Genomic DNA, 57,671 nt, shown 5'->3' with positions numbered 1-57,671 from the left:
GTGGTGGCCGATGCGCAGCCCGCAGCAGCGGCATTGGCCGCTTATCAAAGCGTGGAAGCGGCGATGTTGCCGCATTTCTATCTTGATCGCAATGGCGACCTGTATCAATTGGTTTCTACCACACGCGCCGGGCATGGGTTGGGCCGGGCAATCTGGCGGGGGCGAAGCCACAATCTTGATCGGGTGGCGGTGATGATCAGCCTTGAAGCGCCGGCGCTGACCGATCTGAGCGAGGCGCAGGCAACGGTGTTGGCTGATTGGCTGCCACTCCTACTTGTGCAGCACGATCTGTTGTTAGCTGACGTGAGCAGGCTTGCCACCGACATCCTTGGACGGAACCGAGTGCAGCCGTATTTGCCGCCACCACCGTCGGTTGCCTCTGCTGATGGATTACTTCTCGGCAGGAGCGTTCGCTCGCCTGAACAAGAGCTATGGGTAGGGTTGGCAACAGTGACGTGGCGGCAGCGCGGCGCACAGTTGCGGCTCAACCAAGCTTTTTCATTGCACTGGGGCAAGTTTGATCTCGGTGCGCCGCTGGCTGCCAACGAGCCGCCGCCGGTGGCACTTGACGGTAAGACGTATAACTTTCAGGTCTTTGCGCGTGATACAATCTTTAATGAGGGTACGCAGTATGCTGCCGTGCAGAGTTTAGCGAATCTGTTGGGGCCAGACATCGGTGCGATTCCGACCGGCGGGGTGAGCCGGGCACTGATTGAGGCGAGCTATCGTAGTGCGTTGAAAGCAAGCGCCGCGCGCGCGCCGCTCGAGGGTAAGACTGAGTTTCGCGCCGATTGGCGCTTCCATTTCGTGGCGTTGCAAGCCAACCTTGGTCCAGCCCTCAGCGGAAATTATGTGACCGCCGATCGCGCTTTTGCCGTACAAGTCTTTGCCGGTGACACGCTCTATACGCCGATGAGCCGGCAATCCGGCTGTTTCTTTCTCAGTCTGACCGATCCGACTAGCCCGCAGTATGCCCAACTGTGGGCCGAAACGTACAAAGTTGCCGGCGTGCCGTACAATCCTACCGATCCGTTTCACCAGCGGGCGCTAGAGTTGAAGCTGGGTACGCCGCTGAGCGGCGTACTGCACGAAACAATCAACGGGGCACCTTACGATCTCCAAGTCTTTGCCTATGATACGCTGTATCGTGGGCCGGACGGCGTGATTCGCCGGATGAGCGAGCTGCCGCGCCCAGCCGAGGTGCAGACATGGCAACCGCGTCCGGCGGTTGCTCCGGCGCAACCAGCCCAGCCAGTGCCGCAACCCGCTGCGCCGGCGCCCGTTTCATCAATCTCGACTGCGCCGGAAGTGGTGCGAGCCGGGCCGCCGCGTCGCGATCCGAATTGGCCGCCAATGCCCGATTTCAACATTCTGACCGACCGCAACGGCCAGCGCGAGCGAATCTTGGGTAAAATCGAGTGGGTGCGCAAAAGTGGTGATGATATTACGATCACCAATGATTGGGCGGCGCAGAACCTGATCGAGGTGTCTATCCCGCAACTAGCCCGTTTCCGCAATACCAACGGCGGGCAGATCAAGTTTCACCGGTTGGCGGCTGACCAGTTGCGCCGGTTGTGGCAGGCATGGGAAGATGCGGGATTGCTGCATTTGGTGTTAACATTTGACGGCGCTTGGTGGCCGCGCACCATTCGCAACAATCCTACCACGCTGAGCAACCATGCTTATGGCACGGCCTTCGACATCAACGCGCAATGGAATGCGTTCTACAAGCCAGCGGCGCTGGTGGGCGATCGCGGCTCGGTGCGCGAGTTAGTACCGATTGCCAATGCACTGGGGTTCTTCTGGGGCGGTCACTGGAATTACGATGGCAGAGGCGCCAGTGATGGCATGCATTTTGAATGGGCAGTTGCCCGCTGAGCAAAGGAGCAAGCAATGCAACTGAACGGTCTTGGTGTGTTGATCACCGGCGGCGCATCGGGGTTAGGAGCGGCGACAGCCGAGCGGCTGGCGGGGGTCGGCGCGCGGGTTACCATTGCCGATCTGAACGAGGCAGCCGGTCTTGAGCTAGCTGAACGGATCGGCGGGCAATTTGTGCGTACCGACGTGACCGATCCGGTGCAGTGTGCGGCGGCGGTGGCGGCAGCAACGGATGGCGGCAGTCTGCACGCGCTGGTCTGCTGCGCCGGTATCGTGCTGGCCGAGCGGATGTTGGGGCGCGATGGCGTGCATGATCCGGCCCGTTTCAAGCGAGTAATTGAGGTCAATTTGATCGGTACGTTTCAGATGATGCTCTACGCGGCACAGGCGATGACAACCAATCAGCCGAATGAGGAGGGTGAACGCGGGGTTATTGTGAATACCGCTTCAATTGCGGCGTTTGACGGCCAGATTGGTCAAATCGCTTACGCTGCCTCGAAAGCGGGCGTGGTAGGGATGGGATTGCCGGCAGCGCGCGAATTGGCCCGCTTCGGCATCCGGGTGATGACAATCGCGCCGGGTATTTTTGACACGGCGATGATGGCTAGTTTACCGGCAGCAGCGCGTGAATCGCTCGGCGCACAGGTACCCTTCCCCTCGCGGCTAGGCCGTCCGGCGGAGTATGCTGCGCTGGTGCAGCATATTATCGAAAATCCAATGTTGAATGGTGAAGTGATCCGGCTTGATGGTGCTATTCGGATGGCGCCGAAGTAGAGGAGGAATGCAATGCAGATCTATCTCGATACGGCTAATCTGGCCGAGATTCGGGAAGCGGCCAGTTGGGGGATTCTGAGTGGGGTGACGACCAACCCGACCCTGATAGCGCGTGAGCGCGGTGCTGATTTCAAAGACATCATTACCGAGATTGCTGAATTGGTTGATGGCCCGATCAGCGCCGAGACCATCTCGCTCGATGCCGAGGGCATGGTGCGCGAGGGTATCGAATACGCTTCGTGGCACCCGAACGTGATTATCAAGGTGCCGAGCACGACCGAGGGGTTGCGCGCGGTCAGCCAGTTGGCCAAGCACGGCATTCGCTGCAACGTGACGCTCTGCTTTAACTCAGTGCAGGCGCTGTTGGCGGCGCGGGCCGGCGCGTTTATCATCAGCCCCTTTGTCGGGCGCGTAGATGATACTGGCGTTGACGGCATGGCACTCATTCGCGAGATTGCCGGCATCTACCGCCAAGATCGCGAGATTACAACCAAGATTCTGGCTGCTTCGATCCGCCATCCCCGTCATATTGTCGAAGCGGCGCTAGCGGGGGCGGATATTGCTACCTGCCCATTCAAGGTATTGCAGCAGGCGATGCGCCATCCGTTGACTGATCGCGGCATCGAGCAATTTCTGGCCGATTGGAAATCGCGTTCGGGTTCGTGAGTAGCGGTTATGCCTGACCAACCCTTGATGCTTGGTCTGATTGGCGCCAGCGGCTCTGGCAAGACGACGCTGACCCGCGGAATTATTCGTCTGCTAGGGGCGCAGGGAGTGACGCCGATCAGTCTTGATGACTATCTGCGCTATAGCCGGGCTGAACGGGCGGCGCTCGGTTTAACCGACGCTGATCCAGCGGCGACCGATCTTGAGCGCATGGCAGCTGATCTGGCGGCGCTGCGCAGCTGCCAAACCATTGATAAGCCAGTGTACGATCACGTGGCTGGCGTGCCTCGTGGGAGTGAGCGCGTGGCGCCAACCGGTTTAGTGATCGCTTACGGCCCTCTCACCCTGACCCCGCCGGTACAGGCTGAGTTGTTTGACTTGACGGTCTACCTCGATCCAGCCCCTGAGCTTTATCGTCGTTGGCGGGAAGAGCGTGATGTCAAGCAGCGCGGCTATACGCTCGAACAGGTGCGTATGGCATGGCCGGCCCGCGAGCGTGACATCCAGCGCTACATCGCTCCCCAGCGCCCGTTGGCGGATGTGGTGTTGCGCTTTGTGCCGGCGACGGATGGGCTTGACTTGCAGATGTCGCTGCGGCGGCGCGCTCTGACCTTTGACTTGGCGAGCGCGGCGCAGCCGGCAGAGGCCGCAGCAGCGATCCAAATCCGTCCGGTGCCGGCAGATGAAGATCGCTTGCCGGCAGTGTTGGTTTCGGCAAAGAATGATCCTGCGCTCCAGCAGGTGAGCGACGCCTTGCGCAAGCGCCTGCCGGTGCGCGGGCAGGTAGTGACCGGTGAAGAACTAGCGCCGGCCAATGCGACGCTGACCTTTGCCCAGACCTTGATTGCGACGTTGTTGTTGCACGGGCGGGGGTAGGTGATTTCACCGCAGAGGGCGCCGAGATTGCAGCAGAGAAGGTTGGTGAGCGGGGGCAATGTCCATAACTGCGAAACCTGCTCTGATGGAGTTGCGGGCTGTGAGGTGTGACGGTAGCGGTAAGCGTGCTTCTAGTCAACCGTATCGCCTGCCTCTGCGTTCTCTGCGCCCCCCTGCGGTTTTTAATCTACTAACTCAAACGCTGCTTCGGCAATCGACAGCGGATCAAGCCCAAAGGCGCGGTAGAGGTCATCACGTGCCCCTGATTGGCCAAACCGGTCAACGCCGAGGGCGTGGAGCGGTGCGCCGTAGATCGAGCCGAGCCATGCCAGTGCGTGTGAAGCGGCATCATGGACGGTCACGATCGGCGCGTTGCGCTCGCTCGGCGGGATGAGCCAGCTCACGTCGCCGCCTTGTTGCCATTGCTCGTACACACGGCGGGCGCTAGTGAGATTGATCACATTTACTGCAACCCCTTCCCGGCGCAGATAATGGGCCGCCGCTATCGCTTCGGGCACCAATGTGCCACTGGTAACAATCTGCACCACCGGCGCACTTGGATGATCTTGGTAATCGATGCGGTCAATCAGCCGGTAGCCGCCACGCAAGACCTGCCGGCGCAATTCTTCGGCGCCGAGCCGGTCAAGGGCCGGTTGGAGCAGGCTTTGATCAATTGGGCGGGTGGAAAGGCGGAGATAGCTAGCCGAACCGTTTGGATCAATGCAGAGTCGTAATGCCTCATGTAAGAGCCATGCCGTTTCAAGGGCAAAACATGGCTCGAAACTGGCGAGATTGGGTAGTTCAATCCCCAGTGATGCCGTAACTGACGACTGGTGGGCACCACCTTCGGGCGAAAGGGTAATCCCGCTCGGTGTACCAACCACAATGAACCGCGCCCCCGAATAGAGACCGTAGATGAACGCATCAAGACCACGGCAAACAAAGGGATCGTAGACGGTGCCAATCGGGATGAGCGGCTCGCCGATCAGGTCGCCTGCCAAACCAAACATCCCCAGCAGCATAAAAAGGTTCATCTCAGAAATGCCCAGCTCGATATGCTGCCCACCCGGCCAACGCCGCCAGCGCAACATACGATAGGCTTCGGTCTCAAAATCCGGCTCTTCGTGACGGGCGAACACACCGGTCTTGTTGATCCAGCCGGCCAAATTGGTCGAAACCGACACATCGGGCGAAGCGGTGACGATCCGTTCGCGCAAGCCGGTAAGATCAGCGACGCGCACCAGAAAGCGACCAAAGGTGTCTTGGGTGCTGACCATGCCGCTAGCCGGCACAGCAATTTCATCCGGCAGCGGGATCGTCACCGCAGGCTTTGGTTGATCAGGCGCACCATACAAACGGGCCGCTGCTTCGGCGCACAGCCGACCGCCGGGCGAATCGGGCGGCAGCCGATCCCACTCGTGGCCGGGAGCGATACCGAACTGCGCGCGCAGCGCCTCAATTTGCTCAGGTGTGAGCAGCATCGAGTGATTGAGCGGATTGCCAGCGATGGGCAGTCCCCATCCCTTAATCGTATAGGCGAAGATGATTGTTGGCCGGCGTGGTTCGGCATCGGCAGCAGCGAGGGTTTTAAGCAGTTCGATCACATCATGGCCGCCAAGGTTGGCCAGCACTGCTGGCAACTCTGCGTCTGGTATCGACGCAAGCAGGCGGGCAAGGCGCTCATCACCATTGATCAGGCGGGGGCGCAGATCAGGGCCGGCAAGCCGGATCAGCGCCTGATACTCCTCGTTACTCATCTTGTCGATGCGGGTGCGTAGCGCCTCGCCGCCGGGTTGGGTAAAGAGGGTTTGCAAGCGGCAGCCGTATTTGGCTTCCAACACCCGCCAACCACTCTCGGCAAAGAGCCGTTTGAGATGGGCCGCACGGATACCGGGCACCACCCGGTCAAGACTCTGCCGGTTGAGATCAACAATCCAGAGCAGATTATCGAGGTCAGCGAGAGCGGGATCAATCACCGCCTCCCAGACATTCCCTTCGTCGAGTTCGGCATCACCGACGAGCGCAATGAAACGCTGCGTCGCCGACCGATTGAAATGAGCTGCCGCATACTGCGCGCTGAGCGCGGCGAATGCCGGCGCGACTGCGCCGAGCCCGACCGAGCCGGTGGAAAAATCGGGCGGGTCAGGGTCTTTGGTGCGTGACGGGTAGGCTTGCAGACCGCCAAAAGCCCGCAATTGGGTGAGGTAGCGCGCATCGAGCCGGCCTAGCAAATATTGGAGAGCGTGATAAACCGGGGAAGCGTGCGGTTTGATCGACACCCGATCGCCGGGTCGCAAATAGTGCAGATAGAGCGTGGTCATAATCGTGACCATCGATGCCGACGAAGCCTGATGGCCGCCTACCTTCACGCCGTCGAGATTGGGACGAACGTGGTTCGCATGATGGACCATCAGCGTTGATAACCAGAGCACACGCTGTTGCACCTCTTCGATAGCACTGATCAGCGCGGGGGTCGGCTCAATGCGGGGCATACATTGCTCCTTATTGGTCAGTCGTGTAGGGTCATTGATATTATACTTGATGGCACGGTTGTTGCCATTGAGGTTGTCGCAGAGGAACGTTTCTTAACTTTACCATTGCAGTGAGAGTAGGTTAAGTCGTTATAAAGAAGCGATTAAAAGAAATTGAAAAAAGCTTAAGTGCATCAGAATGGTAAAAAACGCTCTAATTCACTTGCCAAAACGCTCTATTTGCGGTACTATGCGCATGCCCATTTCAGTTCAACATTGGTTTGCACCTTGATGCTTGCGCACTCGATTAATCCAACCGGCTTGTCCTTGTGAAGGACAAAGCGGTTTAGTTGTGGTTGTTCGCGACTTGAAATGGAGACCATGCCTTATGGAGAAAATCTCACGTCGGCGGTTTCTTAAAGGGACGGTCGCTTTGGGTGCCGGTGCGCTGCTCGCAATCTACAGCGACGGCAGCTTCCGGCTAGCATTGGCGCAAGAAAATCCTGCGTTCCGCATGCGGATTCTACACACGAATGATCACCATGCCCGGATTGAACCGGTGTTTAGCGGCAACAATCCAGTTCATGGCGGTGTTTCGCGTCGCAAAGCATTGATCGACAAGATCCGCCGCGAGACGGCAATGCCCACCTTGTTGGTCGATGCCGGCGATGTTTTCCAAGGAACGCTCTATTTCAATCAGTACAACGGCATGGCCGACCTCGAGTTCTACAATGTGATGGGGTACGAGGCGATGGCCGTTGGCAATCACGAGTTTGACAAAGGTCCGCAGGCGCTAGTTGATTTCATCACGCGGGCCAAATTCCCAGTATTGAGCGCGAATATCGCGGTTGCCGCCGGCAACCCACTGGCCGGCCTCATCAAGCCGCGCACGATCATTGAGAAAGATGGCCGGAAGATCGGTATCTTCAGCCTGACCCCGGAAGACACCGGCGTGCTCTCGAACGCCGGCCCCGGCATTAACTTCACGTCAGCGATCGAAGCGGCGCGCCAGCAGGTGGCGGCGTTGAAGGCTGAGGGCGTCTTCACCATCATTGCCCTGACCCATGTCGGGATTAACGTTGATCGGCGGATTGCTCGTGAAGTAGGCGGAATGAGCTTAATCATCGGTGGCCACTCACATACACCGATGGGGCCGATGAACAAGGTTGGTACACCACCCTACCCCGAACTGATTGCCGGCCCTGATGGTAAACCGGTGGTCGTAGTAACCGACTGGGAGTGGGGGCGCTGGCTCGGTGATATTACTGTAGCCTTTAATGCAGCGGGCACGGTGATCGATTTGCAGGGCAATCCGACTGAGGTGCTGCCGTCGTTGCCGGCGGATCAAGGGTTCGAGAACCGAATTGCGGTATTTAAAGGCCCAATCGAGCAGTTGCGCGCGCGGGTGGTTGGTTCGGCGGCGGTTGATCTCGATGGCAGCCGCAACAACATCCGCTCGCGTGAGACGAATCTGGGCAATCTGGTGGCCGAAGCGATGTTGGCCAAGGCGCGCAGCGCGGGGGCGACGCTGGCGATCACCAACGGCGGTGGCATTCGGGCATCGATCCCGGCGGGGCCGGTGACGGTCGGCCAGATTTTGGAAGTGCTGCCGTTCGGTAATACGTTGGCATTAGTGACGCTGACCGGCGCGCAAGTGATCGAGGCCCTCAACAACGGCGTCAGTCAAGTTGAGAGCGGCGCGGGCCGCTTCCCACAGATTGCCGGCTTCCGATTCACCTACGATCCATCGCTGCCGGCAGCCAGCCGGGTGACAAGTGTGACTGTCGGTGGCGCACCGATTGATCCAAATGCTGACTACATCGTCGTCACCAACAACTTTATGCTCACCGGCGGTGATGGCTATAGCGTTTTTACCCGCGGACGCAATCAGGTTGATACCGGCTTCATTCTAGCCGACGTGGTGGAAGAGTACATTGCCGCTAATTCGCCGGTTAATCCGCCAGTTGATGGCCGAATCGCGGTTGGGGCTGCCCCGGCGGTGACGCCAACCCAGCCAGAAGCTCCGGCGCAACCGGTGCCGGTACCAGCAACACTGCCCAACACCGGCGGCACGCTGACGCCGCTGGCGTGGCTGGCTGGATTGGGCGCGGCGGCATTGGCTAGTGGTGCAGCGTTGCAGCGTAGTGCAGTGGCGGAAGAGGCGGAAACTGTTGAAACTGAGGTGGCTGAGGTCGAGCAGTAGGTTGCTCGCTGGCCCCTTCGCTTGCACTTTGCGGAGCGGGCAGAACATGGGGTCGCGTGTAACCGTTGATCGCTGTACAATGCGGTAAAGTCCGGTGCTTCGTTCCCCTCTCCCACGCTAGTGGGAGAGGGGTTAGAGCTATCAGTCGGCGTAGCGGGCTTCTTCACCCTACCCCAACCCTTCAGGGCCGGGTGCTAGATCGGGTATTCTGTCCGCCCCTTCTCTCGCACTGCGAGGGAGGGGGCGGGTTGTGTGGCGACAACCGTCGCCGGTAGTGAGGAATAGCCACGAAAAGACACCAAAGACACGAAAACGTTCTGGATGCCGAATCTAGCAGAGACGGCTCGACGAACCGTCTCTGCCCGCTACTGGCAGCGTAGCCGACTCGCTGCGTTATAATTCCAAGCCACCATCAACCGGCAGCACCTCACCGGTGATAAAGCTCGACTCATCGGAAGCGAGGAAGAGGTAAGCGTAAGCCATATCTTCGGCGGTACCCAAGCGCCGCAGCGGCGTCCGATTCTTAAACTCATCAAGTACCTTTTCGGGCACGTGCGCAATCATCTCGGTTTGGGTAAAGCCGGGGGCGACGGCATTCACGCGAACACCGTTCGGCCCGAACTCACGCGCCCAAGTCTTGGTCATCCCGATCACGCCGGCTTTCGAGGCGACATAATTGGTCTGGCCGAAATTGCCGTTGAAGGCGACGATTGAAGCGGCATTGATGATCGAGCCTTGGCCCTTCTCGATCATAATTGGCGCGACATACTTGGTGCAAAGCCAAACGCCCTTCAGATTGACATTGATCACCGCATCGAACTGCTCTTCGGTCATCTTGATCATACGGGCATCGCGGGTAATGCCGGCGTTATTGACCAAAATGTCAATTGTGCCGGCCCACTCAACTACTCCTTTGACCATTGCTTCCACCGAAGCGGCCTGCCCGACATTGACCACAAATGCCTTAGCCTCGCCGCCGGCTTCGACGATCGCATTTGCCGTAGCGGTAGCGGCCTCTTCGTTAATGTCGGCCACTGCAACCTTCGCGCCCTCTTTACCGAACAGCAACGCCGTGGCGCGTCCAATACCCTGCCCGCCACCGGTAATGATCGCCACTTTTCCGCTCAGACGCATAGCCTTCTCCTTCTGACGTTACAACTCGACCAAGCGAGAGAGATGCTGGTCAGGGTGAAATTGAGACAATAAGAAGACTGGGCATCGCCGTCTACGGTACAGCGATGCCGGTTGGTATACAAATCACCGGGCGGGGACGCTAGTTACTTCGTTCGCTCAGCCACGCTTCCATTAGCGGCCATGCGCGCTTGCTCGCGCCGCTGCCAACCATAATCCCGATATGGCCGCCTTTCAGTTCGATCAGCTTCTTATCCTTGCTGCTGACCCGATCCATGATCGAGCGTGACTGGCAATTGGGGACAATGTGATCCTTATCGGCAATCACATTGAGCAGATTGGCCTTGATGTTAGCCAGATCGACGATGCGACCTTCCATCATCAACTTATTTTCCATCAGCCGGTTCTCGCGGAAGAACTCGACTACCCATTGGCGGAAGGCGGCGCCGGGGAAATCAACGTTATCAGTCACCCACGTATTCATCGCAAGCCAAGCTTCAACCACCGCCGGATTGTCGAGGTTATCCCACAGCTTGAGGTAGGTGCCGATATAGTTCTCAACCGGCTTAAGCATCTTGTTGCCGTACTCAATAATGGTCGAGGGCACATTACCAAACTGACGTACTAGTTCATCAACGTTATAGTACTCGGTATTGAGCCAGCGACTGAAGGTACTACCTTCTTTATCACTAAAATCGATCGGCGCGGTCAGCAAGATCAGGTTGCGGAGACCGTCATCGGGGCGCATGGCGGCGTAGATGGTGACAATTGTCGCACCGATACACCAGCCCAGCATCGTGAACTCACGCTTCTTGCTATGGCGCTGCATCGCACGCACGGCACGGGGCAAGAACTTGAGCGAGAAATCCTCGAAATTGTAATGCGCGTCTTCAGGGCCGGGGGTGCCCCAATCGAGCAGATAGACCTCGTAGCCGTGGCGGAGCAGAAACTCAACGAAGCTATTGCCGGGGCGCAGGTCGAAGATGTAGGGCCGATTAATAAGTGCGAAGACCAACAAAATTGGCACTGCCTTACGCTGTTCCGGGGGCACCTGCGGATAATAGTGATAGAGACGCATCTTATTCAGCGCCCAAATCTGCTCCTTCGGCGTCTGACCGACCGCGACCTTAATGCGATTGGTCGCGATCCGAGCAGCCATATCACTGCTCTTGGTGGTGCGTTCAATCTCTTTCAATAACTGCTCGGTCATCCGCTCGAAGTCGATCGGCGCGGCATCTGCACTAGTCATAGTGAAACACTCCTACTCTTTGTCTTCTGTCGTCGCCTTGCGGGTACGAGCAGCCGGACGGGTATTGGCAAGCGAAGCGAGCTGTTCTTCAATCGCACTGAGACGGTCGCTGATAACGCTGACATCGGCCGGCGCCGGCGCACCAGCTGCAGCCAATTGGCGAACAAGGTCAGTTAGCTCATCGAGTTGCACCTGCATATCGTCAAGCCGAAACTCGATGTTGGTGAGCCGACTGGCCAACGACACCACTTCGCTGCGCGAAGGCATCTGGGCTTGGGCCAGATACCGTTCCATATACTGCTGAACTGCCTGTTGGACCGGGCCGGAGACAGCGAGCAGCGCGTCGAGTTGCGCGCCAATCGCCTGCGAGAAGGTTTCTGTGTTGACCATTGCGGTCAAGCTCTTCGCCCATGCGTCGAGGCTAGCATCACGCCAAGCCCGCCACGTGCCGATCGGATCGTTCGGATCAAAGCCATTCGGAGGCTGTGTCATTGCCAATCTCCTTTGACGGCGCGCCGTCAAGGCGCGTTAAGATGCGCGGTTCTTTCCATAGGGTAGTGGACGTAGTTACAGCATGGTTACATATAGTATACATTCGCTCTTGACGTGATGCAGTGAAGCTATCTATACTAAAGGTTGAGAGTATTTAGAAAGTTGGCTAATTATCTATGGAAAAGGCGATCACACGCACACTTCAAGCCCTCTCGGATCCGACCCGGCGGGCAATTCTTCAGATGCTGAACGAGCGCGATATGACGGCGGGCGAGATTGCAGGCCGTTTTTCTATCTCGGCGCCGAGTGTATCGCACCATCTCAATGTGCTCAAGGCGGCTGATCTAGTGACGTCCGAGCGGCATGGCCAGCACATAATCTATCGCCTGAATGCAACCGTGTTACAAGAGGTGTTAAGTCTTTTAATGGATCTATTTAAGGTTGGCGCAGACGTCGATACACAACGAAAGGAGGACGGCCATGCGTAATCTACGGTTCATGATCGTCATCACGGCGCTGATGTGGGTGTTTGGTGCAGTGATGCTGCCCTTCATCCCTGATCCGGCGCCGATCCATTGGAATGCGGCTGGCGAGATTGATGGCTACGGCAGTTCGTGGTTTGTCGCCTTCTTCCCGCCGGCTATCGCGACGTTAATGGCCGTGTTGGCGCCACTCTTGCCGCGGATCGATCCGCGTGGGCAGGGCTATGTCGCCTTTGCCCGTACCTATGCTCTGATCATGAACAGCTTGGCGCTCTTCTTTGCCGCAATCCATCTGATAATGGTTGGAGTCGCGGTGGGCTGGTCGATAAGTGTGCCGCGCCTGATCAGTGTAAGTAGCGGACTGCTTATTGCAGTGTTGGGGAATGAGCTAGGGCGGGTGACACCAAACTATTTTGTCGGTATTCGCACCCCGTGGACGTTGGCCGATGCCGAGGTATGGCGGATCACGCATCGGGTGGGTGCGCGCCTATTTGTGGCCGGTGGTGTGGCATCGGCGTTGGTCAGCCTGTTCGTGCCAGAACATTGGCTGTTTGTGACCAGTTTTCCGTTGATCATTGTGCCGGTTTTGGCAACCATCCCGTATTCGTACATTGTATGGCGGCGGCTGCACCGGGCCAGCTAGCCGCGAAAGGAAATTGAAGATGACATCGTTGAATTGGCGTGGGTTGGGTGGGTTTGTTGGCTTGAGTGTAGGATTAGCATGGTTGTGCTGCGCGCCGTTGTGGCTAAGCGAAACCGGCTTGGCTGATCCGCTGGCGTTGCCGCTGATGCTGGCGATGATGTTCACTCCGGCGTTAGCGACGTTGATCGTGATCCGATGGATCAGTCCGCCGCCGGAAGGGATTGTGAAAGCGACCGGGCTAGGGATCGGCAAGGGCCGGCGTTGGGGGTGGTACTGGCTGTTTGCGTGGACGGTACCGGGCCTCGTGATGGTCGTCTCACCGTTTTTCAGCGCATTGTTCGGCGTCTACGATCTCGATCTATCGCTGTCAGGGTTTCGCACCCTGCTCAACGCAGCGGGTGCGGGCGAGTCACTGGCGAATGTTTCGGTATGGCCAATTGTGATTGCGCAACTAGGAGTAGCACTAGTGGCTGGGCCATTGCTCAACGCGGTGCCGGTGTTTGGCGAAGAGTGGGGCTGGCGTGGCTATCTCTTACCGCAGTTGCTGCCGCTCGGCCAATGGCCGGCGCTGATTATCAGTGGCGTGATCTGGGGCGTGTGGCACGCGCCGATCATCCTGCTCGGTTACAACTACCCGACCAATCCAGCGCTCGGGGTAGTGATGATGACCGTGTTCTGCGTGTTGGTTGGCATTGTACTGGGGTGGACGCGGTTAGCGACGGGGAGCGTCTGGCCGGCAGTGATCGGGCATGGCAGTATCAACGCTTTTGGTGGCGCGCTTACGCTCTTTGCCCGTGAAGGGGCAACGGTTGACACGATCTGGGCGACGGCGCTGGGCATCACTGGTTGGCCGCTCTGGTTGGCGGTGATCGCTGTCCTTGGGCTGAGCCGGCAGTTGCCGGTAGCCGATCCGCCGGATAGGCAACGGTTGGTGGTAGCGTCGGCAGCACATCGCCTGTGAGGAAGGGGCGATCAAAGAGTCGCCCCTATGGCTATGATGGGAGTGGTTTGCTTATCTTCTTTCCATAAACATGATTCGCTCCCACGGTACAAAGACAATACGGCGAGGATTAATAAATACCATACCACAAGCATGCTCGTCTGCGATAACATAATCGCAGATTGATTCGGCAAAATAAGGATACGGTCCATAACCGTATCTGTACCTGTGTTCGTTTAAATACCCTTCTGATGTTCCCTTTTTATGTACAACCAAATAACGTTGGGGATCCACTAAATGGTTAATATAAAATTCTTGTTCGCAACTACCTCCTAGCAGGTAGGCAACTACGATTGGCAACCTATTAATTTTGACAGGGATAGCCGGTGTCCCAGTTTCATCCGCTGTTCCAGTTTCAGCCCCGTTCTTTTTACCAGCATAAACTCTAACATCATCCTCGCTTATTTTGCCAATTAGCTCAGCTACTTCTCTCACATCTACCGGTTCGAAATACCTGTCAAGCAATCCCTTCCACCGCTCGAATGGATTTATAGTATGCCTCCTTGTCTTTATGTCGCTTCATAACCATCTATACAATGCCTGTTCAGCCCTCATTCGTTTTGCATCTGCACGATCCGTGATATATGACGACCATACACCATATTCCTTGGATTGTCAACTCATTCGTTCTGCACCCGCACGATCTGCGTAGGTGGGGCAATCCCTTCAGCCCGCAGCCGTTCCCGCAGCCGTTTGATGAACTCGTGACGCAAAAGAAATTGATCGGTGAAACTCTGCCCGCGTAAGACGACGGTGAAGCGGATGCCAGCGGCATCGATTGCGTTGAAGCGTACCAACGGCTCGAAGGTGGCCACGCCACCGGGTGTCTCGGCCAGCACTGTGCGCGCGACATCGAGCACAATCGCTTCGGTCTGAGCCAAATCGGCATCAGGCCCGACGGCGAAATCGACCAACACAGCCAGTTCTGGTTCGGGTCGGCTGAAGTTGGTCACGATCTGCGAAATCATCTGGGCGTTCGGAATGATGATGATGTTGTTGGCCAATTGCCTGATGTAGGTGTCAGACCAGCGAATATCAGTAACGATCCCCTCTTCGCCCGATGCGAGACGAATAACATCGCCGGGCCGCACCCGATTAGAGGCGATAATCTGCACCCCGGCAAAAAAATTGGCCAGCGGCTCGCGCAAGGCCAGTGTGAGGCCGAGACTCGAACCGGCGATTACGGTCAATACCGGCCCTAACGGGACGCCGTAGCTAATCAGGAGAGTACCACCAATGGCTAATGCCCCCAACCCGCGCAGCAGATTGTTAATGAGCGAGATGTTGCCGATCTGGCGATGGCGTAGATACGTATCGACAAGATTGATAATCAGCCGCACAATAAAAATGGTGATTGCAAGCACACTCGCGAGTTCAAACACCGGTTGCCAAGCAGCGCGTAATTCATCGCCGATCAGGTTGCCGCTGAAGAAGCGGAGCGCAATGACCAGTGTCCAAAACGTAAACTGACCACCGAGCGCAATCGCGATTGACTCAATGACGATCCGGTTGCGTGTGTTGGCCCAGCGCCGTACCCGTGGCCGTACCAGCCAATCGAGAATGAGGCCGGTGAGCAGTACTAGCACGAGTAAGATAGTGGTTGTTGTACCGTTGATTTCGTTTGCAGTCATAGCAGTAGTATACCTGATGAATTGGTGTAGATGTTCGCCGCTGTTTACCGAGTCTTTTGTACAATAATGCGATTGCACTGTGAAGTGCATCCTGAGACCTATTTTGTGGGTGAACGGTTCAATGATGAGACGCGCAGTGATCTTCATTGTACGCCTGAGGTACTGCGATGTTAAGGAGCTGACATACGAATGGACGATCAACAACGACAGATTGAGCTCCGCCGTATGCAGATGGTGGCAACCGGGCTATTGGTGCTTGCGGGCGTCGTTTTTGTGCTAGCCAGCATGTGGCGCGACGCCGCGCCATGGGTTCCGTTCGTGCGCGCCTTTGCCGAAGCGGCCATGGTTGGCGCGTTTGCCGACTGGTTTGCGGTGACAGCCCTCTTTCGCCACCCATTAGGCTTGCCGATCCCGCATACTGCCATCGTGCCGGCGCGTAAAGCCAGCATTGCGGCTGGCTTTGGCCGGTTTATCGAAACCAACTTCCTTAGTCCAGATCAGGTAACTGCTTGGATCCAGCGACACGATCCGGTGAGACGGTTAGCCCATTGGTTGCGTGATCCAGAGCAGGGTGAACAGGTAGCCGATATAGCGACCGACGCGATTGGCGGTCTGTTGCGAGTGGTTGATGATGAGGAGGTAAGCCAAGCGTTAGCGCGTGGCCTTAATCAACGGATCGCAACGATTCCGGCGGCGCCGTTGGCTGGACGCATGCTTGGCATTTTGGTGGCTGGCGGACGCCAACGCGATGCCTTAATGCAGTTGGTCAGCTTGCTAGCTGAGGTGATTGCCAGTAACGAAAAAGAAATCCGTCGCCGTATCGCTGGTGAGTTACCGGCATGGGTGCCGCGGATTGTCGATCAACGCATCTACGAGCGGTTGCTGGAGGGGATTCAACGGCTGTTGCGCGAATTGCGTGAAGACCCTGATCACCCCCTCTACCAACAATTTACTGCCTTAATCGATCGCTGGATCGTCGATCTCCAATTCGATCCACAGGTGCAACAGCAAGGTGAAGTCTTGAAACAAGAGATACTTTCCCACCCCGTGGTGCGCGAACTGGCGCAAGCGAGCTGGCGTGATCTCAAGCTGACCTTGCTGGGGCAAAGCGTGTCGCCATCGTCAACGCTGCGCCACTCGATTATGACGGCGGTTGGGCGGTTTGCCGATCTGCTGGAACGTGATCCCGAATGGCGCGCGAAGGTTGAGCATTGGGTGACGGCAGCGGTGGCGGCACTCGTGCGCCGGTATGGGCACGCGATTGGCGAGTTTGTGACACAGACGGTCAATGGGTGGGACACGGCGGAAGTGACGCGTAAGATCGAGCTGCAATTTGGCCGTGACCTGCAATTTATCCGCATTAATGGTACCATTGTAGGCGGATTAGTCGGACTAATCATTTACAGCGTATCACTGTTCTTTACGTGAGCGAGCGACGTTGCTCAGGTCGCGAGGAGGCGATGTATGGTGAAACAGAGCAAACGAACCACGATTGACGGCCAGCGGCTGCATCCCGAAAGCTTGATGATGAGCTACGGCTATGTGCCGGCGCTGTCGGAAGGCGCGATCAAGTGCCCCATTTTTCAGACCTCAACCTTCGTCTTTCAGACGGCGGAAGAGGGCAAAGCCTTTTTCGAGCTAGCCTACGGCTTGCGCCATCCGCACGAGGGCGAAGAGATTGGTCTGATCTATAGCCGGCATAATAATCCTGATCTCGAGATCTTGGAGGATCGGCTCACACTCTGGGATCACGCCGAAGCGGCAGCAGTGTTTGCCAGCGGCATGGCGGCGATTACCACGACACTGCTCACCTTCTTGCGCCCCGGCGACGTGATTGTGCATAGCGAGCCAGTCTATGGCGGCACCGATTATCTGCTCAAGCACGTTTTGCCGGCCTTTGGCATCCGGCGGTACGGTTTTGTATCGGGCGTCGCGCCCGAACAGGTTGAGACCCAGCTCCGGCGGGCCGGATTATTCGATGCGGTGGGGATGATCTACCTCGAAACGCCGGCCAACCCGACCAACGCGCTCATCGATATTGCCGGCTTTGCGGCGCTGGCCAAGCGCGCACCGCGCCGGGTGTTGACGGCGGTTGACAACACCTTTCTCGGCCCGCTCTGGCAGCACCCGTTAGCCCACGGCGCTGATCTGGTGCTCTATTCGGCGACGAAATACATAGGTGGGCACAGCGATGTAATCGCCGGCGTCTGCTTGGGCAGTCGCGAACTGATCGCCCAAGTCAAGGGGATGCGCACGATTATGGGCACGATGGCAGGCGCGCATACGGGTTGGCTACTCTTGCGCTCGCTCGAAACGCTCAAAGTGCGGATGGAAGCGCAACAAAGTGGGGCGCGGCGGGTGGCCGATTTTCTCGCCAACCATCCCAAGGTTGAGCGGGTCTATTATTTAGGCCATCTCAATAGCGACGATCCACAGTATCACATCTACCGGCGGCAGTGCTTGGGGCCGGGAGCGATGATCTCGTTCGACCTGCGTGGCGGTGAGGCTGAGGCGTTTCGCTTCCTCAACCATCTGCAACTGATTCATCTGGCGGTGAGTTTAGGTGGCACCGAATCGCTGGCCGAGCATCCGGCGACAATGACCCATGCTGATGTTGATCCCGAAGAACGAATCGAGTTTGGCATTGGCCCGAGTATGGTGCGTCTGTCGGTGGGCGTTGAACACCCCGATGATCTGATTGCCGATCTGAATCAGGCGTTACGTGCGGTCTGACGGTGTATGCATTGACGCTCCAATTGTGACAATATTCACGTAAGCGAACTTGACAGACGCAGAAGAGAACGTCATCATGCTATTATATGGCATGTCCTTACTGTATCATAAACCGGTGATAGTTGACTTCTGCTGCATTGTGCGTGAATAGTGAGGTGATTGATATCGAAATGCAGCCCCGCTCGACAGCAGAAGACCATCTGCGCGCAGTTGTAAGCCATGACGCTGATGGCGCGATCATTGTCGATCACAGCGGGGCAGTGCGTTTTCTTAATAGTGCTGCCGAGCGGCTGTTGAATCGCCATGGCGCTGAGCTACACGGCCAAATATTCGGCTTTCCGCTGGTTGTTGGCGAACGAGCGGAAGTTGAGGTTTTGCGTCCTAATGGCGAATTTGCCGTCGCCGAGATGCGGGTCTTGTCGATCATGTGGGAAGGGCAAGATGCGCTCTTGATCACGTTACGCGATGTCACCTTCGAGCGACAGGCCGAGGCGGCGCTTCGGGAAGCGGAAGCATTCAGCATTGCGATCCTCAATTCGCTGACCAGCGAAATAGTGGTGCTGGATAAGCAAGGCAAGATTGTGGCGGTAAACGAAGCATGGCTCCAGTTTGGCCGCGAAAACGGAATTACCGATCTAGCGTCGATCAGTGTAGGCGCTGATTATTTTGCTGCCTGCGCGGCGTCTGGGCCGGGCACCGGCGGCCCGGAAGTGCTGCAGGGGTTGAAAGCGGTTCTCTCAGGTGAGCTGGCCGAATTCACGTATGAATATCCCTGCCCCGGCCCACAGGGCACACGCTGGTTTGCCTTGCGGGCAGTACCATTACGTGGGACGCGACAGGGGTTAGTGGTGGCCCACAACGATATTACCGACCAGCGTCGGGCTGCCCACATTGCTGCCGAAGCCGAGATGTTGCGCGAACAGGTACGCCAAATGGAACGCGAGCTGGTCTCGGTTGAGGCGATCTCGCGGCCCGACGAGATGGTACGCTCGTTAACAGCGCCATTGCGCCAACGTGCCCCTGAGCTGTTTAGCCAAGGACTGGAACGGTACAGCGCATTACTCGAAGAGGCGCTGTCCAGCCGTGTCCATCGCACCCCAGCGCCATCACGGGCATTGCGCGACTTGGGCGAATGGTTTGGTTCGATTTGGGCAGCGCCACGTGATCTGATCGAAGTTCATTTGCAAGCGATGCGTAATCGCAGCCAACATACTACGCCTAAGAAATTGCAAGCATATTTTGAAGAAGGGCGCCTGCTTCTGCTAGAACTAATGGGTCATCTGGCATCGTATTATCGATCTATGGCGGCTGGTGAATTGTCTTTCCGTGACTCAGAGTAGCGGCGACTGAAATGGTTGCCGGGACGAACAGACTGTGAGTAAGATTGTTTTGCATCTTTATATCGCTGGCCAAACACCACGCGCCGAACGGGCGATTAGCACGCTTCGCCGGATGATCGAGCAAGAGTTGGCTGGCTATGAATGTGAGTTGACCGTTATTGATGTGCTTGCTGATCCGCAGCAGGCCGAGAATCAAAAGATTTTGGCGACGCCGACCCTGATCAAAAGTTCGCCGCCACCCTACCGGCGAGTGATTGGCGACCTGTCGAGCGTTACAGATTTGTTGAATGTCTTGAATCTACCGCCACAGTCTTGAGACGTTCTTGCCTCTGTGCAACCAATAAGGAGAACGCTGGTGTGCGCTGATCAGATCGAACGGCTTCCTACCGGAATTACCGGCTTTGACCATATCGCCAACGGTGGCTTGCCCAAAGGTCGGACGACCCTTGTATCGGGCACTGCCGGCAGCGCGAAGACGGTCTTTGCGGCCCAGTTTTTGGCGGCTGGCATTAAGCGTGGCGAGCCGGGCGTATTTGTGACATTTGAAGAGACGCCGGAAGCCTTGCGCCGCAATATGCTGGGGTTTGGCTGGGATATTGCCCGCTGGGAGGCCGAGGGGAAATGGGCCTTTGTCGATGTCTCGCCGCAGCCAGAAGAGGAGCTGGTTGAACTTGGCTCGTACGATCTTGGTGCGCTACTGGCGCGCATCGAGCATGCCGTGCGGAGTATTGGCGCCGTCCGGCTGTCGATGGATTCGCTGGGCGCGATCTTTACCCGCCTGAATGATTCGCGGGTGGTGCGCAACGAATTGCTCCGTATCGTTAGCACACTGCGCCGGTTGGGAGTGACCGCCGTGCTGACCGCTGAGCGCACACAGGAGTATGGCGAAATTGCCCGCTACGGCGTCGAGGAGTTTGTCTCAGATGACGTGGTGATCCTACGCAACCTACTCGAAGACGAGAAGCGCCGGCGTACCGTCGAGATTCTCAAGTTCCGCGGTACCTCGCACCAGAAGGGCAGTTTCCCCTTCACCGTCATTCCCGGCGAGGGCATTCACGTTATTCCGCTCTCGGCGATCGAGTTGAAACAACGCTCGTCGAGCGTGCGTACCACGTCGGGCAATACTGAACTCGACCGCATGTGCGGCGGTGGTTTCTTCCGCGATTCAATCGTATTAGTGAGCGGTGCAACCGGCACCGGCAAGACTCTGATGGCAACGACGTTTATGGCCGCCGGCGTGCGCCAAAACGAACGCTCGCTGCTGTTTGCTTTTGAAGAGAGCCGCGACCAACTCTTCCGCAATGCGATCGGCTGGGGGATCGATTTCGAGCAGATGGAACGCGATGGTCTGCTGCGTGTGATCTGCAACTACCCCGAAGTGACCAGCCTCGAAGATCAACTGATCTTTATGAAGGCCGAAATCGACCGTTTCCGTCCGCAACGGGTGGCGGTTGACAGCCTCTCGGCGCTCGAACGGGTAGCGACGATTAAGGGCTTCCGCGAGTTTGTGATTGGCCTGACCTCGTTCATCAAACATCAAGAGATGGCCGGCCTCTATACCGCGACGACGCCAACCTTGCTTGGCGGTTCGTCAATTACCGAAGCGCATATTTCGACGATCACTGACTCGATTATTCTCTTACGCTATGTCGAGCTATTTGGTGAGATGCGTCGCGGGTTGACGGTGCTCAAGATGCGCGGTTCGAGCCACGACAAAGACATTCGCGAATTTACCATCGATAGCCGTGGCATGCATATTGGCCGGCCCTTCCGCAATATCTCCGGCATTTTGTCTGGGCAGTTCACCCATATTGCGCCGAGCGAAATTGATCGGCTGAGTGCGATGTTCCGCGATGACGAGGGCGACGAATCTGCCCGAGACTCTGCGCCAACCAATTAGCTTGCGACGTTCCATTGGCACTGGCTGGTTGTGGGGGAGATTGCCACAGTGCAGCACGATCCTTCTGCTTCCGAACTACACAATACTGCTGATCGTCTGGAGCCATATCCTGACCAGCGATCGTTGCAGGCAATCGTGGCCAATAATACTAATGCCCTACTTGTGCTCGATCACGCTGGTACGGTTCTTTTTGCCAATGAAGCTGCGCTGCGCCTGTTTGGCCGGCAAGCCGATCAAGTGCAGGGCAGTCCGTTCGGTTTTCCGTTGCAACCCGGCCTAACCGTTGATGCCGAAATTGTGCGTCCTGACCATTCAGTGGTGATTGTCGATTTACGGGTCGAACCAATTGAGTGGGACGGATCGCCGGCAATGTTGGTAATTCTGCACGATATTACCGAACGCAAACAGGCCGAGCAGTTGCTGATCGAAACCCAGCAATTGCTCCATTCGGCGCTCGATGCCCTGCCGTCGGCGATTGCTATTCTTGACCGGTATGGGCAAGTTTTGGCCGCTAATGTACGTTGGTTGCAACTCGGGCCGCTATTGGGGGTGGAAGCGATCGATTGTACGGTCGGGGCAGCGTTTCTAGCCGCCTGCCAGCTTGGGGTGGGGCCGGCCGTAGTGGTTGCGGTGGCGATCGAGCAACTGTTGGCGAGTGAACTGGAAAGCTATGAAGGTGAGTTTGCCGCGGTTACCCATGATCGCTGCTGGCTGGCGATGCGTGCAGTGCGGTTTGGTAGTGGTGAGCGGGTTCGGGTGGTGGTAGTACTCGAAGATGTTTCGGCCCGTCATCAGGTTGAACAGATCGCGCTTGCTCGTCGACGAGTACTCGAGCTAATTGCTCGCCAGTACGAGCTTAGAACGATCATCCGCGAGATGTTGCAGTTGCTCGGCGAGCAGATAACAGATTTAGTCTATGCAGCGTATATGGTGCGTTCGGCGGCGGTCTTTGCTAGCTACAACCGTTACATTCTGCACGATGATCTGCCGCACTTGGATCAATGGGCGAGCGAATTACTGACCCAATTGCCATACCACAATCAGCGGGTCAGCGAGCTTTCACTTGATTCGCCGCATTGGCAGAAGATTCAGGATCTCATCCAGATGCAAGTCATTAACCGCAGTTGGTTGATCGTCTTGCGTACCCATCGCGATCCGGCTGATGGGTGGCTATTGCTTTGCCGGCAAAGTGATATGTCACTGGCCTTTGAAGAACAGCAACTGCTCGACCACATCGAGCAATTGACAACCATTGCGCTTGAACAGCATGTGACGCTGCACAAATTGGCGTACCAAGCCCATCACGATGCGTTGACCGGCTTGCCGAACCGGTTGTTGTTTGAAGATCGCTTGCAGCATGCCATCGAGCATGCGCGCCGTAATACGCTGGTGGCGGTGCTCTTTATTGATCTCGACCGCTTCAAGCAGGTGAATGACACGCTGGGCCATGCGATCGGCGACCTCTTATTAGTACAGGTGGCGCGCCGGTTTGAATTGTGTGTGCGGGCGACCGATACGCTTGCCCGGCATGGCGGTGATGAGTTTCTGTTGGTATTGCCTGAGATCAATTCGCCGCAGCAGGTCACTGCCATTGCGCGCCGCTTGCACGAAGCGCTTGAGCAGCCATTTTTTATTAATGGGCATGAAATTTTTGTCAGTGTCAGTATTGGTGCAAGCCTTTACCCGATTGATGGCACCGATGTAATGACGCTGCAACGGGCAGCGGATATGGCGATGTATCGTGCCAAAGGCACCCTGCGCAACAGCTTTCAGTTTTTCGATGCAGCTATTACCAATTCGTCGCTCGAGCAATTGCAGATCGAGACGCTGCTGCGGCGGGCGATTGAGTGCAATGAGTTGTTGTTGCACTATCAACCGAAAGTCAATCGCGCTGGAAAACTGGTTGGTTTTGAGGCGTTGATCCGCTGGCAGAACGCTGAGCTTGGCATGGTCTCGCCAGCGCGTTTCATCCCCATCGCTGAAGATACAGGGTTAATCATTTCGATTGGCGCATGGGTACTGCGCGAAATTGCCCGGCAAATGCGTGAATGGCGCGCGCAAGGTTTACCGATCGTGCCGGTAGCGGCCAATGTGTCAGCATTACAATTCTCACAAAGCGGTTTTGTGCAAACGGTGGCGGAAACCTTAGCGCAGGCCGATTTGCCCTTGGGCTGGCTCGAACTCGAATTGACTGAGAGTATGCTGATGGGCCAGATTGACAATTTACGCCGCCAAATGATCGAGTTGCGCCAATTGGGGGTGACGTTGGCAATCGATGATTTTGGCACCGGCTATTCGTCGCTGTCATATTTGCATCGCTTGCCGATTAACGTCCTCAAGATTGATCGCTCATTCGTGGCCCAGCTCGATCATTCTGATGCGATGATCGAACGTAGTCTGGTGAGCACGATTATTTCGCTTGGCCATCACCTTGGCACGCAAATCGTAGCCGAAGGCGTCGAGACGATTGGCCAACGCCAGATCTTGCTCGATGCCGGCTGTGATCTCTTTCAGGGCTACTACATTAGCCATCCACTGCCGGCAGAGGCGGCAGCGTCATGGTTGCACGCTCGCACTGAAGCGAACGAATCATAGATAGCGCCCCACAACCGTGAGGCGCTCTGGTTGCCGGCAGCGGGTTTAGCATTATTGCTTGCGCCGTAACGCTGCTTTCAGGAGTCGCCAGATAGCGCGGTGGCGCGGCATAACTTCAAAAACCTGCCCGCTCTTGCCCTCGCGCACGATGCGTAACGCAAGTTCTGCCGTCTCTTCGGCAGTAGTGCCGAAGATCTTCAAGACGCGCGGTAATTGCTTGATCGCTTCACCGCCGGGGCCAACCGTCTCGAAGTGGTTAATCATATCGGTTGGCACCATCCCCGGTGTGAGCACGTTGAAGCGCAGATATGGGTGATCTTGATAATCACGGGCGAAGGCTTCGGTTAGGCGCACAATCCCCGCCTTCGAGACGCTATAGGCCGAGAGGAAGCGTTGCGGTCGCTTGGCGCCGCCGCCGGAAAGGTTGATGATCTGGCCGTTGCGTTGCTTGATCATGTACGGCAAAGCTGCCCGGCAGCCGTAATAGGTGCCGAGCAGATTCACCTTAATGACTTGTTCCCATGCTTCGGGTGGCACGTCGAGTATGTAACCAAATGGCCCCGAAATGCCGGCATTGTTGACCCACAGGTCGATTCGCCCCATCCGCTCGGCAGCAGTAGCGGCGAGAGTTTCGACTTCGAGGCGATTGCTGACATCGCAGCGGATGCCGCTCACCTTGAGGCCAGCAGCTTGCAGCGAACGTTCGGCTTCGGCTAGGTTGGCGGCATTGGCCGACGAAATCACGACCTGCGCGCCGGCGCGGGCTAGTGCTTCCGCGATGGCCCGCCCGATCCCCCGGCTACCGCCGGTCACGACTGCGGTCAGGTTACGCAAATCGGTTGTCTTCTGAGCCATGGTCTCCTCGTTGTGATACAAGCAGGACAGATCCCATAGTGGCTGCGCAGGTTGCCCACTGCGTTGGTTACGCTGAGTTTCTCGCGGCTAAAACCTCCCTGTGCCGGCTCCCGATCAGCGCCGGCGAATCGTCAACCGGTCGCCCTCACGCACGGCGCGGATTGGCGCACCGCGCAGTGCCACTGGCAAGAGCAGGTGCCGCCGGTATGGCCCTAGCGAGACGATCAGCTCATCACCACTCACGCTGACAGTGAGATCTTCCCGGGCTACGCCCGGAAGCAACAGGCTGATCCATGGTTCGGTCTGCGAACCGATACCAATTGGTGGCGGTAGCGGCGCCGGCGGGTGTAGCAGCCCTTTCCCGATCGTCGCGAATGGTGCTGGCTCGTGAGGCGTGGCCTGAAATGGCAGGCGCAACAGCGGCAAGTTCGGCCAGCGCGCCGCGACGGCAGCCACAACTGTAGCCTGCTCTAAAACTAGCGTGGCGAGTTCGTACCCATCACTCACCACCGGCAATAACGGGCCGATGATCAGTGCATCGAGGTTCAGACCAAAAAGCGTCAGCGCCGGCGCATACAATGTTGCCGCGCGCAAGCCGGCTTGATCGGGCCGGATGACCAAGCGTGCCCGTACCCGCTTTGGATCAAGCGCAACGTCGCGCAACTGCTCAAACTGCACCCGCGCCTCTTGCATCTGCCCAATCTGCTCGAACGGCAGCAGATTGGCCGGTAACGCCGCTCGCGCCAGCGATTCGGTTGATTGGCCGGGGCCGCGGTCGAGGCCAAAAAGTTGCCGCATCACCCAGCGAAAGGTGTCGGGAACGGCCAGCGCGCGCAGGAGGCTATCTGGCGGGCCAGCATCAACGCAGATGAGCTGGTAGCCACGTTGGGCATGGCTGGCAAGGCGGTAGACAGCCAAAAATAGTTCGAGACCGGGCAGCAACGGCAGATCATCGCCATCGATGGGCGGGCCGGGTAAGCTAATGCGTGAGCGGAGTTCGTTCCACGTTGCGCTCAAATCCGCCAGTGGCTGGAACGTCCAGAAATCAAGCTGAGAGGCAAGAGTGGCTGGTTGGGGCGCTGGCGATGCGCCTAAGAGGATTGCGCAATCGTGGGTTGGCGTTAGACTGGCAAGGAGGGTGGGCTGGCCTTGCGCGGCTGAAGCAACTGCGGTGGCGGTTGCGGCGAGAGCGCTCGATTCACCGCTAAAAATAACAATCTGCGTAGTAGTGGGCCACATAGCGATCGTCCTGTCTGCGGCACCGGTCTGTACAGGTGGTTGCTGATTGTATTATATGCAACTTCGCCCACGCGGTGGTTGCAATTGATATTGGGCATAGCACACATACGGTACCACCGATCAGCTATAATGAGTCGTGGTCAACGCTTACAGAGCGTTCCCTTTATGTGGTTGTCCAGCTCAGGGAGGCACCATGTCAGAATCATTGATGCAACAGCCGCTCGGCGCTATTCTCGACGCGCTGGCTTCGCGCGCTCCTACTCCCGGCGGTGGCAGCGTTGCGGCCCTGACCGGCGCGATGGCCGCCGGTTTAGTGAGTATGGTGTGTGAACTGACGATCGGTAAACCGCAGTTTGCTGAGGTCGAAGGCGAGTTGCGCGCGATCCATACGCAGGCCGAACAGTTACGGGCCGAATTGCAGCAGCTAGCTGGCGAAGATATTGCTGTGTTCAACCGGCTGGCAGCGGCGTACAAGCTGCCGCGTACGACTGAGGCCGATGCAGCGACGCGTAAAGCGGCGATCCAACAGATTACCCGCTTGGCTGCCGAAGTGCCGTTGCGCACAGCGCAAGCCGCAGCGGCGTTATTGCCACTCTGCACAACGCTGGCCAACAATTGTGCCCGGTTGGTGGTGAGCGATGTGGGAGTTGCGGTCTTGCTGGTACGGGCTACGGTGCAGAGTGCGGCGCTCAATGTTGAAATTAACCTCGCCGCACTTGAGGATCAGGTGTTCGTGCGCCAAACACGCGCCCAGTTACAAGATCTGCTGATCGGGCTTGGTGATGAAGTTGATGGGATTGTCACCATTGTCCGGGGAAGGATGACAGCATGAGCGCCCGGATTCTTGATGGTCGCGCGCTAGCTCAAGAGCTGCGCGCCGAGGCGGCGGCGCAGATTGCTGAATTGCGCGCGCGGATTGATCGCGCTCCAACCATTGCGGTCGTCCAAGTGGGTGATGATCCCGCCGCGACGCGCTACGTGCGCAGCATTGACCGGCTATGCCAGTCGTTGGGGGCAGCCTGCCGGGCCATTGCCTTGCCGGTGACCACCGAACAGGCCGATCTAGAAGCAACGGTCTCGAACCTGAGCGCTGATGATCGCGTTGATGGCATCTTATTGCAACTGCCGCTGCCGGCGGGTTTATCGCTCGATGGCGTCTTGCATCGCCTCGTACCAGAAAAGGATCTCGACGGCATCCATCCGATCAATGCCGGCTTGCTCGCGCAGGGCCGCCCGGCGTTGACGCCAAACACCCCTGCCGGCGGGATGGAGTTGCTGCGTCGGTATGGGATTGAGGTGCGTGGGAAGCGGGCAGCAGTGGTGGGTCGCTCGGCGATTGTGGGTCGGCCTATGGCCCTGCTGTTGCTACAGGCCGATGCCACCGTTACTATCTGCCATTCACGCACTCTCGATTTAGGTGCTGTCTTGCGTGAATGCGACATCATCGCTGCTGCGGCTGGCCGGCCCGGCCTGATTACGGCTGAGATGATTAAGCCCGGTGCGACAGTGATCGATTTCGGCACCAACGTGCTGGCTGATGGCAGTATGGTCGGTGATGTCGATTATGCAGGGGCCGTGGCAGTGGCCGGCGCCATTACACCGGTACCCGGCGGTACTGGCCCGGTGACCAACGTGATGCTCATGCAGAATCTGATTAAGGCTACCCGTACCCGGTTAGGGATATGAAAATCCTCGTGCTCGGCAATGATGGGCGCTGCCATGCGCTCGTCTGGAAGCTTTTCGCCAGCCCAACAGCCGATGTGCTCGTGGCGCCGGGTAATGGCGGCGCATGCCAGATTGCGCCGCGGGTTGATCTCGATCCGGCGCAGCCGGCGCAAGTAGCGCAGTGGGCGTTTAACGAGCAGATCGATCTGATCGTTCCTGCGAGCAGCGAACCACTCTGGGCAGGGTTGGTGGATGAAGTGGTGAGCATGCACATCGGCGTCTGCGGCGCGTCACAACGCAGCACGCGCATCGAGTGGAGCCGCTGTTACGCCAAAGAGTTGCTGCTGCGCTACCAATTGCCAACTCCGGCGGGGCGGTGTTTTGCCAGCTTGCCGATAGCGGAAAAGTACCTCGCCGCGCAACCGCTGCCAGTGGTGCTGCGCGGTGACCATCCGGCCGCCGGCGAGGGGGTCTACCACGATCGCTATGCTGCCTTGGAAGCGTTGCGGGCATTGTTTGTATCGCGCCCGGTGGAGGGCAGCAGCCATGGGGTGGTGATTGAAGAGTATGTGAGCGGGCCGGTGGTGAGCTTTTCTGCCATTACTGATGGCAGTTATTTGGTATCATTGCTGCCGACCCGCGTCTATGACGGAATGGGGCCGCACCCGGATAGTCCGCCGGCGCCGGGCATGGGCGCGATTACCGGCAATTCCGCCTACTCCCAGAAGCTGAAAGCGTACCTTGAACGCCACCTTATGCAACCGTTGGTAGCGGCCATTGCCCGCGAGCAGTTGCCTTATTGGGGGATCATCGGCGTTGACTGCGTGATCGGGGCGCAGGGGCCGCGGATTATCGGGTTGCGCTGTAATCTGCGCGACATGGAAGCGCAGGCAGTCTTGCCACGTTTGATCGACGATCTTGTGCCCTACTTTGAGGCTGCCATTGCCCGTAGCCTGCACCGTTTGCCGCCTTTGCGCTGGCGTGATGAAGCGAGCGTAGCCTTGGCGCTAGTGACGCAAGGCTACCCGCACCACTACCCAATCAACGCCGCGGTGGAAGGAGTCAGCGAGGTTGAAGCAGGCGTGCTGGTCTTCCACGATCAAACCGAGTCGCCGCACATCTTACGCTACGATCCGTCGCGGCGCGACCGGTTGTTTGGCGGCGGCAGCGGTGGCTTGTATCTGACCGGCGGGCATGTGGTGACGGTCGTGGCGCTGGGCGCTACGCTGGCCGGCGCACGCGGGCGAGCCATCATCAATGCCGAGCGGATCCGCTTTCCCGGACGCACTTACCGCGAAGATGTCGGCGCGAGCGAACAAGCGTAGGGCGGAACAGCGTAAGAGTGGAGCAGGCTTCCGCCCTTACGGCGTGTGAAAGGAATGATATGGCTGCCAAACCTGTTATTGCGCTGGCCACGACTAATGAAGCAATTGCAGCGTGCTATCTAGTTCTGGTTGCACTGCGTTCTCATCTGGTTACGGCATCGTTTGTCGATCGCAGCCGGTGGCAGATGGCATATGGCTATCAGGTTGCCGTGGTCTAGGTTGATGGCGCAGCCGTCGCGGTAGCCGGGTTCCGCGTCAGCGAAAATCTGGCGTAGAGTCGCTTTCTGGATGTTGATGATCTGGTGACTCGCGCCGATCGATGTCCGCATAGCTATGGTGCGATGTTGCTGGCGTGGCTCAAGGAGTATGCTGCCACGACAGGGTACGCTCAACGCCACCTCGATCCGGGCACGTGGCGCAAAGACGCGCACCGGTTTTACTAACGCGAGGGGATGCGACTGAGTAGCTTTTATGTTGTCTGTGATGTGACGACCGCTTGCCGTAGTAGCGGGGACGTTACGAAGTTTGTCGCTTCGCAACAATTTTGCCATTGACTTCCATGACGCAGCGTGTTATACTCGGAATTGTAACGCACTGCGTTATACAACTACCAAAACCCGGCAGGCTGTGCTATGATACAGATAGTCTGAACTCCGGTTACTACCATAGAGCAGGAGGCTACGATGACAACGGTCGAAGAGATTGAGGTTAATGTCCGCCAGATCGATGAGACGCCGCCGCCGGTCAATCCGAGCGTGCAAATCTTTGAAGTGGTGCGCAAGCTGATGCTGGCCGGCATTGGTGCGTTTGCTCTCAGCCGCGAAGAGGCCGAGGCCTTTCTCAACCGGCTGGTTGAGCGGGGTGAGCTGGCGCAGAAAGATGCGCAGAAGTTGTTTGAGGAGGCTGCCGAGCGGTTCCGCAAGACGGCGATGCCGCAGACCGATCAGGTGCAGACTAACCTCAACAATCTGACTGCGCAGGTTGAGACCAGCTTCGAGCAATTCCTCAACCGGCTCAACATCCCCTCCAAGCGCGACATTGACGAGCTGAGCGCCAAGATTGCCCAACTGGCGGCCCGCGTCGAGGAGTTGCGCCGCGTGCAAGAGACGTCGGCTCGCAGTCGCACTCGCGGCGAGGCGAAGGAAGAGCACAGCGAGAAGTAGTTAGCTTGGAATTGCCGAACGCCGGCACTGTGGCGTTGGCCACAGTTGCCGGTGTTTTGGCGCAGCGTGTTATAATTGCCGCTGAGACTATTAAGGCAACGCCGGGATTGGCAAGGCATTGCGTTTATCTGCATCACCCGGCTCAAGGCGGCATATACCATGCATGTCATTAAAAAATACGCCAACCGGAAACTGTATCATACCAACCAAAAGCGCTACATCACCCTCGAAGGCATTGCCAAGCTTGTGCAAGAAGGTGAGACGGTGCAAGTGCTCGATAATGAGACCGGTGACGACATCACGGCTAATATTTTGGCGCAGGTCGTATTACAGGCCCGTGGTCGCGCTTCGCCGTTGCCAACCAACTTACTCACCGGTCTGATACAGGTTGGTGGTGACACTCTCACAACGTTGCGGCGCACGCTCTTCAGTTCGCTCGGTGGTGATGAACTGATCGAAGCTGAAATTGGCCGGCGGATCGATGTGCTGGTTGACGAGGGCGCTCTTTCACCCGAAGAGGCCGATCGCTGGCGCAAGCTGTTGTTACGGCAAGAGTTTGCCCGTGATGCGCAGAATCAGTTGGCCGATCGCATCGCTGATGTACCGACACGCAATGATGTCGAACGGCTCCATGCCCAGATCGATGCGCTCACCAGTATGGTTGAGCAATTGTTACGCTGGCGTTGAAGGTGATCGCACATCGTTGCAAAGAGGCAGGCTATGCAGCGCAGCACAACCGCTTTGGTCCTCGCCGGCGGCGGCGTGGCCGGCGCCGCCTATGAGATCGGTGCCCTCTGCGCCATCGATCAGGTGCTCGAACATCTCTCGGTCAATGAATTTGATATCTATGTCGGCACTAGCGCCGGCGCGTTGATCAATGCCTGTCTCGCTAACAATATGTCGCCGCGCACGTTAATTAGCGTGCTTGAAAGTTCATTGCTCGGCATCGATCAACTCGAACCGCACCACCTCTACCAGTTCAATCTGGCCGATCTGTTGCGCCGCGCTTCGCATCTGCCCGGCGCGTTGGTGCAGGCTCTCCAACGCTGGTTGCGTGAAGGCAGCGAGGCTTCGCTCCTCGATCTGATCGAAACCTTGGCGGTTGGGTTGCCGACCGGTCTCTATGACTCTCAGGCGCTCGAACGTTATCTCCGGGCGGCGCTCGAACAACCCGGTCGTTCAAACCGCTTTACCGATCTTGATCGCGAGTTAATGATCGTTGCTACTGATCTCGATACTGGCGAACGAGCAGTCTTCGGGTTGCCGCCGCTCGAACACGTGCCGATTTCGCTCGCCGTTTGTGCGTCGGCGGCGATCCCCATCTTCTACCGCCCAGTACGGATCGGTGATCGCGACTATATCGATGGCGGGTTGCGCGGCACTGCCAGCCTCGATGTCGCTATCGAGCGCGGAGCTGAGCTGATCGTGTGCATCAATCCGATGGTACCGTTCGATAATCGCCGCCATCCACCCGGCGCTAGCATCAGCGATCAGGGCATTCAGCGAATCGGCAATCAAGTATTTCGCACCTTTATTCACGCCGGTTTGCATTACCATATCAAGCAAGTGCGCCGCCGCCATCCTGAAGTTGATATCATTCTGATCGAACCTTCGCGTCAAGATCGGATGATGTTCGCTGAAAATACGATGCGTTTCCGCACTCGGATGACAATTGCCCGCCACGGTTTCGAGAGTGTGGCCCACCATCTATGTGAACATTATCCGTATTACCGGGCGATGCTGGCCCGGCATGGCATTGCGATCAGCGATGAGCGGATCAGGCAGGATTTGCGCAACTTGCAGATGGCCGGCGATGACCCGCATCTCGTGCGCGCGGCGTTGGTGACTGGCGGCTCACTTCACACCGCTCCGGAGGGGCTGGCCTCAACGCTGGCGGAATTAGATCGTTTGCTGTCGCGGCTTGAGGTTGCCCGTTGAGATGATCGTCTATATCGCCTATCCCACCAGCTTGAATTTGCAGTCGGCAAACGCGCTGCAAACTTATACCACGCTGCGCGAATTGCGCTCGCGCCGGCCTGATACCCTCGCCCTGATTCCGCGCTGGAGGATGGAGCCAAGCCGGTTTTACGAAGTTGGAGCGGTGCATCTGCCCCGCCCGGCGATTGGCAAGCTCTCACGCTTCTATAAGAGCACGCTGCTCTATTATACGGAACATTCGGTGTTTGCCGCAATGACCGCGGCGATAGTGGCTCCCCGCCGGCAGACAGTCGAAGCAGTCTACATCCGCCAGCCGATTATTGCCGCGTGGTGGGCCGGTGTTTTTGGTCCCCGGCTTGGCCTGCCCGTGATCTATGAGGCGCATGATCTTGAGTCGCGCAACCCGTCACGGGCCAAGGAACGTTGGGCGCGTGGATTGCTTGATCTCATTGACCGGACGGCGATCGGTCGCGCGACGGCGGTTGCCTCACTCACCGCGGATTTTCGCCGGCTGTTGGCGCAGATCGGTTGGCGCGAGCCGGCTGATGTGGCGGTTATTCCCGATGCCTACGACGAGCAGATCTTTGCACCGCAAGATCGCGTCGCTTGCCGCACCGAACTTGGCTTGCCTCCCACAGCGCCAATCGTCGCCTATGCCGGCATGACTTTCGCCCACCGCTGGTTGGACGGTCTGCTCAGTGCCATCCGTGCGCTACGCGCTACCCATCCGGATTTGATCGGTTTGATTCTTGGCGGGCGACCCGGCGAACGGGCGGCGCTGGCGGCCCATGCGATCAGCGAAGGGTTGCGGGTCGCTGAAACCACGACCACGCCAGCCGACCTCTACTTGCTGCCGCCGCGTCCACAAACCGAGGTGGTGCGCTGTCTCGGCGCGGCTGATGCGCTGGTGATTCCCGATACCGTCACCGATGTGACTGCCTCGCCGCTCAAGTTGTTCGAGTATATGGCGTTGGGTATACCGGTTGTGCTGCCGTCCATTCCAGCCTTGCACGAGATCTTGCCGCCGCATCTGGCCTACAGTTTCACCCGGCGCGATCTGGCCGGCTTGCAAGCGGCGCTGAGCGCGGCGTTGGCCGAACGCGACCCATCGCTCGCAGCGGTGCGCCAAGCCTTGGCGGCTGAACATACCTATGGCCGGCGAGCCGAACGGATTATTGCCTTGGTGGAACGGGTGGCGAATCGCAAATAGCGGCAAAGCAACGCTGCGCTCCTATTGGGTTGGCGCTTGCCAGAGGCAGATACGGCCATCATGAGCGCCAGTAGCCAGTAATTGGCCGTCGGGGCTAAAGCTCAGGCAGCTCACGCCGGCACTGTGTTCGAGCACGAGCGGTAACGGTTGCACCTGTTCCATTTGCCAAAAGCGAGCGCTACGATCTTCGCTGACCGAAGCCAAGATCGGGAACCGCGGGCTGAAGGCAAGCCCGCGCACCGGCGCCGTGTGGCCCTGCAGGGTGTCGAGCGGGTGATAATCCTTGAGCCGCCACAGCCGAATGCTAGTGCCGCTGCTTGCGGCAATGATCGTGCTAGCCGGATTAAACGCGACGCTGTAAATGAACGTATTAAAGCCGTTAATCGGTTGGAGCGCTCGTTGATCGGCGACCTGCCAGAGATAGATCGCGCCATCATAGCAGCCAGCCGCTATGAGGGATCCATCAGGCGAAAAGCTCAATGAATGGACGAAGGGGCATGTCAATAGGCCAATCGGCTCGATTTTTTCTTGCCGTAGCTCGTACAGGGTGATTGCACTACCCCACCCGCCAGTGGCGAGGTACCGGCCATTAGGGCTAAATCCAACGCTCTCGATTGGGCAACCGAGGTATTGGATGGTTTGTAATGGTTGCCAATCATCCGTGCGCCAGATCCGCACCGTCTCGTCATCGCTGCCGGTCGCAGCCAGCTTGCCATCCGGACTCCACGCGACCGTGCGGACAGTGCTCTCGTGGCCACGCAGGCTGGTTACTTGTTCGCCAGTACTGACATCCCACACCCCAACGGTATAGTCGTCATAGCCAGCCAATAACCATGTGCCATCAGGTGAAAACGCGATACTCCGCACCTGACTGCCCGTGATCAGACGGCGTAACATCGTGCCAACCGGTGTTTTCAATCGAGTCGGGCTAGACTCCGCTGATGACGGTTGGGAGGGTGTCTCAATAGGCTCAGGGGCTGGCGGCGTTGTTGGTTGGGGTATGGGTCGTAAAGCTGCCGGAGCCGCAGCGGCTGGCTTACCACGCAGGCGGTGAAGCGCCTCGCGCATCTCGCGAGCCGATTGCGGTCGCTGTTCGATCAGCGTTGCCATACCTTGCTCGATCAACTGAGCCAACCCCTCAGGAACATGCGGTGCTAAGCTGCGGATCGGACGCAACGGGTCAGGCTGGCCGTTGACTAGCCGGGCCATACGGGTCATTGCATCAGGCGGCAGTACACCAGTCAGCAGGTGATACAGGGTTGCCGAAAGCGAGTAGATGTCGCTGCGCGGATCGGGTTCGCCATCGCGCATCTGTTCGTAGGGCGCATACGGCGGGGTAAAGCCGTAGACCTTGCGCGTGCCCGACCCGTCAATCCCGGCAGAGACCGTCATCCCGCCGCGGGCTAGCCCAAAATCGAGCAAGATGATATCGTGGCTTGGGGTGAGCTTGAGATTCTTTGGCTTAATATCACGATGGATGACCGGCACGGGCCGCGTATGCAAGTAATGCAACACGTCGAGCAATTGATCCGTCCACTTAACCACCATCGGTACAACCTGCGGCGAGGCGAACCGGCGGCCAAGGCGGGCCAGTTGATTACCGAGATCTTCGCCATGGATAAATTCCATGACCAGAAATTGGCCCTGTGGATCAATGAAATGATCGATCACACGCGGCAATGCTTGATGCCTGAGCCGGGCCAGTATTTGCGCTTCGCGCTCGAACGCCTGCCGGTAGGCTTCATCGTTAAACAGGGTCTGCTTCAGGGCCACGTCAATGCGTAGTCGCAAATCGCGCGCCTGATAGACAGCGCCCATCCCGCCTTTGGCGATCTGGGTGATGACCCGATACCGGCCTTGCAAGACTGTTTCCGGCGCAAGCATGCGCACTACTCCGGGCAGACGCGAACCCACTAAATCGTATTATAACAAAATGCTGGCATTGCGGTTGACCCTTGGGTTGTTTGCGTTCCTTCCTACCTGCGGGGTGTCGCGGCGTGATGCCCTTCAGGCATGCATTCCGCACCCCATGTGTCGTTGCGAGCAGCCGGGGGCGCAGCAATCTCCCCCTCACCTAGTGTCATTGCGAGCCGCCGGAGGCGGCGCCGCAATCTCCTGCTTAAGCGGGAGTGATCCGTTCAGGTATTCTGCCCGCTGAAGGGGTAGATTGCTGCGGGCACTGTGCGCCCTCGCAATGACCCATAGATGCAGAGGTGTTACACCGCTAGACCGTAGGCTTCGGCTAAGAGTTCGATCGGATGGCGAGTGGCGACGCCAGTTGCGCCGCTGATCTGCCAGCGACAGGTCTCGCTGTCGCAGAGCGCGAGGTCTTGGCCGCTGGCGCGCACGAAGTCGAACAGGGACTTGCCGACGTCCATCGCGATCTGATACTTCTCGCGCTTGATGCCGTAGGTGCCGGCGATGCCGCAGCATTCGGCTCGACTCTCGCGCAGGCGTAAGCCGGGCACCAGTCCTAGCACATCAAGTACTGGGCGGCCAATCCGGTGCGCGCGCAACTGGCATGGCGGGTGGTACGGCAATTCACGTTCGATCGGGCGGAAATCGGTGCGCAGGCGGCCTTGCTCGTAGAGATTGCGCAGAAACTCGAAGATGTCATAGGTGCCGGCAGCGACCGCGTGAATGTCGTCGCCGTGCAACCCCAGCAGCTCCGGCGCCTCTTCTTTGAGGGTGAGTGTACAGCTAGTGCTGGTGCCGACGATCGGGATACCGGCGCGAGCGTAGGGCAAGAGTTGGGCGACGTTGTATTCGTGATGGCTCTGCGCTGCTGGAAAGTCGCCGTTTGAGAGCAGTGGCAAGCCGCAGCAGCGTTGCGGCGGCACGATGACCTCAAACCCGAGGTGTTCGAGCACAACAATCGCCGCCTTACCGACATGCGGTTCATAGTAGTTCGTGCTGCACCCGTGGAAGTAGACGACCTGTGGTCGTCGCCCGTTGGTCGCCGGTTTGTGCCGTTTGAACCAACGCCGGAAGGTGTAGGTGCTGGCTTTGGGCAGCGGTGCGTGGCGATGAATGCCCATCACCCGTTCGATCATCCAGCGCGCCGGCGCAAAGTTGAGCGTGAAGTTGACTAGCGGCGCGTGTGGGCCGCTGCTGAGCCGCCCCACCAACCCTGAACGGGCGATAATCCGGTTGCGTAAGGGCATGCCGCGTTCGGCGACGATTTGGGCGCGGGCGCGGGCATTCAGCTCAGCGATGCGCACGCCGGTCGGGCAGACCTGATTGCAGACCCGGCAGCCTGAACAGTAGTCAACTGAAGCATCGGGCGACGGTTGGGCGGCATGGCGGAAGCGTTGCGCTTGCGGCCCGACGTATTTGGGGCCGGGGAAGGCATCGGTTACTGCTGCCACTGGGCAGGCTGAGGTGCAGATGTTGCATTTGATGCAATGATCGAGTGATTGGGTGAGTGAGAGTTCGATATGATCCATAGTGGTGATTCCTCTGCGAGCGCATGATGGAGCCGCACTGTTGTGCGGCTGTACGAAAAGTGGCGGCGAGCGCAGCTTATTGGAGTGCATCGCCTGCGGCGGTACTATCATGCCTGCCCGGCGGCCCAGCCAGTGGCGATAGCCGCCCCTTCGAGGCAGCCTTCGCGAATCGGATCGTAGCCGGCCAGCGCACCACCTACAACCTGCACATTTTCGTATACCAGCCGGCCAGCGGCGTCAAGCGGGCGCAGGCGTTGATCAACGCGCACCCCGCTTTGAAAGACGGGGTGGCCGTGTTCATCGAGAAACCGCGGCGCAAACCATCCTGCCCTGCCATCAGGCGTTTGCAGCGGCAGGGCGAGCGCCGTTTCATACAGATAGCCTTCAGGCGTGGCTCGCACCCCACCGCCAAGAATGCCGCCGGTTGCCAAGACCCAGTGCCGGGCAGTGTGACGCTGCTCGCGGGCTGCCGCCTCGCTGAAGACAGCGACGAGGGTGTCGCCAATGTGCTCGGCGCGCTGGACAAATCCACCCAATTGGATGCGGCCGCCTAACCGCAGCAATTCATCCTCTAGGATCTGATACAGCCGCATACCGGCCACCGAAACCGGCAGGGTGGGAATTTCAAAGATCAATGCGCCGGCCCGATTTTGCAGATCGCGCACCACCGCGGTGGCATGCCTGAGACCGAGGATGGCTGGCAGGCCGATGCGGGCATAACCACCTTTGCGTACATGGGCGGCCAATTGCTCGCCAAGGTTGGCACGGAATGCCGGTTGCTCGCACAAGCGGGCTAACGTCACCGAGCTGAAATCGTGCTGGCGCTGCGTAGGCGGCAGCGCCAACTGCGCCGCTTCAGCAGCGATGCCTTGTGCGCGCAGGTTAGCGGCGATCAGCGGCGGGAAGAAGTCGCGCAACTCGGCAAAGCCGGCAATGAGCGTAGGCCGGCCATCGCGCAATTGGCGGGCATCGCCGGCGATCATTGTGGCCGGGGCAAACGCGGTGGGGCGCAGTGCGCCTAGCGCCGTCGGCAAGAGCAGGTTGCGGTTGAGATTGCCAGCGAATGGATAGTCGGCTGCTTCGCCGATAGTGCGGACACGGGCAATCCCTTGCTCGATCATCGCCGGGCCGGCCAGCGCGTAGGGATGATGAGGGCGTTGGATAGCCAGTTGGGCAATCCCGGCCAGCGGGTCATCCACATCGGCAAGTAGATCAATACAGCCGGTTGACCAGTGAGTCGCGCCGTGACCTTTGGCCAGCACCAGCACCTTCTCGCCGCGTTCGGCGCGGCCAATTGCGGCCAGCATCCCGCTGAGGCCGGCGCCAATCACAATCGTATCGTACATAGACACTCTCCCAGCGGGCTATGCCTGCACATACTCGGTTGCGATAGCGGGATGCTGCGTCACTAACCCGCCTCCCGGCTCGGCCAACGCGCGCAAGCGGTGAATCCCCAACACACCGGCGTAAATCAACTCGTCAAGACGAGCCTGCCGCAACTGGTCGCCCCAGAGCACTGGCGTCAATCCCTTCCACCGCTCTTGGAGGAAGTGCAACATCGCTTCGTTGGCGTGAGTATGGCTGAGGCCATCGGCACAGCGCCGCTCGTAGAGCAGGTTAGCCGTGCGGTAGATGCACCAGCCGCCTTGGCATGGTCCCATCCCCATGCGCACATCGCGCCGGATATCGTCAAGGTTGTGCGCACCGGCATCAATCGCCGCAATAATCCGGTCGCGGGTGACCAATTCACATTCGCAGATCAGATCACCAGCAGCGTGTTCGCTTTCAACCAGTGCCAGCGGCTTGCCAAGCCAGTAGTGTGGCGTTTGGGCTGCCGGATCGGGTGACACCGTCACCATCGCGTGGGCGCGGTGCTCGAAGCGTGGCACCGGCAAGACCTCGCTCGCCGTGCGGCACGGTTGAGTATTACCAAGCCGACGGGCTAGCTCGTTAACCGTCTGCTCGGCCATCAGGCGATACGTTGTCCACTTGCCGCCGACAATCGACAGAATGCCGCTGACGCCATCACGCTCTTCGTGATCGAGCAACTTGAACGTGCGAGGAATATCGCGGTCACTAGCGACATCTTTATCTTTATAAAGCGGGCGCACGCCAGCCCATGCGCGCAAGGCGCGATACTGGCGGAAACCGGGAATCAGCTTCTCGCCTTCATCAAGCATAAACTGGATCTCTTCCGGCTCGATCCCAAATACATCGGGATCGGGGACATGCACATCAGTGGTACCGATCACGGCAACTGTGTGGATGGGCACGATAATATCGCCATCGGAGGGCAGTTTACAGCGATTAACGACAGTATTGACCATCCGGTGGTTCATTGCCACCATAGTCCCCTTACCGGGCACGACCGTCACCGTCACACCGGCCATTGCTGCGATCTTGCCGGCCCATGCGCCGGCGGCATTGAGCACGTAGGTGCAATCGATCCGGATTCGCTCGCCGCTGCGTAAATCTTCGACGATGGCCCCCACTACTCGATCGCCCACCCGCACCAGCTCAACCACATTGTGATACGTGCGAATCTCGGCACCATACTCGCGGGCAGCGAGCGCCACCGAGTGCGTGGCAAGGAAGGAGTCGGCTGACCCATCATGCACCTCAAACACGCGCGAAATGCGTGGATTGAGGGCCGGTTCGCGGCGCAGCATCTCGGCGACGCTGATCTCTTGCACCGGCACGCCGGTACGGTGGCAATTGGTTACAAACACATCGCCATAGCTTTCATCATCCCACGGCGTAATTACGAAAAAGCCAGAGGTCTGCTCGATGCAGTGGGGCATAATCCGGCGTAGGATGGCATTTTCGTGGGCGCATTCGGTGGCCGATTGTGGGTCTTTAGTCACATATCTCCCGCCGGAATGGAGCAGGCCGTGGTAGCGACCGGTGGTACCGTGGGTTATATCACCCTTCTCGACGAGGATGCAGCGAATGCCGCGCATTGCCAGATCGAGCGCACAGCCGGTACCGGTCGCACCACCGCCGATCACCAACACGTCGGTGGAGAGCGTTTGCATGCTGATCTCCTAACAGGCAACAAAACCGGCAGGATTGCTCCCGCCGGTCTTGTCGCATTAAACAGACACTGCCGCGCAGGACGGGCGGTACATAACCGATGACGGTATCATAACACCATCGTGCGGGTTACGCACCACTATGCATCAACCAAACTGCTTGGCGGCGTTGCGTGCATCGAGAAGCGTGCTCCCCAGCACTACTCCACCCAATCGAAGGTGCGGGTCACTGCCTTCTTCCAACCGCGATAGAGGCGAGCGCGGGTCTCTTCATCCATCTGCGGCGTCCATGTATGATCCACGCCCCAGTTGGCCCGCATCTCGTCGGTGTTCGACCAGAAGCCGACGGCAAGGCCGGCGGCATACGCCGCGCCGAGCGACGTCGTTTCGGCCACCTTGGGCCGGATCACCGGCACACCGAGGATGTCGGCTTGGAACTGCATCAAGGTGTTATTGTAGACCATGCCGCCATCGACCTTGAGTGCAGTTAGCTTCACCCCTGAATCTTGCTCCATCGCATCAAGCACTTCGCGGGTTTGATAGGCGGTAGCTTCGAGCACGGCGCGGGCGAGGTGGCCTTTGTTGACGTAGCGAGTCAAGCCCACAATCACGCCGCGAGCATCTGAGCGCCAGTAGGGGGCGAACAGACCGGAGAAGGCGGGCACGAAATAGATGCCGCCGTTATCTTCGACCAGATTAGCCAGCGCCTCTACCTCAGCCGACGAGGTAATCAAGCCAAGGTTATCGCGCAGCCACTGCACAAGAGCGCCGGTAATCGCGATCGAACCTTCAAGCGCGTAGACAGCGGGTTGGTCGCCGAACTTATAGCAGACGGTAGTCAGCAAGCCACTCTTCGATGGCACGATCTTGGTGCCGGTATTGAGCAGCATAAACGAGCCGGTGCCGTAGGTGTTCTTCGCCTCGCCGGCATCGAAGCAGGTCTGGCCCACCATCGCGGCCTGCTGGTCGCCAAGGATACCGGCCACTGGCACCCCAGCCAAATCGCCGGTGGCCGTGCCATAGACCATACTCGACGGCACAATCTTGGGCAGCATCTGGCGCGGAATACCCATAATGCCAAGGATCTCGTCATCCCAATCAAGGGTTTCGAGGTTCATCAGCATTGTGCGTGAGGCATTCGTCACATCAGTGACATGAACGCCGCCATCGGGGCCGCCGGTGAGCCACCACGTCAAGAAGGTGTCAATATTGCCGAAGACAACATCACCCGCCTCAGCCGCTTCGCGCGTGCCGGGCACATGATCGAGAATCCAGCGAATCTTGGGGCCAGAGAAATAGGTTGCCAGCGGTAGGCCGGCCTTAGCGCGGAAGCGATCTTGGCCGCCATCAGCCGCCAGTTCGTTGCAAATCTGGTCGGTGCGGGTGTCTTGCCAGACAATCGCGTTGTAGACTGGGCGGCCCGTTTTGCGATTCCAAACCACCGTCGTCTCGCGCTGGTTGGTGATACCGACCGCAACAATATCACTCGCGCTCAAGCCGCCCTTATTGAGCGCGCTGCGGATCACGCTCTGGGTGCGCTCCCAAATCTCGTCGGGGCTATGTTCAACCCAACCGGGGCGGGGATAAATCTGCTCGTGCTCTTTCTGGTCGTAGCAGACCACATTGCCACTGTGGTCAAAAATCATACAGCGGGTGCTGGTCGTTCCCTGATCAATTGCAGCGGCATACTTTGCCATGAGGACAGACTCCTTTGTCTCCAAGCATACCAAGTGGCATGCGAACTTATCCTTGGGCGGCGCGTTCGAGGGTGGCGAGCATTGCCTGCGCCATCAGGAACGCAGACGCCGCCCCCGGATCGCGATGGCCAATCGAGCGTTCACCGAGGTACGACGCGCGGCCCTTCGTCGCTAACATTGGTTCGGTTGCGATCATGCCCTGTTCACAGGCGGCAACTGCGGCGCGCATAGCCGCCAGCAGATCACCGCTTGCTGCATACTGCTCTTTCAGCGCATCGACCGCAGGCGCGATTGCATCGATCATCGTCTTTTCGCCGCGGGTTGCCTTGCCGCGCGTTTGAATGCCTTCGAGGGCAGCGCTGAGGGCAGCGATCAGCTCTTCGGCGCCGATCGTGGCCCGGTCGCCGATCGCCGTGCCGGCGCGGAGAAAGGCAGTGCCGTAGAGGGGGCCGCTGGCCCCGCCAACGGTCGAGATCAGCGTCATACCGGTCAATTTCAAGAGACCACTGATACTGCGATCGGTTGCCGTGGGTAGTTTACTCATGACCGTGCTAAAGCCGCGGTCGAGATTCACACCGTGGTCGGCATCACCAATCGCCGCATCGAGCCGTGTCAGATACTCACGCTGCTCTTTGACCCGTTCGGCTACCAGTTGAAGAAAGCTTGTGACATGATCGGCGGTGATCTGCATGGTTCCCCTACGTCAGTCTGGCGGCGGGGCTTAGCCCCGCCGTGGTCTTCCACCTACTTACATACCCCAGCGCAACGCAGGCGTATGCACTGGCGCATCCCAAAGCTTGACCATCTCGTCGTCAAGGCGGAGCAACGTGAAGCTGACGCCGGCCATCTCAAGCGAGGTGATGTAGCTTCCCACCAACGATCGAGCGATGGTGATGTTGCGATCCTTGAGGATGCGTGCTAATTCATTGTACATCAAATAGAGTTCGATCAGTGGTGTGCCACCCATACCGTTGACAAAGGCAAGCACGGCATCGCCGCTCTTGAACGGCAGGTCGTCGAGGATGGGGCTGGCCAGCATTTCGGCGATGTCGCGGGCGGGAGCGATCTTTTCACGGCGGCGGCCCGGCTCGCCGTGGATGCCAATGCCGACCTCCATCTCATCTTCGGCCAGCTCGAAGCCCGGCTTACCAGCCTGCGGCACCGTACACGGCGTCAGGGCCATGCCCATGCTGCGCCCGTTGGCATTGACCCGTTCGGCAATCGCCTTGCAGGTGGCCAGATCAGCGCCAGCTTCGGCAGCGGCGCCGACGATCTTCTCGAGTAGCACCGTCACGCCGACTCCGCGGCGGCCAGCCGTCCATGTGCTATTTTCCACCGCCACATCGTCATTCGTTACCACACTGGCCACCTCGATCCCCTCAGCGGCGGCTAATTCGGCAGCCATCTCGAAGTTCATCACGTCGCCGGTGTAGTTCTTGACGATATGCAGTACACCCTTGCCGCCATTGACCGCCTTGGTCGCGGCCAGCATCTGATCGGGCACCGGCGAGGTAAAGACCGCGCCGGGGCAGGCGGCATCGAGCATGCCGTAGCCGACAAAACCGCCATGCATCGGTTCGTGACCCGAACCACCGCCCGAAATCACGCCGACCTTGTTGTGCGGCGCACCCTTGCGCACGATATAATCGGGATCGAAATGCACATCAATCAGGTCTGCGTGAGCGATCGCCATCCCGGCCAGCGCCTCTTTAACGACGTTCTCCGGTGCGTTGATCAACTTCTTCACAGGCTTCCTCCCCTAACGTGAAGACTAACAGCCGTTACATGCCCAGCACATCTGCCAGCAGTGCCGCGATTGAGCCACCAATAAGCGGGCCAACTACCGGCACCCACGAATAACCCCAGTTGCTGTCACCCTTGCCGGCGATCGGTAATACAAAGTGGGCAATGCGCGGGCCAAGGTCGCGCGCGGGGTTGATCGCATACCCGGTGGGGCCACCGAGTGATAGACCAATACCCCAAACCAAAGCCGCCACTAGATACGGGCCAAGGCCGCTGGCCGGGCTGCCGCTGGTGGCGCCGTTGGCGCTGAAGATGGCGAAGATAATGAAGACCAGCGCGAAGGTGCCAATCACTTCGGTAATGATGTTGTTCACCGGATTGCTGATCGCCGGGCCGGTGCTAAAACAGGCCAGCTTGAGGCCGGGGTCTTTGGTGACTTCCCAGTGTGAAAGGTAAGTCAGCCAAACGAGGGTTGCGCCGATGAACGCGCCAATGAATTGGGCGATAATGTGCATTACAGCAGTACCAACATCGTAGCCGCCGCGCAGCATCACTGCGATCGTTACCGCTGGATTGAGGTCAGCGCCGGGGCTGCCTAGGGCAATAGCCGTGAATACGCCACTCATCACTCCAAATGCCCAGCCGGCAGTAATGACGATCCAACCGCCACCATTGCCCTTCGATTGCGTCAGCAATACATTGGCTACGACGCCATTGCCAAACAGAATCAGCACCATGGTGCCAAATACTTCGCCCAGAAAGGACGCAGGCATAGAGGGTCTCCTCCTTGCAACACAAACGGAACCAGTTCTTGCGAATCAACCTTGATCCGGCGTTCAACCAGAGAACGTGATGCGCGCCAATCATGACTCACGGTTAGCGAAGCATAACCAACTTGCACGCGCAACGTGGCGTGCCGGCGCATCTGAACTGGGCGTGCGCACCATCTGCGCTGTCGGCAGTGTGCGGCGACCCGCCCTGCGCACCTCCTTTCCAACTCTCTCTATGAGCGACACGATGCATTGCACCGTGCAATGCACACACGTTTCCTGCCAAGCGCCGTTGTGCGCTTGCCATCACGTTTCGACCGCGGCTAGGATGCCATCATCCCTCTTCGTTTCGTGGTTGGGTCGAGTTCCCTGTAATTGGTATCGTAGCAAAGCGGGTGAAGGAACGTCAAGCTGTGAAGAGGCTGTGCATCATGCAAAAGTGTTTCAATGTTGAAACGTCATCACGGCGTCAAATCATCACGTGAAATGTGGTAGCGAGTCATCTTTCGCCAGAGGGTGGCCCGGCTAATCCCTAACAAGGCTGCTGCCCGGCCCAAGCGTCCGCCAGCGGTGCGGATAGCACGGATAATCGCGTCGCGCTCGCTCAACTCTTGCACTTCCGCCAGTCGCGGGCTATCCGCTATCGTCAACGGAGTGGCATGGCGCGCAATTGCCGGCGGCAAATCGTTAACAGTCAAGACGCTCTTGGTGCCAGTTTGCGCCATCCGTTCCAGCACTACTTCCAATTCACGCACATTACCCGGCCACGGGTAAGCGCGCAACGCAGCGAGCGCATCAGGATCAAGCGCCACCGGCCGGCCCAACTGTTCGCTGAGCCGTTGCGCCATGTGGTTAGCCAGCAAAATAATGTCATCACCACGCTGGCACAGCGGTGGAATGTCAACGACAAACGCGCTCAGCCGGGCATACAGATCGGCGCGAAAGCGACCTTCTTGTACCAGTTGTTCGAGATCATGACCAGTGACGATCAGCCGGACATCGATCGGGACAGGGCGCGCGCCGCCTGATCGGATCACTCGCCCCATTTCGATGGCACGCAGCAAGCTCGTTTGCTGATCAAACGACAGCGCATCAATCGCTTCGAGGTAGATAACGCCGCCATGGGCCAGTTCGAGCTTGCCCGGCCGGCCCGGTTGCCGGTCGGTTCCTTCAACCCCGAACAATTCGCTGTCAAGCAATTGGCGTGGGATCGCAGCGCATGAAACCCGCACAAAGGGGCCGCCAGCACGGTTGCTGGCGTTATGGATCGCTTGGGCAAAGATCTCTTTGCCAACACCGGCTTCGCCACGCAAGAGCACCGCTCCGCGCCCGGCGGCAGCGATCCGCGCTTGCCGCAAAGCCTGCCGCATACCCTCACTCTGACCGATAATGTCGCGAAAGGTAAAGGTTGCTTGCGCTCCGACGACCTGTTGCACGAGCTGGCGCACGCTCTCGGTTGGGCGGAGCGTAATGACACTGCCCAAATACCGCCGGCTGCGATCCCAAACCGGGCGCACGCCGCAGATAACTGCCTGCGCGCCGGTAGGGGTTTGCCAGATGATTTCTTGTTCGTCAAGCGTGCTCAGGCTGTGAAGAGCCGCAGCAATCGCCGGCGGTGGCGGAATAACGCTCTCGAGCGGCCGGCCCGCGGCTGAACGCACATTGATGTCGAGAATATTCGCCACCCGCCGGCTTAGCCGGCGAATCTCACCGTGCGGCCCTACGAAGATCAGTCCCTCGTTGATCGTATCAAGTGTGGCGTACAGTTCGCTCAGTTGGTCATTGGCCTCGTTGAGCAGCCGTTCGGCACGGAGTTGGCTGTGCAACGCTTGCGCTGCGGCAATCACCATTCCAAGCGCGTAGGGGTGGTAGGCTTCGGCTAGGGTAAGAATGGCCAGCGCACCTAATGCCCTGCCATCCGGGCTGAAGATCGGGGCTGCTGCTAGCGCAAACGGCTTCAACCAATTGCAATAGTGCTCGTCGCCGCTGGTCTGGCAAGGCAACGCTTCACGCAGCGCCAAATCGATTGCGTTAGTGCCGGCGACCTCTTCCGTCAGACTAATGCCATAGCCGATACCGTATCGCTGCGCTCGTTCGATGACCGTACTGTCGCCGGCAAGGTCGATGATCGTACACTGCTCGTCGCAAATCACCACCGCAAAGCCGGGGTGATCGCTAAGCTGGTAGAGATCTTCGATCGATGAGCGGGCCAATGCTTGCAGATGGCTCCACCCTGCCAGATTGACCGGCCCTGTCTGTGGCGGACTGGCCAGATCAAGGCCGTGCGCTTGGCAGCGCGCCCATGATCGCTGAATTGGCGGGAGTGAAGATGTTGGCATCGCACACCTCGCGAGATCTTCCAGCTATGTATATTATAAGCGAAGAGAATTATCGATTGCATTGACATGGCACTGCTTGCCTAGCCTCGCTCGGTGTGAGCCGGTCTTGTTGGTTCTGGAGACGATTGAGGATCCGCTTATGCGCAATATTCGCTATTCAGATACATGAATTGACGAGTTGGCGAAAGGTCGGAATTATGGATAAGATCCTGCACCAATAATGTTGCTCGTGAGGCTGTCAGCGTCGTTTTACGGTTTCTAGGGTCTGCTTCTCATTCTTTGCCATCCGCGCTAAGATGCAACAGTGTGATGATCTGCCCAGTGCAGCGTGTTTCGGCCTCGCCGAATAACATGTCAGACATTATCTTCTTGGCGCAATCCGTTGTAAAACGTTAGGTGTGGCAGGTTTGGCTAGGCGGTTTTGAATGAGATTCTGCTCTACATGGGCAGGATCGTGTATTGGTTGATTACGGGTGATGCGCCAGTAATGCGCGGGTAAAGAATTGGCTTTGTGTAGAAATTCTGTGGTGAAATATGGAGTGCGGCAGTTTGACTGCCGCGCTCCATGAATATAGCTACACAAACGCCGCAATCCCAGTAATCTCGCGCCCGACGACCAACGTGTTGATCTCGTTGGTGCCTTCGTAGGTATAGACCGCTTCGATGTCAGCGAAATGGCGGGCAATGTGCCGGTCGAGCAAGATGCCGTTGCCGCCGAGCACTTCACGCCCCAGCGCCACGATCTGGCGCGCCTTGCCGGCGCAGTATTGCTTGGCCAACGAGGCCATACCCTCGGTGATCTGGTTTTCGTCTTCGTCACGCAGCTTGCTCAACCGCCACGCCATCAACTGGATCGCCGTCAAATCGCCGAGCATCTGCACCAGCTTCTGCTGCACCAACTGGAAGCCGGCGATCGGGCGGCCAAACTGTTCGCGCTGCAATGTGTAGTCGAGGGCAAGCTCATACGCGGCCTGCGCGTGCCCGACCGCTTCCCATGCTACGCCGTAGCGGGTGTTTTTGAGAATGTTGGCCGTATCGCGGAACGAGCGTGCCAATGGCAAGCGGTTCGCTTCGGGCACGAAGACGTTATCCAGCTTGATGTCGGCATTGATCACCGAACGCTTAGCGATCTTGCCCTCGATCTTGGTCGCCTGATAGCCCGGCGTACCCTTTTCAACCAGAAAGCCGCCGATCCGTCCAGTCTCTTCATCTTGCGCCCACACCACGATCACATCGGCGAAGGTGGCGTTTCCGATCCAGCGCTTTTCACCGTTGAGCAAATAGCCACCATCGATCCGCTTGGCGGTAGTGCGGATGTGCGCTGCATCAGAGCCGACGTGCGGTTCGGTGAGCGCAAAGGCACCGATCTTTTCCAGCCGGGCCATTGCTGGCAACCAACGCTGCTTCTGCTCTTCCGAACCACAAGCAGCAATTGCTCCCATCGCCAAGCCGCTGGTCACGCCGACAAAGGTGCCGACGCTGCCGTCACCGCGAGCAAGTTCGGCGGCGATCAGCCCAACTTCGACGCTGGTAAATCCCGGACAGCCGTAACCTTGAATAGTGCCGCCAACAATGCCAAGCTCGGCGATGCGCGGGATCAGCTCGAACGGGAATTCGGCCCGCTCCCAATAGTCATTGATAATCGGCAATACATGCTCGTTGCAAAACGCGCGCACTTTATCGCGAAGGGCGCGCTCGCGCGGGGTAAGGAGATCGTCGAAATGGAAGATGTCTATCCCGCGCTCGCTTGCGATCGTCATTGGTCGCCTCCTATAGATGAACGTTATGACGCACTGCGTAATAGATTATAGCACATCTCGCGATGCAGTATGCGGTTAGAGGGGTGGGTTAAGGAAACGCTGCCCAAAGGTGCAGGAGGTATCTGCTAGCAGTGCGAGAGGTGTCGTTCTTGCGGCGCGCAATGACGGCGGGGAAGCCGGGGCGTGATCGCCTGTCATTGCGAAGGAGCGGCCTGAACCAGCCGCGCTAGGTGCGCCCAACCGCAGTAATCTCCCGCTCCAGCGGGAAGCATGCCTGAGCGGGGTGACTCCGTGTTCGCGGGGGGGATTGCTGCACCGCGGAGCGGCGCGCAATGACGGGGGAACAGGCGATAGCGTCGCCGCCCTTTCGTGTACAATAGAAGCAGCACGATGATCGTCGAGATCGAGGTGAGCTATGCGACTCAGTGAAGATAAAGTGCGTCGGATTGCCGAGCGCTTGCACGACGAATTGGCCGAGCGCGGTCTCTTAGCCTACCGCGACCGTCCGGGTCAGCGCCCTAGCGATGGCCGCGCGTTGCGGGTCAAGGCAATCTATGATGCGATTGTGGCCGATCTGAAGATCGAAGAGGAGATCGACGCTGAAGTTGAGCGAATTCTGGCGACCTACAGCCGCGAGATCAAGGGCACCGAGCGCGATATTCTCTTCCGCAAGCATAAAGAAGAGGTAGCGCGCAAGCGGGGGTATGTGTTATAGTGGTGTTTCGCTGCTGTTTCATCGCGTTATCTCACCCAGTAGAGCAGAATGTAGTGCGGCCCAGTGTGCGGCACGACGAACTCTCCGCCGTGGGTTACGAAACCAACGGTGAGATAAAACGGTAACGCACTGGTGCGGCCATGGCACCAGATCATGTCGCCGCCGTGACGCCGGACATGCTCGATCCCGGTTTGGAGCAACGCTTGGCCGATCCCCTGCCGGCGAAAGGCGGGCCAGACCCCCATGCCGCGCAGTCGCCACGCCGCACGGGCCGGTATCTCAGCGAAATCTTCTGGGGCGAATGAGGCGATACCCACGAGCTGCTCATCAACGAAGGCGCCAGCGTGTAACGCTAGGGGGTGGTCGTCACCGGGATAGACGAGTTCGTCAATCGCTTGGTGTGGGCGCAGGATTTGTTGGCGCAGGGGCCGGGTTGCGGCGGCGCTGATGGGGCGAATCGAGTAGTTCATACGTTCTGACTTTAACGCAGAGATGCAAAGAAGGTAAAAGCACAACGGATTCTACCGCAAAGTCGCAAAGATATTTGAGATTGATCTAATGTAAATTTGCACCATACTTAAAGTCCTTTGCGACCTCTGCGTCTTGCGTCTAACGGTCTCTGCAACCTCTGCGTCTAACCGTCTCTGCGCCTTCGCTCACTCTGCGCCTTGGCATCGAGATAGTCTTGCAAAATGATTGACGCGGCGACCTGATCAATCTGCGCTTTGATCTTAGCCGGTTTGAAGCCGAGATTGCGCAACATTTGCTCGGCAGCGACGCTGGTCAGCCGCTCGTCGAACATTTCGACCGGGCAGGTAAGCACAGCAGCCAACGCATCGGCGAAGCGTTGCACCGCAACGGCTTGCGGGCCGTGTTCACCGCGCATAGTTAGCGGCAATCCCACCACCACCTGCGTAACGCCGCGCTCGGCGACGAGCCGGGCGATCTGGGCAATGGCCCGTTCGGGCGGGTGAGCGGCGATGGTGGTCAACGGTGCGGCGATACGGGCGCTGGCGTCGCTGATCGCCACGCCGATGCGCCGTTCACCGACATCTAGCCCTAGGATGGTCTGTTCGTTGGTTGTATTCACGTTGGCCGGATATGGTTAGGTCACAGCGGACGCCGATGGCGCAGAACATGCCGTACCTGCAACTTGCTCTCCTCACTCAATCCGAAGCCGGAGCTGCCAGCTCCAGCCGGGGAAGCGATCAACGTTTGGCGGTAGCGTAAAGCCGGCCAGTCTCCCGCTGACCACTAACGCTTGCAAGCCTGCTTCAGCTTCGACGCGGGTGCGGCCTAATACCGCATTCTGCACCGCCGCGCGTGTTGCCGGATCAAGCTCGTTGCCGCAGGCCGGGTCTGGCCCCACTGCACCATCAACGCGCAGGGTCGCGCCATCCCAACGCCAGCCATTGATCACCGCGGCCCGGCAATCACCCGGACGCAACTGGCCGTTTTGGATCAGTTGGGCATTAAACGCGTCAGCCAATTGGCGCTGGAAGCTGGCCGGATCGCCGCTGACCGCCAGCCCGCTGTAGTTCGCTTGCACGGTCAAGGTAAAGAAGCGATTGTCTTTCGGCAGAGACGTACCTATCGGCGGATCGACCATCTGCTCGAAGCCGGCTAATTGCTCTAGCTCGGCCCGGCTCGGCGAGACGGTGGTCGGTTCGAGGCGGAGATTGCGGGCTAATGCCAGCCCATCAAGCTGCCGGCGCGCCTCTTGGTCGAGCCGGGTCAACGCTTCGGCCAAATAGCGGCGTACATCGCTCTCTTTAATCACAAACACTTCTTCATCGGTTCCGCCGCCGATTGCATCATGCACAATCGTCAGCACGCCGCTGGTGAGATTAATCGTCGGCCCGCCGGGAATGCGCAGTTCGCGAATAGTATTTGCGGGAATGTTTGAGGCGCTGCCCGGCGAGCGAGCGATAATGCGCACTTGCGCTTCGCCGAGCGTGGTGATGATCTGATTGCCAAGATTCGAGGTCACTGCACCCGGTACTGTAACATCAGCCTCGCTGAAGAAGGGAATCGGCTGATCGTTCGGCCCGAAGGCAACGAACTCGCTTCCTGCGGGAATGACTATCGGCTGTGTGTTCAGATTACGCAGGATGATCGTTCCCTGCGCACTGCTAACCGGTGTCATCACGCCTTCCGTCACTTCACCGCGCAGACTGATAGCGACCGTCGTTCCGAGCGGTTCAGCCGCAACGGCGCTACTGTTCGCTGCTGAGGTGACCGGGATCATTGGCAGTGCCAAGCCGGTGATTGGCGTTGTTTCACGCGCCGGCAAGCGCACCACGATGGTTACACTGCTTGTCGCTACCTGCCAAACACCGAGTCCTATGACTGCGATAAAGAGTGCCGCCAATATCCATCTGAGCCACGATTGTTGCCGAAGAAGGGATCGAGGTGCGCTGCGCGGCGCCGCAATCGGTGGTGGTATATCAGTTAGCTCGCGTCGTGGTTGGGCAAAGGTACGCTGAGCGCGATCAGCATCGCTCCGCTGTCCGATCTGGCTTGCCCGCGCCACTTCAGCCTCTGAGAGTTGAATATCTTCAGGCCGCACCCGTGGTGGTTGGCGCGATGCCTCACGGGCTGACGGGATTGGCGGCGGTGGTGGACCGGTACGCTCTTGCTCGAAGGCGGCAGCCAGATCGTCAAGCGCGTCGAAGAACTCTAGGTCATCGTCACCCATCGCTTGGGCTGGCGGCGTTGCCGTGCCGCTGGTTGTTGTTGGAATAGGCCGTGTTGCCGGTGCTGCAATCGGACGGGTTTCGGCCGGCGCCGGTTTCGCGGTTTCAAACAGCTCTAGATCGTCAATGGCACCAGTACCGGCTAGTTCATCGAGTGCGGCCAGAAATTCGAGATCTTCAGCCGGCAGGTCTTCGCTGGCAGGTGGCGGGGGAGGCACCGGTGCTTGCACGTGCGCGCCGGTGACTTCGATCGTGGTCAGCCGGCTCTGGCGGGCCGCTTTGAGGATGGCCGGGTCGGAGCTAATGATCGTGAGGGCAATACCGGCAGCCGTCGCCAATTCGCGCAGTGCATCGGTGCCGGCGACGCGCTGGAGGAAGCTGGCGCCTTCGGGGGCCAAGATCTGCACGTTGGCGGCATGGGTGGCTCGTACCCGCGCCATGAGCGACTCGGCGGTATCATCGGGTAGCGCAAGGACAATCGCTGTCTCGTCGGTGATCATAGCCCCTCACCCCCGGCCCCTTTCCCCGCGTTCAGGAAGAGGGACGCTGCGGCAATGCGTCAACGTTATTCTATCACTCACGGTATTAGTCTACCACGCGAGATGGTTTATGAACATGTAGTCAGGGCGCGAAACAGCACTTCTTGGCTCTCACCTCTGCTCTCCCGCTAGGGGAGGGTGGAGAATAGCCACGAAAAACGACAAAAGGCACAAAAATAGACTATTTTTGCGTCTTTTTGTGGCTATTCGGCTCGATGCTCGCACGTTCGTCCTTACTCCGACTGGCATATGGCCCTTACCCGCAGCCCCTCCCCCAACGGGGGAGGGTGGAGAATAGCCATGAAAAGCGACAAAAGGCACAAAATGAACATCTTTTTGGCGCTTGTTTGCAGGTTTTTATGACTATGCCGCTCTGTGACCCTTTACCCCTCCCCGTGAACGGGGAGAATGGCTATGTAAAAACACTCACAAAAATTATTGAAATTTGTCATGCTTTTTGTGTGTCTTTGTGGCTATTCCCCTCACCCCGCCTGTTCGGCTAGCACACCGGCAGCGGCGTTGATCGCCGCAGCTAACTGGTTGGGATTGCGCCCGCCGGCTTGGGCAACTTCAGGCTTGCCGCCGCCGCCGCCACCGACGATCGCCGCCAGCGGCTTGACCAGTTGCACCGCGTTTAACCCGCGCCGGACAAGATCGGCGGTCACCATGGCCAACAATTGCGGCTTGCCGTTAATCTGCGCGCCGAGCACAATCACCGCGCTGCCCAGCTTGTCACGCAGATACTCGCCCATCTCGCGCAATCGCTCGACGGTATCGGCCTCGACCTCGGCAGCGAGCAGTGGTACGCCGGAAATCGTCTGTATCCGGTTCAACAACGTGTCGAGCTGTTCACGCGCCAGCTTGCTACGCAGCGCTTCCAGCTCTTGCCGGCGCTGTCGGTTCTCGGCCAACAAAGCTTCGATCCGCTCGGCCAACTGGGAAGGTTGGGCATTAATTCGCACCGCCAGATCGCGCAGCACTTGCGCCTGCTCTTCCACCCACACCTCAGCGCCGCGCCCAGTCAGCGCCTCGACGCGGCGAATACCGCTGCCGATACTTCCCTCGCTGACCAGACGAACAAACCCGATCTCGCCGGTACGATTGACGTGGGTGCCGCCGCACAACTCAAGGCTATCGCGTGAAGCATACTCACCGTTATCGAACCCGTTACCGCGCTCGATGGTCACCATCCGTACCGTGTCACCATACTTCTCGCCAAACAGGGCAATTGCGCCGCGTGCCATCGCATCCTGATAGCCGGTAATCTCCCAGCGCACGGCAGCGTCAGCCCGTACCCATGCATTCAGCCGTCGCTCAACCTCGCGCAACTCTTCGGGGTCAACCGGCTTCGTGTGGGTAAAGTCGAAGCGCAACCGATCCGGCGCGACGAGCGAGCCGGCCTGCGCCGCATGCTCGCCAAGCACATCGCGCAACGCGCGCTGGAGCATGTGGGTGGCGGTGTGGTTGCGCTGAATATCGGCCCGCCGCACCATATCGACTGTTGCTTGCACCTGATCGCCCACGCTGATTGTGCCATCAACCACCCGGCCATAATGAACGATCAGACCGGGCAGCGGGCGGCGAGTGTCTTCCACGCGCACCGATCCTTCAGGCCCAACCAGCAAACCTGTATCGCCGACCTGACCGCCACTTTCGGCGTAAAACGGCGTGGTATCGAGCACAATCTGCACCTGCCGTCCAGCGTGCGCAGTGGTCAGCGCATCGCCATCAGCCAGCATCCCGATCACCGTCGCCCGGTCGCTCAGCCGCTCGTAACCAGTGAAGTGGGAATTGGGCAAATCCAACTCGGCCCACAGCTCAGCTTCACTACCGCGCTTACTGGCCGCTGCTGCGCGTGAACGAGCGCGTTGCTCGGCCATCGCCGCCTCGTAGCCAGCTTCATCAACCGCCAACCCCTGCTCGGCAGCAATCTTTTGGGTCAGATCGAGCGGGAAGCCGTAGGTGTCTTTCAACACAAACGCATCGTTACCGGGAATCACCGTCTCACCGCGAGCGCGTACCTGCTCGATTACCGCATTCAGCCGGGTAATACCACCGCTGAGCGTGCGCAAGAACTGGCGCTCTTCCTGATCGGCGGCGCTGAGGATAAACTCGCGCCGCTTACGCAGTTCGGGGTAGGCCTCACCCATCTGCTCGATCACCGCTGTGATGACTTCAGCGAGGAACGGACGCTCAAACCCGATTGTGCGGCCCTGATAGGCAGCGCGACGCAAAATCCGGCGCAGCACATAGGCTCGGCCCAGATTGCCCGGCAGCACGCCATCGGCGATTAAAAATGCAATCGCCCGCGCATGATCGGCAATCGCGCGGTAGGCGCTGCGGTGGGCCTGATAGTGGGCCTCGTCGCTGCCGCGTGTGCTGATAATCCGATTGATAATCGCTACGAACAGATCGGTTTCATACGTGCTATGCACCCCCTGCATCACCATCGCCATCCGCTCAAGCCCCATGCCGGTATCAACCGAAGGGCGCGGCAGCGGCTGCATCGTGGCGCGGTCGTACTGCATAAACACGTTATTCCAGATTTCGACGTAATTGGGATCGTCGGAGTTTACCCCCTCGGCGCGCATCTGGCTTAAGTCATCGCCAATGTACATCGTAATTTCCGAGCAGGGGCCGCAGGGGCCGGTATCGCCCATCACCCAGAAGTTGTCTTTACGACCAAAACGCAACACCCGCGACGGATCGGCTCCTTGTGCGATCCACAACTCGGCAGCCTCATCATCAGGCGGCACTTCGTCATCGCCGGCGAAGACCGTAAACCACAGCCGCTCTACCGGCAACTGAAATTCTTCGGTTAACAACTTCCACGCTAGCCGGATGGCCTCGGCCTTGAAATAGTCACCGAAGGAAAAGTTGCCCAACATCTCAAAAAAGGTATGGTGGCGTGGCGAGGGGCCAACCTCTTCGAGATCGTTATGCTTGCCGCTGACGCGCAAACACTTCTGCGCCGTGACGGCACGGGTATACGGACGTTGCTCACGCCCTAGAAAGACATCTTTAAACTGCACCATACCCGAATTAGCGAATAGTAATGTCGGATCATCGGCAACGACTAGCGACGAGCTAGGCACGTGGGTATGGCCATGACGCTTAAAGAACGAAATAAATGTTTCGCGAATCTGCGCGGCGGTCAGTTTTTGCATAGTATGGCGCCTATATTCTCAACGGTAGAGGGTTGGGTACTGCTATCCGTAATGCAAAGAGTGCGTGTGCGAATGAAATCTCTTGCGAATGAGTGGTACCCTCGCCCGACCAACAATTTGACGCAACAAACCTCTTCCTCGCGCTATTGTAGACGATTGTGGCGGCGACCGTCAACCGTTTTGGCATGGAAGATGAAGGGCAGGCCGGTAGGAGCGGTGCGGCTGTGGTGCAGGGAACCCCCTCGTGGGGGGCCGTCACCCACGAGGGAGGGGCGGGCGTAGCGCACTCACAGTGGATTGATATGAGCGGAAGACATTCCGCCTTACGAGACACTGCGCACACTCACCGTAGAGCGAATTCATTTCGCCCACCATGAATGTGCGGACATGGTAGGGGCAAACCGGTGGTTCGCCTTTGTGGAACCGGGGGGGTCTCTGTCGCCCCGAGCAGGTTGTTGGGAGCGGAATGAATGCCGCTCTACAGGAGACCATCCCCCCTCCCCCGTGTGGGGGAGGGGCCGGGGGTAGGGGGAGCAGCATACTGCGCCCCTCCTGCGCCCCTGCTGTGTCTGTCCCATGTTCATTGACACTTAGGTCACGGTGTGTTACACTGGTTGTGACGCATTGCGTCATTCTTTTCCCTGCTCGAAGTCATATCCGGCAACAATGGGGTTGCCCGTCGCTCAATGTTGAACAGGAGGCATTTATGGCGCTCGTATCTCTTCCGGCCAGCCTCACCCGCATCATGCAGCAGGTGAATCTCCCGCTTGTTGACACCTTTCGCGCCTTACGCGGCGTTACTCCGCAAGAGATTGGTCTCTTGCTAAAAAGTATTACCGCCAAACGGCGGCCTAAGCGCGTGCCGCCGATCAATAGCGATTTCTTCGATATTTTGGGTGAACTCTCGCCCGAAGAGCGGGTGATCCAGCAGAAGATCCGCTCATATATGGAAGAGAAAATTCGCCCGCTGGCCAACGGCTACTGGGAGCGCGGCGAGTTTCCACACGAGATTGTGCCGAGTTTTGCCCGCCTCGTCGCTGAAACTTTCGGCACCCGGCCTTACGCTATCGACGCGCTCGGCCCGGTGTTGACCGGCGTGGCTTGTATGGAGCTTGCGCGGGTCGATCCTTCGATCTACACCTTTTTTGGCGTGCATTGGGGCTTGTGTATGGGGTCAATTGACCTCTTTGGTTCGGACGAACAGAAGCAGCGTTGGTTGCCGCCGATGCAGCGCTTTGAGTTGATTGGTTCGTGGGCGCTGACCGAACCCGATGTCGGCTCGGCGACCGCCGCCGGTCTCACTACTACCGCCCGCTTTGAGCGCGGTCACTGGGTGATCAACGGCGCCAAGAAGTGGAGCGGAAATGCGCCGATCGCCGATCTCAACATTATCTGGGCGCGCGACGTATCCAACAACCAAGTGCAAGGCTTCATTGTCGAGCGTGGCACGCCGGGCTACGAGGTTGAACGGCTGGAAGGCAAGATCGCCCTGCGCACAGTGCAGAACGCTAACATCCGGCTGGTCAATTGCCGCGTGCCTGAAACCAACCGGCTGCCGAATGTGGGCGGCTTCCGCAGCATCGCCCGCCAACTGGCGATCACCCGCGCCGCGGTTGCGTGGGCGATGACCGGAGTGGCGATGGGGGCGTATGAGAAGGCGTTGGCATACGCTCAGCAACGTATGCAATTCGGACGGCCCATTGGCGGTTTTCAGTTGGTGCAGAACAGTCTGGTGCAGATGCTGGCGAATGTGACGGCGATGCAGACGATGTGCCTGCGTATGAGCCAGATTGCAGCGCGCAATGGGACGATCAGCCACGAGCACGCCTCGCTCGCGAAGGTTTTTTGTGGCGAAAAGATGCGGGAAACGGTGGCGTTGGCTCGCGCTGTGTTTGGCGGTAACGGCATTCTGCTCGAACACGAAGTCGCACGGTACTTTGCCGACGCCGAAGCACTCTATTCCTACGAAGGCACCCACGAGATGAATACGCTGATCGTTGGGCGGGCGATTACCGGCATGTCGGCGTTTGTGTGATGGGTGTAAGAGCGTAAGGGCGTAGAAACAGTAGAGCCGTAGCTTCTTTTAACAGAATATTGCCTCTGCATCCTTGCCCCTCACATTGCCGTATGCTACAATCGTCCTACGTTCACGCTAGGTAAAAATGCTTATGAACCGCGATCTCAACTTTACGCTTGAATGCTCACCTGACGAACGTGAGGCCCTTGTAACTGCGCTCCGCAGCGCTGGCGCCGATGTGCAGCAGCAGCCGGTCAGAGATGTTGATTGGCAGACCATTGTCGTGCTGTT

The 57,671-nt window shown here is 58.6% G+C and carries 46 protein-coding genes (1 of these 46 running past the window's edge); 24 read left to right on the top strand and 22 right to left on the bottom strand.

Annotated elements, in window-relative coordinates:
• The 4 genes in view from Q1A59_RS10610 to Q1A59_RS10595 are tightly spaced (at most 15 nt apart) and all read left to right on the top strand, a layout consistent with a single transcriptional unit that may run on beyond the window.
• Positions 1-1,878 carry the 3' portion of a M15 family metallopeptidase gene (locus Q1A59_RS10610; protein WP_298407381.1) on the top strand. 90 nt of this gene lie to the left of the window's left edge, so only the last 1,878 of its 1,968 coding nucleotides appear in the window; its start codon lies beyond the left edge, outside the window; the stop codon is at positions 1,876-1,878.
• A 15-nt stretch (positions 1,879-1,893) separates the two neighbouring features.
• Positions 1,894-2,652, top strand: coding sequence for an SDR family NAD(P)-dependent oxidoreductase (locus tag Q1A59_RS10605; RefSeq protein WP_299644955.1), 759 nt, complete (start codon positions 1,894-1,896; stop codon positions 2,650-2,652).
• A gap of 12 nt (positions 2,653-2,664) precedes the next feature.
• Positions 2,665-3,318 carry a fructose-6-phosphate aldolase gene (gene fsa / locus Q1A59_RS10600; RefSeq protein WP_298407378.1) on the top strand — a complete coding sequence of 218 codons (654 nt, stop codon included), beginning with the start codon at positions 2,665-2,667 and terminating at the stop codon, positions 3,316-3,318.
• 9 nt (positions 3,319-3,327) lie between these two features.
• A complete protein-coding gene (locus tag Q1A59_RS10595) occupies positions 3,328-4,194 on the top strand; it encodes a uridine kinase (protein ID WP_298407376.1) in 867 nt (288 codons plus the stop codon).
• A gap of 182 nt (positions 4,195-4,376) precedes the next feature.
• Here Q1A59_RS10595 and Q1A59_RS10590 read toward each other — a convergent pair whose 3' ends face one another.
• Entirely contained in the window at positions 4,377-6,686 is a 2,310-nt protein-coding gene (locus Q1A59_RS10590; RefSeq protein ID WP_299644954.1) for a transketolase-like TK C-terminal-containing protein, read from the bottom strand.
• Positions 6,687-7,053: 367 nt separating this feature from the next.
• On the opposite strand from Q1A59_RS10590, the gene Q1A59_RS10585 reads away from it, so the two are divergent.
• On the top strand, positions 7,054-8,868 hold the full coding sequence (locus tag Q1A59_RS10585; protein ID WP_298407370.1) for a 5'-nucleotidase C-terminal domain-containing protein: 1,815 nt from the start codon (positions 7,054-7,056) through the stop codon (positions 8,866-8,868).
• 393 nt (positions 8,869-9,261) lie between these two features.
• On the opposite strand, the gene Q1A59_RS10580 is transcribed toward Q1A59_RS10585, so the two are convergent.
• From Q1A59_RS10580 to Q1A59_RS10570, 3 genes are all read right to left on the bottom strand, one after another.
• The gene (locus tag Q1A59_RS10580) at positions 9,262-10,002 is read right to left on the bottom strand and encodes a glucose 1-dehydrogenase (protein ID WP_298407367.1); all 741 of its coding nucleotides are present in this window, start codon (positions 10,000-10,002) and stop codon (positions 9,262-9,264) included.
• A gap of 139 nt (positions 10,003-10,141) precedes the next feature.
• Positions 10,142-11,248, bottom strand: a complete 1,107-nt coding sequence (locus Q1A59_RS10575) for an alpha/beta hydrolase (RefSeq protein WP_298407365.1) — start codon at positions 11,246-11,248, stop codon at positions 10,142-10,144.
• 12 nt (positions 11,249-11,260) lie between these two features.
• Positions 11,261-11,740: a poly(R)-hydroxyalkanoic acid synthase subunit PhaE gene (locus Q1A59_RS10570; RefSeq protein ID WP_298407364.1), complete on the bottom strand. Its 480-nt coding sequence runs from the start codon at positions 11,738-11,740 to the stop codon at positions 11,261-11,263.
• Positions 11,741-11,916: 176 nt separating this feature from the next.
• Between Q1A59_RS10570 and Q1A59_RS10565 the strand changes: the two genes are divergently transcribed.
• The 3 genes from Q1A59_RS10565 to Q1A59_RS10555 are packed head-to-tail and all read left to right on the top strand — an operon-like array spanning position 11,917 to position 13,826.
• Entirely contained in the window at positions 11,917-12,228 is a 312-nt protein-coding gene (locus Q1A59_RS10565) for an autorepressor SdpR family transcription factor (protein WP_298407361.1), read from the top strand.
• Positions 12,221-12,865, top strand: a complete 645-nt coding sequence (locus tag Q1A59_RS10560; protein ID WP_299644953.1) for an SdpI family protein — start codon at positions 12,221-12,223, stop codon at positions 12,863-12,865. Before Q1A59_RS10565 ends, Q1A59_RS10560 begins: the two co-directional genes overlap by 8 nt.
• A gap of 19 nt (positions 12,866-12,884) precedes the next feature.
• Positions 12,885-13,826 (top strand): CPBP family intramembrane glutamic endopeptidase, encoded by a 942-nt coding sequence (locus Q1A59_RS10555; RefSeq protein WP_299644952.1) that lies wholly within the window; start codon positions 12,885-12,887, stop codon positions 13,824-13,826.
• Positions 13,827-13,877: 51 nt separating this feature from the next.
• Here the strand turns inward: Q1A59_RS10555 and Q1A59_RS10550 are convergent, their stop codons facing one another.
• On the bottom strand, positions 13,878-14,300 hold the full coding sequence (locus Q1A59_RS10550; RefSeq protein ID WP_299644951.1) for a hypothetical protein: 423 nt from the start codon (positions 14,298-14,300) through the stop codon (positions 13,878-13,880).
• A gap of 185 nt (positions 14,301-14,485) precedes the next feature.
• Positions 14,486-15,496 carry a mechanosensitive ion channel family protein gene (locus tag Q1A59_RS10545; protein ID WP_298401783.1) on the bottom strand — a complete coding sequence of 337 codons (1,011 nt, stop codon included), beginning with the start codon at positions 15,494-15,496 and terminating at the stop codon, positions 14,486-14,488.
• A 189-nt stretch (positions 15,497-15,685) separates the two neighbouring features.
• On the opposite strand from Q1A59_RS10545, the gene Q1A59_RS10540 reads away from it, so the two are divergent.
• From Q1A59_RS10540 to Q1A59_RS10515, 6 genes are all read left to right on the top strand, one after another.
• Positions 15,686-16,924 carry a DUF445 domain-containing protein gene (locus Q1A59_RS10540; RefSeq protein WP_298401781.1) on the top strand — a complete coding sequence of 413 codons (1,239 nt, stop codon included), beginning with the start codon at positions 15,686-15,688 and terminating at the stop codon, positions 16,922-16,924.
• 36 nt (positions 16,925-16,960) lie between these two features.
• Positions 16,961-18,229 carry a cystathionine gamma-synthase family protein gene (locus Q1A59_RS10535; protein WP_298401779.1) on the top strand — a complete coding sequence of 423 codons (1,269 nt, stop codon included), beginning with the start codon at positions 16,961-16,963 and terminating at the stop codon, positions 18,227-18,229.
• Positions 18,230-18,384: 155 nt separating this feature from the next.
• A complete protein-coding gene (locus Q1A59_RS10530; RefSeq protein ID WP_298401775.1) occupies positions 18,385-19,569 on the top strand; it encodes a PAS domain-containing protein in 1,185 nt (394 codons plus the stop codon).
• A gap of 34 nt (positions 19,570-19,603) precedes the next feature.
• Positions 19,604-19,885 (top strand): circadian clock KaiB family protein, encoded by a 282-nt coding sequence (locus Q1A59_RS10525; RefSeq protein WP_298401772.1) that lies wholly within the window; start codon positions 19,604-19,606, stop codon positions 19,883-19,885.
• Between the two features lie 39 nt (positions 19,886-19,924).
• Entirely contained in the window at positions 19,925-21,469 is a 1,545-nt protein-coding gene (gene kaiC / locus Q1A59_RS10520; RefSeq protein ID WP_298401769.1) for a circadian clock protein KaiC, read from the top strand.
• Positions 21,470-21,517: 48 nt separating this feature from the next.
• Entirely contained in the window at positions 21,518-24,064 is a 2,547-nt protein-coding gene (locus Q1A59_RS10515; protein WP_299644950.1) for an EAL domain-containing protein, read from the top strand.
• Between the two features lie 51 nt (positions 24,065-24,115).
• Here Q1A59_RS10515 and Q1A59_RS10510 read toward each other — a convergent pair whose 3' ends face one another.
• Both Q1A59_RS10510 and Q1A59_RS10505 read right to left on the bottom strand, forming a co-directional pair.
• Positions 24,116-24,919: an SDR family NAD(P)-dependent oxidoreductase gene (locus tag Q1A59_RS10510; RefSeq protein WP_298401764.1), complete on the bottom strand. Its 804-nt coding sequence runs from the start codon at positions 24,917-24,919 to the stop codon at positions 24,116-24,118.
• 114 nt (positions 24,920-25,033) lie between these two features.
• Positions 25,034-26,158: an ArsA-related P-loop ATPase gene (locus Q1A59_RS10505; RefSeq protein ID WP_298401762.1), complete on the bottom strand. Its 1,125-nt coding sequence runs from the start codon at positions 26,156-26,158 to the stop codon at positions 25,034-25,036.
• Positions 26,159-26,351: 193 nt separating this feature from the next.
• On the opposite strand from Q1A59_RS10505, the gene Q1A59_RS10500 reads away from it, so the two are divergent.
• From Q1A59_RS10500 to Q1A59_RS10465, 8 genes are all read left to right on the top strand, one after another.
• Entirely contained in the window at positions 26,352-26,990 is a 639-nt protein-coding gene (locus tag Q1A59_RS10500) for a cyclodeaminase/cyclohydrolase family protein (RefSeq protein WP_299644949.1), read from the top strand.
• On the top strand, positions 26,987-27,844 hold the full coding sequence (locus Q1A59_RS10495; RefSeq protein WP_298401756.1) for a bifunctional 5,10-methylenetetrahydrofolate dehydrogenase/5,10-methenyltetrahydrofolate cyclohydrolase: 858 nt from the start codon (positions 26,987-26,989) through the stop codon (positions 27,842-27,844). The genes Q1A59_RS10500 and Q1A59_RS10495 overlap by 4 nt, the downstream gene beginning before the upstream one ends.
• The gene (locus Q1A59_RS10490; protein ID WP_298401754.1) at positions 27,841-29,148 is read left to right on the top strand and encodes a phosphoribosylamine--glycine ligase; all 1,308 of its coding nucleotides are present in this window, start codon (positions 27,841-27,843) and stop codon (positions 29,146-29,148) included. Before Q1A59_RS10495 ends, Q1A59_RS10490 begins: the two co-directional genes overlap by 4 nt.
• Positions 29,149-29,207: 59 nt before the next feature.
• The gene (locus tag Q1A59_RS10485; RefSeq protein WP_298401752.1) at positions 29,208-29,366 is read left to right on the top strand and encodes a hypothetical protein; all 159 of its coding nucleotides are present in this window, start codon (positions 29,208-29,210) and stop codon (positions 29,364-29,366) included.
• 465 nt (positions 29,367-29,831) lie between these two features.
• A complete protein-coding gene (locus Q1A59_RS10480) occupies positions 29,832-30,311 on the top strand; it encodes a phasin family protein (protein WP_298401750.1) in 480 nt (159 codons plus the stop codon).
• Between the two features lie 159 nt (positions 30,312-30,470).
• Positions 30,471-30,998: a polyhydroxyalkanoate synthesis regulator DNA-binding domain-containing protein gene (locus tag Q1A59_RS10475; RefSeq protein WP_298401747.1), complete on the top strand. Its 528-nt coding sequence runs from the start codon at positions 30,471-30,473 to the stop codon at positions 30,996-30,998.
• 33 nt (positions 30,999-31,031) lie between these two features.
• Entirely contained in the window at positions 31,032-32,249 is a 1,218-nt protein-coding gene (locus Q1A59_RS10470; RefSeq protein WP_298401744.1) for a patatin family protein, read from the top strand.
• Position 32,250: 1 nt separating this feature from the next.
• Positions 32,251-33,459 carry a glycosyltransferase gene (locus Q1A59_RS10465; protein WP_298401742.1) on the top strand — a complete coding sequence of 403 codons (1,209 nt, stop codon included), beginning with the start codon at positions 32,251-32,253 and terminating at the stop codon, positions 33,457-33,459.
• Positions 33,460-33,480: 21 nt separating this feature from the next.
• Here the strand turns inward: Q1A59_RS10465 and Q1A59_RS10460 are convergent, their stop codons facing one another.
• The 10 genes from Q1A59_RS10460 to Q1A59_RS10415 form a co-directional block, all read right to left on the bottom strand.
• Positions 33,481-35,343 (bottom strand): WD40 repeat domain-containing serine/threonine protein kinase, encoded by a 1,863-nt coding sequence (locus tag Q1A59_RS10460; RefSeq protein WP_298401740.1) that lies wholly within the window; start codon positions 35,341-35,343, stop codon positions 33,481-33,483.
• 332 nt (positions 35,344-35,675) lie between these two features.
• Complete coding sequence (locus Q1A59_RS10455) at positions 35,676-36,905, bottom strand: anaerobic glycerol-3-phosphate dehydrogenase subunit C (protein WP_298401737.1); 1,230 nt, start codon at positions 36,903-36,905, stop codon at positions 35,676-35,678.
• Between the two features lie 107 nt (positions 36,906-37,012).
• Positions 37,013-38,251 (bottom strand): glycerol-3-phosphate dehydrogenase subunit GlpB, encoded by a 1,239-nt coding sequence (gene glpB, locus Q1A59_RS10450; protein ID WP_298401735.1) that lies wholly within the window; start codon positions 38,249-38,251, stop codon positions 37,013-37,015.
• Positions 38,252-38,269: 18 nt separating this feature from the next.
• Positions 38,270-39,940 (bottom strand): anaerobic glycerol-3-phosphate dehydrogenase subunit GlpA, encoded by a 1,671-nt coding sequence (gene glpA / locus Q1A59_RS10445; RefSeq protein WP_298401733.1) that lies wholly within the window; start codon positions 39,938-39,940, stop codon positions 38,270-38,272.
• A gap of 197 nt (positions 39,941-40,137) precedes the next feature.
• The gene (glpK, locus tag Q1A59_RS10440) at positions 40,138-41,634 is read right to left on the bottom strand and encodes a glycerol kinase GlpK (RefSeq protein ID WP_298401731.1); all 1,497 of its coding nucleotides are present in this window, start codon (positions 41,632-41,634) and stop codon (positions 40,138-40,140) included.
• Between the two features lie 46 nt (positions 41,635-41,680).
• Positions 41,681-42,325: a dihydroxyacetone kinase subunit DhaL gene (gene dhaL, locus Q1A59_RS10435; protein WP_298401729.1), complete on the bottom strand. Its 645-nt coding sequence runs from the start codon at positions 42,323-42,325 to the stop codon at positions 41,681-41,683.
• A 57-nt stretch (positions 42,326-42,382) separates the two neighbouring features.
• The gene (gene dhaK, locus Q1A59_RS10430; protein WP_298401727.1) at positions 42,383-43,381 is read right to left on the bottom strand and encodes a dihydroxyacetone kinase subunit DhaK; all 999 of its coding nucleotides are present in this window, start codon (positions 43,379-43,381) and stop codon (positions 42,383-42,385) included.
• Between the two features lie 34 nt (positions 43,382-43,415).
• Positions 43,416-44,150, bottom strand: a complete 735-nt coding sequence (locus Q1A59_RS10425) for an MIP/aquaporin family protein (RefSeq protein ID WP_299644948.1) — start codon at positions 44,148-44,150, stop codon at positions 43,416-43,418.
• A gap of 458 nt (positions 44,151-44,608) precedes the next feature.
• The gene (locus tag Q1A59_RS10420; RefSeq protein ID WP_298401723.1) at positions 44,609-46,486 is read right to left on the bottom strand and encodes a sigma-54-dependent Fis family transcriptional regulator; all 1,878 of its coding nucleotides are present in this window, start codon (positions 46,484-46,486) and stop codon (positions 44,609-44,611) included.
• Between the two features lie 575 nt (positions 46,487-47,061).
• The gene (locus Q1A59_RS10415) at positions 47,062-48,246 is read right to left on the bottom strand and encodes an acyl-CoA dehydrogenase family protein (RefSeq protein WP_298401721.1); all 1,185 of its coding nucleotides are present in this window, start codon (positions 48,244-48,246) and stop codon (positions 47,062-47,064) included.
• A gap of 415 nt (positions 48,247-48,661) precedes the next feature.
• Here Q1A59_RS10415 and Q1A59_RS10410 point away from each other — a divergent pair, with 415 nt between their 5' ends.
• Positions 48,662-48,961, top strand: coding sequence for a DUF507 family protein (locus tag Q1A59_RS10410; RefSeq protein WP_066789688.1), 300 nt, complete (start codon positions 48,662-48,664; stop codon positions 48,959-48,961).
• A gap of 26 nt (positions 48,962-48,987) precedes the next feature.
• Here Q1A59_RS10410 and Q1A59_RS10405 read toward each other — a convergent pair whose 3' ends face one another.
• The 4 genes from Q1A59_RS10405 to alaS form a co-directional block, all read right to left on the bottom strand.
• Positions 48,988-49,431 carry a GNAT family N-acetyltransferase gene (locus Q1A59_RS10405; RefSeq protein ID WP_298401716.1) on the bottom strand — a complete coding sequence of 148 codons (444 nt, stop codon included), beginning with the start codon at positions 49,429-49,431 and terminating at the stop codon, positions 48,988-48,990.
• Between the two features lie 164 nt (positions 49,432-49,595).
• On the bottom strand, positions 49,596-50,051 hold the full coding sequence (gene ruvX, locus Q1A59_RS10400; protein WP_298401714.1) for a Holliday junction resolvase RuvX: 456 nt from the start codon (positions 50,049-50,051) through the stop codon (positions 49,596-49,598).
• Between the two features lie 72 nt (positions 50,052-50,123).
• Entirely contained in the window at positions 50,124-52,157 is a 2,034-nt protein-coding gene (locus Q1A59_RS10395; protein ID WP_298401712.1) for a hypothetical protein, read from the bottom strand.
• A gap of 521 nt (positions 52,158-52,678) precedes the next feature.
• Positions 52,679-55,363, bottom strand: a complete 2,685-nt coding sequence (gene alaS / locus Q1A59_RS10390; protein ID WP_298401711.1) for an alanine--tRNA ligase — start codon at positions 55,361-55,363, stop codon at positions 52,679-52,681.
• Positions 55,364-56,069: 706 nt separating this feature from the next.
• Between alaS and Q1A59_RS10385 the strand changes: the two genes are divergently transcribed.
• Positions 56,070-57,398, top strand: a complete 1,329-nt coding sequence (locus Q1A59_RS10385; protein ID WP_298401709.1) for an acyl-CoA dehydrogenase family protein — start codon at positions 56,070-56,072, stop codon at positions 57,396-57,398.
• Positions 57,399-57,671 lie beyond the last annotated feature (273 nt).

It is taken from the genome of uncultured Chloroflexus sp. (genome assembly GCF_937951745.1).
Classification (GTDB): domain Bacteria; phylum Chloroflexota; class Chloroflexia; order Chloroflexales; family Chloroflexaceae; genus Chloroflexus.
This window is presented reverse-complemented; position numbering and strand designations above follow the sequence as displayed.

What these genes read in the sequence shown, in the direction of transcription:
- Q1A59_RS10605 (WP_299644955.1), top strand. Translation starts at nt 1,894, where the DNA reads ATGCAACTGAACGGTCTTGGTGTGTTGATCACCGGCGGCGCATCGGGG.
- fsa (WP_298407378.1), top strand. Translation starts at nt 2,665, where the DNA reads ATGCAGATCTATCTCGATACGGCTAATCTGGCCGAGATTCGGGAAGCG.
- Q1A59_RS10595 (WP_298407376.1), top strand. Translation starts at nt 3,328, where the DNA reads ATGCCTGACCAACCCTTGATGCTTGGTCTGATTGGCGCCAGCGGCTCT.
- Q1A59_RS10590 (WP_299644954.1), bottom strand. Translation starts at nt 6,686, where the DNA reads ATGCCCCGCATTGAGCCGACCCCCGCGCTGATCAGTGCTATCGAAGAG.
- Q1A59_RS10585 (WP_298407370.1), top strand. Translation starts at nt 7,054, where the DNA reads ATGGAGAAAATCTCACGTCGGCGGTTTCTTAAAGGGACGGTCGCTTTG.
- Q1A59_RS10580 (WP_298407367.1), bottom strand. Translation starts at nt 10,002, where the DNA reads ATGCGTCTGAGCGGAAAAGTGGCGATCATTACCGGTGGCGGGCAGGGT.
- Q1A59_RS10575 (WP_298407365.1), bottom strand. Translation starts at nt 11,248, where the DNA reads ATGACTAGTGCAGATGCCGCGCCGATCGACTTCGAGCGGATGACCGAG.
- Q1A59_RS10570 (WP_298407364.1), bottom strand. Translation starts at nt 11,740, where the DNA reads ATGACACAGCCTCCGAATGGCTTTGATCCGAACGATCCGATCGGCACG.
- Q1A59_RS10565 (WP_298407361.1), top strand. Translation starts at nt 11,917, where the DNA reads ATGGAAAAGGCGATCACACGCACACTTCAAGCCCTCTCGGATCCGACC.
- Q1A59_RS10560 (WP_299644953.1), top strand. Translation starts at nt 12,221, where the DNA reads ATGCGTAATCTACGGTTCATGATCGTCATCACGGCGCTGATGTGGGTG.
- Q1A59_RS10555 (WP_299644952.1), top strand. Translation starts at nt 12,885, where the DNA reads ATGACATCGTTGAATTGGCGTGGGTTGGGTGGGTTTGTTGGCTTGAGT.
- Q1A59_RS10545 (WP_298401783.1), bottom strand. Translation starts at nt 15,496, where the DNA reads ATGACTGCAAACGAAATCAACGGTACAACAACCACTATCTTACTCGTG.
- Q1A59_RS10540 (WP_298401781.1), top strand. Translation starts at nt 15,686, where the DNA reads ATGGACGATCAACAACGACAGATTGAGCTCCGCCGTATGCAGATGGTG.
- Q1A59_RS10535 (WP_298401779.1), top strand. Translation starts at nt 16,961, where the DNA reads ATGGTGAAACAGAGCAAACGAACCACGATTGACGGCCAGCGGCTGCAT.
- Q1A59_RS10510 (WP_298401764.1), bottom strand. Translation starts at nt 24,919, where the DNA reads ATGGCTCAGAAGACAACCGATTTGCGTAACCTGACCGCAGTCGTGACC.
- Q1A59_RS10505 (WP_298401762.1), bottom strand. Translation starts at nt 26,158, where the DNA reads ATGTGGCCCACTACTACGCAGATTGTTATTTTTAGCGGTGAATCGAGC.
- Q1A59_RS10500 (WP_299644949.1), top strand. Translation starts at nt 26,352, where the DNA reads ATGTCAGAATCATTGATGCAACAGCCGCTCGGCGCTATTCTCGACGCG.
- Q1A59_RS10495 (WP_298401756.1), top strand. Translation starts at nt 26,987, where the DNA reads ATGAGCGCCCGGATTCTTGATGGTCGCGCGCTAGCTCAAGAGCTGCGC.
- Q1A59_RS10490 (WP_298401754.1), top strand. Translation starts at nt 27,841, where the DNA reads ATGAAAATCCTCGTGCTCGGCAATGATGGGCGCTGCCATGCGCTCGTC.
- Q1A59_RS10485 (WP_298401752.1), top strand. Translation starts at nt 29,208, where the DNA reads ATGGCTGCCAAACCTGTTATTGCGCTGGCCACGACTAATGAAGCAATT.
- Q1A59_RS10480 (WP_298401750.1), top strand. Translation starts at nt 29,832, where the DNA reads ATGACAACGGTCGAAGAGATTGAGGTTAATGTCCGCCAGATCGATGAG.
- Q1A59_RS10475 (WP_298401747.1), top strand. Translation starts at nt 30,471, where the DNA reads ATGCATGTCATTAAAAAATACGCCAACCGGAAACTGTATCATACCAAC.
- Q1A59_RS10470 (WP_298401744.1), top strand. Translation starts at nt 31,032, where the DNA reads ATGCAGCGCAGCACAACCGCTTTGGTCCTCGCCGGCGGCGGCGTGGCC.
- Q1A59_RS10465 (WP_298401742.1), top strand. Translation starts at nt 32,251, where the DNA reads ATGATCGTCTATATCGCCTATCCCACCAGCTTGAATTTGCAGTCGGCA.
- Q1A59_RS10460 (WP_298401740.1), bottom strand. Translation starts at nt 35,343, where the DNA reads ATGCTTGCGCCGGAAACAGTCTTGCAAGGCCGGTATCGGGTCATCACC.
- Q1A59_RS10455 (WP_298401737.1), bottom strand. Translation starts at nt 36,905, where the DNA reads ATGGATCATATCGAACTCTCACTCACCCAATCACTCGATCATTGCATC.
- glpB (WP_298401735.1), bottom strand. Translation starts at nt 38,251, where the DNA reads ATGTACGATACGATTGTGATTGGCGCCGGCCTCAGCGGGATGCTGGCC.
- glpA (WP_298401733.1), bottom strand. Translation starts at nt 39,940, where the DNA reads ATGCAAACGCTCTCCACCGACGTGTTGGTGATCGGCGGTGGTGCGACC.
- glpK (WP_298401731.1), bottom strand. Translation starts at nt 41,634, where the DNA reads ATGGCAAAGTATGCCGCTGCAATTGATCAGGGAACGACCAGCACCCGC.
- dhaL (WP_298401729.1), bottom strand. Translation starts at nt 42,325, where the DNA reads ATGCAGATCACCGCCGATCATGTCACAAGCTTTCTTCAACTGGTAGCC.
- Q1A59_RS10425 (WP_299644948.1), bottom strand. Translation starts at nt 44,150, where the DNA reads ATGCCTGCGTCCTTTCTGGGCGAAGTATTTGGCACCATGGTGCTGATT.
- Q1A59_RS10420 (WP_298401723.1), bottom strand. Translation starts at nt 46,486, where the DNA reads ATGCCAACATCTTCACTCCCGCCAATTCAGCGATCATGGGCGCGCTGC.
- Q1A59_RS10415 (WP_298401721.1), bottom strand. Translation starts at nt 48,246, where the DNA reads ATGACGATCGCAAGCGAGCGCGGGATAGACATCTTCCATTTCGACGAT.
- Q1A59_RS10410 (WP_066789688.1), top strand. Translation starts at nt 48,662, where the DNA reads ATGCGACTCAGTGAAGATAAAGTGCGTCGGATTGCCGAGCGCTTGCAC.
- Q1A59_RS10405 (WP_298401716.1), bottom strand. Translation starts at nt 49,431, where the DNA reads ATGAACTACTCGATTCGCCCCATCAGCGCCGCCGCAACCCGGCCCCTG.
- Q1A59_RS10395 (WP_298401712.1), bottom strand. Translation starts at nt 52,157, where the DNA reads ATGATCACCGACGAGACAGCGATTGTCCTTGCGCTACCCGATGATACC.
- alaS (WP_298401711.1), bottom strand. Translation starts at nt 55,363, where the DNA reads ATGCAAAAACTGACCGCCGCGCAGATTCGCGAAACATTTATTTCGTTC.
- Q1A59_RS10385 (WP_298401709.1), top strand. Translation starts at nt 56,070, where the DNA reads ATGGCGCTCGTATCTCTTCCGGCCAGCCTCACCCGCATCATGCAGCAG.